The sequence below is a fragment of the Pseudomonas sp. E6002 genome, assembly GCF_013385565.1.
GTDB lineage: Bacteria > Pseudomonadota > Gammaproteobacteria > Pseudomonadales > Pseudomonadaceae > Aquipseudomonas.
Map to the genome: position 1 here is coordinate 1 of NZ_JACAPT010000032.1, position 56,453 is coordinate 56,453.

Consider the following 56,453-nt stretch of genomic DNA (forward strand, 5'->3'; position numbering starts at 1 on the left):
TGAGCCGCTGTAAGAGCGGAATCCTAGGTGGTCGTTACCTAAATAACGGATATGTACCGCGACCCACCCCCCCGCAACTCCCTGGTGAAATAACGACTCGGCACCTCACCCAACACACGCTTGAAAACCGTCGCAAACGCACTCGGGCTGCTATACCCCAAATCCAGTGCCACCCTGGTCACCGGTTCCCCATTGCCCAGCCGCACAATCGCCGCCAGCAAACAGGCTTGCTGGCGCCATTGCAGGTAACTGATCCCCGTGGCCTGGCGGAACTGGCGGGTAAAAGTCCGGCGGCTCATACCCGCGCCGAGGGCCATGGCATCAATGCCGATTTCCAACGAAGGCCCAGCCAGAAACTCTTCGCAGGCCTTCGCCAATCGAGGCTCGGCCGGCAACGGCGCACACAGCGGCAGCACCGGCATCCGGGCGATCTCGTGCAGCAGCAAGCCCATCAAATAGCTGTCGCGGCCACCCATCGCGTAACGCGCAGGTACCTCGACGGCCTTCTCCAGCAACTGCCCGAGCAGCGGCGACACGTCCAGCACCTGGCACGCTTGCGGCAACTCCAGCCGCCGCGCCGCCTGCGGGCGAATGTAGGTGTTGAGCATCGTCACCGGCCCGCGCATCAGCATGGCGTGGGACACATGCGGCGGCACCCAGATCGCGCGGCGAGGCGGCACCACCCAGTTACCGGTGGCGCTGTAGACGGTAATGACACCCTGGCTGGCATAGGCCAACTGGCCTCGCGGGTGCGCGTGGGCGGGGAACAGTTCGCCGTCGGCATAGTCGATGGCGGTCACGACCACGTCGCGCGGGGTGTTTTCGTAGGGATGAATATCGGGCATGGCCTGATTCTAGCCTTTGTTGACCCACAATCGCAGGCGGGCCATCGCGGTTTACGAAAAAATCTATCGGATGCACGGCCTCCTGTCGTGCCACCGAGTCAATGGACCCGTCACGATGAAGCAAAAACACCTGTTACTGGCCGTCCTGGTGACGGCTGTGTGGGGACTCAATTTCCCCATTACCAAACTCGGCCTGGCCGAGATCAACCCGCTGTTGCTGACGGCCCTGCGGTTCACCCTGGCGGCGTTGCCCTGGGTGTTTCTGGTGCGCCGGCCCCAGGTCGCGGTGAAGTGGCTGGCGGCCTATGGCTTGATATTCGGGGTGGCGATGTGGGCCTTGATCAACCTCGGGATCGCCATGGGCGTGCCGCCCGGCAGCGCGTCGTTGCTGATCCAGTTCAGCGCATTTTTCACCATGGGCTGGGGCGTGCTGCTGTTTCGTGAAAGCCTGTCCGTGCCGCAATTGATCAGCGTGGCGCTGGCGGCCATGGGCCTGGTGGGCATGCTGTTGAGGGTGCAGGGCGCGGCCACGATGCTGGGGTTTGCCTTGGTGCTGTTCAGCGCGTTGGCCTGGAGCATCGGCAATATCATCATCAAGGTCTCCGGGGTGCGGGAGATCTTTGGGTTCGTGGTCTGGGCCAGCCTGTTTGCGCCGTTGCCGCTGGTGCTGTTGACGTGGCTGCTGGATGGCTCGCAAGCCTTTATCGCTTTGCCTGCTCAACTGAACGGCGTGGCGTTGTTCTCGCTGGCGTTTCAGGTGTATGGCGCGACGCACTTCTGTTACTGGGGCTGGAACTTGCTGTTGCGCGAGTACCCGGTTTCCCGGGTGGCGCCCCTGTCACTGCTGATCCCGGTGTTCGGCATCGTCAGTTCAATGCTGATCCTGGGTGAGCGCCCCGGGGTTTCGCAGTGGCAGGCCATGGGCTTGATCCTCTTGGCCCTGATCGTCGGCCTGAAGAAGGGGCGCCCGTTGTGGGTCAGGCAGGACGGTCACGCTTGAGCAGGCCATACAGCGCGCTGTCCGAGATCTCGTCGCCGACCACCCAGCGCTCGCGCAGCAAGCCTTCGCGGACGAAACCCAGGCGCTCAAGCAGCTTCGCGGAGCCCAGGTTGCGTGGGTCAATGTCGGCTTCAAGGCGGCGCAGCCCGGCGGTGTTGAACCCATGGTCGATCACGGCGCGGGCGGCTTCGCTCATGTAGCCCTTGCCCCAATGCTGGCGGCCCAGGGTAAAGCCGATTTCAGCGCGGCGGCATTGCTCGTCGACATTGAACAGGTCGCAACTGCCGATCACCTCGCCGGTGGCCAGCAACTCCACCATGCACACCAGGTCTTCACCGGCAATCGATGCCTCCATCAATTGGCCGAAGCGTTCAACGGCTTGCTCGGCGCGGGTCATGGTGGGAAAGGAAAAGTAGCGCATGGCCTCGGGGTCGGACCAAATGGCAAACAGCGCGCGCCAGTCATCCTGATGGGGAGGGCGCAGGCCCAGGCGTTCGGTGGTGAGAAGTACGGGGGCGAAAAAGGGCAGGGTCATCATGTGCTCGTCCGTGAAGATCACGGGCGCAATCCTGCCGGGATTACCGGCGTTATACAAGCATCAGGAACAGGCCGTATCGTCCAGCGCCTGGGCCGGCAGCGCGCCGGTGGTCTTGATGGTTTTGGTGACGATATAGGTGAAGTAGCGCTCGATGGCCAGGTCTTCCATCAGCAGTTGATCGATGAAACGCTGGTACTGGTCGATGTCGGCTGCGCGGATCATTGCGATGTAGTCCACGCCGCCGCCGGTGGCGTAGCAGAACTCCACGTCGGGGGCGTCGCTCATGCGTTGTTCGAAGCGGCGCATGTCCTGGGCGGTGTGCCGGGCGAGGGTGATTTCCACCAGCAGTTGCTGACTCTTGAACACCTGATTCCAGTCGATCACCGCGCGGTAGCCCTTGACCAGGCCGGCACTTTCCAGCTTGCGCACGCGCTCCCAGGCGGGCGTTACCGAAAGGTTGATGGCCTCGGCCAGGCTCGATTTGGTGATGCGCCCGTCCTCGGAGAGGATACGCAGGATTTTCAGGTCGTAGCGGTCAAGCTTGTGCATCGGCAACGAACTCCAAAGGCGCACGGACCCTGTAGGAGCGAGCTTGCTCGCGATGAGCCTGAGGACGACGCGTTAATTCAGGATTAGCACGTTATCGTTCACGACCATCGCGAGCAAGCTTGCTCCTAAGGGAAACTCATCAGCCCAACACTTCCCCGGCCACCTGGTCGATCGCGCCTTTGGTGATGTCGACGATCAGGTCTGCCTCCGCCCTGGTCAAAATCAGCGGCGGCGCAAAGCCGAGGATGTCGCCGTGTGGCATGGCCCGGGCGATCATCCCGCGTTCCAGGCAGGCCGCCGAGACTTTGGGGCCGACCTTGAGCGCAGGATCAAACGGCGTGCGTTGCTCACGGTCGGCCATGAATTCCACGGCGGCGAGCAGGCCGTCGCCGCGTACTTCGCCCACCAGCGGGTGACCTTCGAGGGTTTCCCGCAGGCGACGGTTCAGGTACCCACCGACTTCGTCGGCGTTCGCCGTGAGGTTCTCCCGTTCCAGGATATCCAGGTTTGCCAGCGCCGCCGCGGCGCAGATCGGGTGCCCGGAGTAGGTCCAGCCGTGGCCCATGGCGCCTTCGTGGGTCGAGGCCTTTTCAATCACGTCCCACACCTTCTCACCGATGATCACCGCTGACAGCGGGGCATAGGCGCTGGTCAGGCCCTTGGCCGTGGTGATCAGGTCCGGGCGCATGCCGTAGCGCTGGCTGCCCATTTTCGAGCCCAGCCGGCCGAACGCGCAGACCACTTCGTCAGCGATCAACAACACATCGTACTTGTTCAGTACCGCCTGGATCGCCGCCCAGTAACCGGCCGGGGGCACCACGATGCCACCGGTGCCCATTACCGGTTCGCCAATGAACGCCGCGACCGTGTCCGGGCCTTCGGCGAGGATCATTTTTTCCAGCTCATCGGCGCAGTGACGCACGAACGCAGCCTCGTCCATGCCCGCCGGTGCCTTGCGGTACCAGTGCGGGCAAATGGTGTGCTGGATGCCTTTTTCCGGCAGGTCGAAATGCTGATGGAAGGCGGCGAGGCCCGTGAGGCTGCCGGTCATGATGCCTGAGCCGTGATAGCCGCGATCGCGGGAGATGATTTTCTTCTTCTGCGGACGGCCCAGTACGTTGTTGTAGTAACGCACCAGCTTGATCTGGGTTTCGTTGGCGTCTGAGCCGGACAGGCCGTAGTAGACCTTTTTCATGCCTTCGGGCGCCCAGTCCATGATGCGGCTCGACAGCTCGATGATTGCCTCGGTCGAGTGACCGACATAGGTGTGGTAGTAGGCCAGCTCCTTGGCTTGCTTGTAGATGGCGTCGGCAACTTCGGTGCGGCCATAGCCGATGTTCACACAGTACAGGCCGGCAAACGCATCGATGAATTCGCGGCCTTCCTGGTCGCGAATGCGGATGCCCGAGGCGCTCTTGATGATGCGGCCCTTGAGTGCGCCGCTGGCGTGATCATGGGCGTGGGTGGACGGGTGCATGAAGTGCGCGCGGTCTTGTTCGAACAGGCTGTTGAATGCTTGGCTCATGGTTGCTCTCCTTGGAATTGGCCTTGGTGATGCAGGCAAAAGTATTTGGTTTCGACAAAGGCTTCGAAGCCCTCGGCGGCGCCTTCACGGCCCAGGCCCGAGGCTTTCATGCCGCCGAAGGGAATCGGGTGACCGGTGAATTTCACCCCGTTGACCGCGATCATGGCGTGGTCGAGGCGGCGGATCAGCGGGTAGATCAGGTCCAGGCGGTTGGAACAAATGTAGGCGGCCAGGCCGTACTCGGTGTCGTTGGCCATTTCGATGGCCTGGTCAATCGAGTCGAACGGCAGCACCCCGGCAATCGGCGCGAAGTTTTCTTCGCGGTAGATGCGCATTTGTGGGGTCACGTCGGCGAGTACCGTTGGCTGGTAAAACAGCCCGCCCAGGGCGTGGCCTTCGCAGCCCACCAGGCGTTGCGCGCCCAGCTCCAGGGCGTCGGCCACGCGTTCGGCGGTGACGTCGAAGGCGGCCTGGTGCATCAACGGGCCGATGTCGACGCTTTGCTCTTGCCCGTCGACCAATGCCGGGCCGACCCGCAACTCACGCACGGCGGCAGCGAAGCGGCTGAGGAATTCGGAGTAGATCGAACGGTCGACCATGATCCGGTTGGCCGCGCAGCAGTCCTGGCCGGAGGTCTGGAACTTGGCCTCGACCGCGACTCTCACTGCCAGCTCAAGGTTGGCGTCGGCGCAGACAATAAATGGCGCATTGCCGCCCAGTTCCAGCGAGACCTTCTTCACGTCCTGGGCCGCCGCCTGCAGTACCAGCTTGCCGACCCGGGTCGAGCCGGTGAAGCTTACCGAGCGCACGCGGGTGTCCTGCACCAGGGTTTGCATGGCCATCTGTGGCTCGCCCAGCACCACGTTGAACACGCCCGGCGGGAAGCCGGCTTCTTCGGCCAGTTGCGCGAGGGCCAACGCCGAGTAGGGCGTTTCATGGGCCGGCTTGACCACCACCGTGCAACCGGCGGCGAGGGCGGCGGCGGCCTTGCGGGTGATCATGGCCGAGGGGAAGTTCCATGGGGTCAGCAGGGCGCAGACGCCTACGGGTTCCTTGACTGTGCCCAGGTGCGCACCGGGGATGTGGCTGGGGATATTCTGGCCGTACAGGCGGCGGGCTTCTTCGGCGAACCACGGGATGAAGCTTGCGGCATAGGCGATTTCGCCGCGGGCTTCGGCCAGCGGTTTGCCTTGTTCCTGGCTGAGGATGCGGGCGAGGTCCTCCTGGTGTTCGAGGATCAGTGCCGCCCAGCGCCGCAGGATCGTGGCGCGGGCATCGAGGTTCTGTTCACGCCAGGCGGAAAACGCGCGGTGGGCGGCGTCGATTGCGGCGACAATTTGCGGTTTTTCCAGCATCGGCACGTGGCCGATCAACTGTTGGTTCGCCGGGTCATGTACGGCGATGGTGCTGGCACTGGCGCTGTGGACCCAATGGCCGTCGACGTAGCACAGGGCTTTGAACAGCAGCGGGTGTTTGTAGGTCATCGGGGTCACTCCGGATGGGCTGAGTGGGTGCAATGCTAGGGCAGGGGCAGGCGCGGGATTGGTGGTTTGGTGGGGGTGGGGCAGTGGGTTTTTTCTGATTGCGCCCGCCAAAACAGTTATTTTTGCGGCGGGTGAAAATCGACTGTGGGAGCTGGCTTGCCTGCGATGGCGACGGTGAATTCAACATCGCTATCGCAGGCAAGCCAGCTCCCACATTGAATCGGTGCTACTTGGCGGTTTTTGCGGTGGCCACCCAGCCGTCAAACGTCGCTTTGTTTTCCTTCATCCAGTCCTCCGCCAGCTTGCGAATGTTGCGTTCGCTGGAGCCGTCGGCGCTGATGGTTTTTTCCCAATAACTCCAGGTTGCCTGGGAAAACGTCATCTGCTCCACCAACTTCTTGATCGCCGGATTCGCCGCGATGAATTGCTTGTTGCCAATCGCATACCAGTTCCACGCCGCCATCGCCATGCGGCATGGATCAGCCCCGCCGGCGCACCCGGCAACCCCGGGCGTCAGTGCCGAAGTGGTGCTCGGCACATTGCCCGGCAACGCATCAAACGGCGTCGGCAGCCACACCACGTCCTTGCCCGGCACCATGGTGTTGGTCATCCACGACGGTGCCCACGCATAGAAAAACACTGGCTCGCCACGTTTCAGCCGGGCGACGTTTTCGAACATCAGTGCTTCGTATTTGCCGCGTACCGGGTTAACCGTGTCCTTGAGACCGAACTTGTCGAGCTGGTAATCCACCACATCGCCACAGCCCCAGCCCGGATCACAACTGATCAGGTTGGCCTTGCCGTCCTTGCCGAACAGCCCGGCGATTTTCGGGTCCTTCATTTGTTCCAGGCTGGTGATGCCGTACGCGTCGGCGGTTTTCTTGTCGATCATGTAGCCGTTATAGCCCGCGCCCGTAATGAAGCCCGAGCCCACCACTTCGGTACGGTCCTTCACCTTGTCAAAGCTCGGTTGCAGCATCGGCAAGGTCACGTCCATCGACAGGTCCAGGTCGCCCTGGGCCGCGGCGGGGAAGAACAGGGTGGTGTTGACGGTGCTCAACTTGCTCGCGTAGCCCAGGCGCTTGGTGGCCTCGATCGCGATTTTGGTCAGTACGTAGTTGCCGCCGGTGCTTTCCGATTGCACGAAGCGGATGGTCTTGCCGGTGCCCGGCAAATCCTCGGCCCACACCTGCGTACTTGCCAGGTACAACACTGCTGCAAATCCAAGCAAGGCTTTGAATGGATGCATCATGATTTCCTCTTTTTTTTCTCGTTATGGTTAGGGTTGGCAGTCAACAACGGGCATTCATGAGGTTCTTTTTGTTATGCGTTTACCGGGTTCGGATTGAGCAGTCGCTTGAACAGCGACTTGCGCTTGCGCATGGTCGGTTGCGCCAGGTTCTGGGTGATCCGGTCGAGCATCATCGCCAGCAGCACAATGGCAATCCCGCCCACCGCCGCGCGGCCCACGTCCATCCGGCCCAGGCCTTGCAGCACCACCAGGCCGAGGCCTTCGGCGCCGATCATCGCCACCACCACCGACATCACCATGGCCGTGAGCACGGTCTGGTTGAGGCCGCCGAGGATCGTCGGGATCGCCAGGGGCAGCTGGATTTCCCAGAGCAATTGGCGCTTGTCCGCACCAAAGGCGTGGCCGGCTTCCACCAGTTCGGTGTCGACCATGCGGATGCCCAGGTAGGTAAAGCGAATCAGCGGCGGGCAGGCGGAGATCACCACCGCCACTTCACCCGACACCGTGCCGACGCCAAACAGCATCACCACCGGCACCAGGTACACGAAGGTCGGGGTGGTTTGCATGATGTCGAGGATCGGCCGCATCACGCCCCACACCCGCTCGCTGCGGGCGCACCAGATGCCCACCGGAATGCCCACCACCATGCAGATCACAATCGCCGTGGTGATCAGCGACAAGGTGGTCATGGCCTCGTCCCACACCCCCAACGCGGCGATCACCACCAGGGCCACGGCGCTGAACACCGCCACCCCCAGGCTCGCCGCACGGTAGGCGATCAGGAACATCAGCAACACCATGACCGGGAACGGGATCGCGTGGATCACCGTGTCACTCAGCCCCAGCAAATGCTCCACCGGCCAGCGAATCGCCTGGAACATTGGCCGCAGGTGAATCCCCAGCCACTCCACACCCTGGCTGATCCACTGGTCTACGGGTAAAACCGCGAGGTCTTCTGAACTAAGCATGCTGTGCAACCTCCGCAGCGGCAGGGCGCGGGGCCGGGACGCTGGCTATGCAATCAAGAATGTGCGCGCTGTTGAGGGTGCCGACGAACTGCCCGTCGCCATCCACCACCGCCACCGGCAAACCCGGTTTGAGCAGGCGCGCGGCTTCCACCAGCTTGGCGCTGGCCGGCACGCAAACGAACTGGCTCGACAGCCGTTGCAGTGCGTCGGCGCCGCCGCCCACGGCCAGCAGCGCTGCCGAGTCCAGCACGCCGACCGCCTTGCCGCTGGTGTTCAGTACGAATGCAGCCGTGCCGTCATTGCCCACCACCCGGGTGTCACCCTGCACCAGCAGCGTGTGGGCTTTTTCCATGATCGAGCGCGCATCGAACAGCCGCGAACGGTCCACCTCCCGGGTGAACGCCGCGACGTAATCGCTGCCCGGGTCCATCACGATTTCCTGGGGCGTGCCCTCGCGCACCACTTGGCCGTCGGCCATGATCGCGATGCGTGTGCCCAGCTTCAGGGCTTCCTGGAAGTCGTGGGTGATGAACAGGATGGTTTTTTTCAGGGTGCGTTGCAGGCGCAGCAACTCGTCCTGCATCTCGGTGCGGATCAATGGGTCGAGGGCACTGAAGGCCTCGTCCATGATCAGCACGTCGGCGTCGGTGGCCAGTGCGCGGGCCAGGCCGACGCGCTGGCGCATGCCGCCGGACAGCTCGTGGGGATGGTGGTCGGCCCACTTGGCCAGGCCGACAATCGCCAGTACTTCCAGGGCCCGCTTGCGCCGCTCGGCCGCCGACACACCGCGTAGCTTGAGGCCGAACTCGGTGTTCTCGATCACGGTTTTATTCGGCAGCAGCGCGAAGTGCTGGAACACCATGGAGATACGCGTGCGGCGCACTTCCCGCAGTTGGTTTTCGTCGAGGCTCACCAGGTCTTCGCCGTCCAGCAGGATCTTGCCCGCGGTCGGTTCATTCAGGCGGTTGATACAGCGCGCCAGGGTGGATTTGCCCGAGCCCGAGAGGCCCATGATCATGTAGATCGCCCCGCTGGGGATCGACAGCGATACGTTGTTGAGGCCGACCACGGTGGCGGTCTCGGCCAGGATCCGGTCTTTGCTGGCCCCGGCGGTCAAGAGCTGCATGGCCCTGTCCGGGGTTGAGGAAAAGACCTTGTAGAGGTTCTCAATCTTTAGTCGTTCGCTCACCAATTGCCTCCAATTGTTGTTTTGCAATCTGCGGAAAACTTCATCAATAGAAATTTTTGGGCTACTGGCAGTTAAAAATCTTCGAGCTAAGGCGACGCAAGGCGCAGTCGCAAAAATTTCTTGTTGTGGTGCCAAGGCACTTACAGCATGAGCGGTGTGGCGAGTGCAAGGGTTGGGCGTCAACCGGTCGTTGAATCCGATGGAGCCATGCTTTCCCGGGCTTTGCGGGCCACGCGAAACGCCTCGACACCCGCCGGCACGCCGCAGTACACCGCGATCTGCACCAGGGCGGCGCGCAGTTCGTCGTCGCTCAGTCCGTTGCGCAGGGCGCCGCAGAAATGCGTGCCGAATTCGTCCATGCGCCCCAGCGCCGCGAGCATTCCCAGGTTGAGCAGACTGCGTTGCTTGAGGTCCAGGCTGTCGTCGGTCCAGACCATGCCCCAGCAATACTCGTTGAGCACCGCCTGGAAGGGCCGGGAAAAGTCGTCGGCGCGGCCCAGGGCCTGGTCGACGTAGCTATCCCCGAGGACTTGGCGGCGAACGCTTTCGCCTTGGGCCTGCAGTGATTTATCCATGATGAGTCTCCGAGTCGGTTAGAAAGTCGCGTATCAGGGCGGCCACCTGTTGCGGCGCCTCGATCAGGATGCAATGGCGCAGCCCAGGCAGAATCCGCAGTTGCGAACCCTCGATGCGATCGTGCATGAACGCCGCCATCCGTGGGTTGGAGCCGGCGTCTTCGGCACCGGTGGCAATCAGCGTGGGGCAGCGGATCCGTGACAGCTGTTCGCCGAAATCCGACTCGGCCAGGATGCGATACGCCGCGGCATAACAGCCCGGGTCGTTGTCGGCATTCAGTTGGCGCAGACGGGTAACGGCCTCGGGATTGCGCGCCTGAAAATCCTCGGTCAGCCAACGCGACAGCGATGCCTCGTAGTGAGCCACCGGCTCCCCGGCCTGCAAGGCGGCGAGGCGCGCGTGTACCCGCTCGCGCTCCTCGGCGTTACGCCCGGCGACGGTCGACAGCAGCACCAACCGGTGAACCCGCGACGGATGAGTCAGGGCCATGCGCTGGGCGATCAGCCCGCCCAACGAGAACCCGGCCAGGTCGAACTGCTTGAAGCCCACGTGATCCGCCAGGGCCAGCGCCTCACCCACCAAATGATCAATCTCATAACGCCCGGGCGTGCGGGACGACTGGCCGTGGCCGCGCAGGTCGAAGGTCAGCACGGTGAATTGCTCCTGCAGACCCGCCACCGTTTCAGCCCACGCCTCAAGGCTGGAACCCACGCCATGGATGCACACCAGCGGGCGCGGTCCATGCCCGTCCAGGCGATAGTTGAGCGTGACGTTGGCCACGCTGAAACGTTGTGCCTGGCCCATCACGCGCTGACCTGGTTGCGTTGTCTGGCGCGTTCGCGCTCGGCGAAGAATGGCATCACTTCATCGATGAACAGGCGCAGGGTCTGCTTCTGCAGTTCGAACGGCAGGTTGAAGGTCAGGCCCAGGCAATACTGGTCGACACCGGCGGCTTCGTAGTCGAGCAGCTTTTCGATGATTTCTTCCGGGGTGCCGAACATCAAGTTGCGTCGCAGGTTTTCCGGGTTGTAGTTGTCTTTGCCGCGCACGCTTTCAAACGGCACCGGCTCGGGGAAACCGTTGTGCACGGTGCCGATGTTCTGCATCAGGTTCTCGAAGGCGCGGCCAAAATCCATGCTGTGCTTGACCGGCAGTTCCCAGTCGTTGGCGTTGGCGTACACGCAGGTGCGGCGCTGCATCATGAAGCGCGGGCGTGGCACGTGGGGGTTGTCGGCCACGGCCTTGTTGAATTTTTCGCCGAGCACCGCGATTTCGGCCGCCGGCAGCGAGAGCGGGGTGGACAGGATGTTGGCGCCAATGCTCACTGCCCAGTCGAAGGTGCCCGGGTCCCGTGCGGCGACCCAGATCGGCGGGTGGCCTTTTTGCAGCGGCTTCGGTACGGCGGCGGTCTGCGGGAATTTCCAGTAGTGGCCGTCGTGGGCGTAGTCGCCGGTCCAGAGCTTTTGCACCGCCGGCACCAGTTCCTTCATGTAGCCCACACCTTCCTGCTGTTGCAGGCCGGGGGTCATGCGGTCGAACTCGTACTGGTAGGAACCGCGGGCGATGCCGAATTCCAGGCGGCCGTGGGTCAGGTGATCACACAGCGCGGCTTCACCGGCAAGGCGGATCGGATGCCAATAGGCGGCAGCGAGGGTAGCGGTGCCCAGGCGGATACGCTCGGTGTGCTGGCCGAGCCAGGTCAGGGTCTGGAACGGGTTGGGCGCGATGGTGCATTCCAGGGTGTGGTGTTCGGAGGTCCACAGGGTTTCAAAGCCGCCGGCATCGGCGATCTTTGCCAGCTCCAGCAGGTTGGCCATGACGGTCTGCATCGGCACGTCTGGCGAGAAGCGTTCCATGCTCAGGGATACGGCGAATTTCATAAGATGCTCCTTGAATAATCAGCGCAGGCGAATGACGAAGGGGTCCTGCATTTCGCCGGAGTAATCGATGACCACGTTCTTGGCCCGGGAAAACTCGCGCATCACGTCAAAGCCGCCGCGACGGCCATATCCGCTGTGCTTGAAGCCGCCGTTGGCGGACATGTAGGCCGAGCTGCGGTAGGTGTTGATCCACACCGTGCCGGCGTCGATGCGGTTGGCAAAGCGCATCGCGCGGTCGATGTTCTGGGTCCAGATTCCGGACGCCAGGCCGTAGTGGGTATCGTTGGCCAGGCTGAGCATTTGCTCTTCGGTGGTGAAGGGCATCACACCCACTACCGGACCGAACAATTCGTCGCGCATGAACGGCATGTCGTTGGTGGCGTTGGCCATCACCGTGGGCTCGAAGTACCAGCCTTCGGACAGGTGCGCGGCGCTGGGGCGCTTGCCGCCGACGGCGATCTGCGCGCCTTGTTGGGCGCCGCTGGCGATGTAGCCTTCGAGCTTTTGCAGTTGGGCTTGCAGGGCCAGCGGGCCGATGTCGGTGTGTTCTTCCATCGGGTGGCCGACGCTGATCTGTTGGGTGCGGGCCACCAGGGCCTCGACGAACTTGTCGTAGATCGGCGCTTCGACAAAGCAGCGCGAACCGGCCACGCAACTTTGCCCGGCGGCGGCGAAGATCCCGGAGACCACGCCGTTCACGGCCTTCTCGATATCCACATCGGCAAACACCACGTGGGGCGATTTGCCGCCCAGTTCCATCTGGCACGGCACCAGGTTATTGGCGGCGTTGCCAGCGATACGCCGACCGGTTTCGGTGCTGCCGGTGAACACGTATTTGGCGATGTCGGGATGGCGGGTCAGGGCCTCGCCGGTGACGGCGCCGTTGCCGGTGACTACGTTGACCACACCCGCCGGGAAGCCGGCTTCGATGATCAGTTCGGCCAGCGCCAGTGTGGAGGCGCTGGCGTGTTCCGAGGGCTTGATCACCACCGTGTTGCCGATGGCCAGGCACGGTGCGAGGGTGCCGGTGAGCAGCATCAGCGGCGAGTTCCACGGGGTGATCATGCCGACCACGCCCAACGGCTCGCGGCTGCTGTAGTTGAGCTGGTTGAGCTTGTTGACCGGGATCACCTCGCCTTGCAGCTTGTCGGCCATGCCGGCGAAGTAAACGTAGGCATCGGGCAGGGCGCTCATTTGCGCGCGCATTTCCCGCAGCAGCTTGCCGTTGTCGCGGGTTTCCAGCAGCGCCAGTTCTTCGGCGTGCTCGGCCACCAGCTGGGCCAGGCGATACAACAATTTGCCGCGTGCGGTGGGTGTCATGTTGCGCCACTGCGGGTCGTTGAAGGTCTTGTGGGCGGAAGCGACGGCGCGGGCCACGTCGCCGGCATCGGCCTGGGCGAACTGGTACCAGGACTGGCCGGTGGTGGGGTCGAAACTGTCGACATAGCTGCCGCTGTCGGGAGCGACAAAGCGACCGTCGATAAACAGGTTGAGGCGGTTGCCCTCAAGGGCGCTGACCGTAGTTTTCATGCAAGAGTCCTGTAGGTGCGTGTCAAAGGGGCGCGTTTTCGAGCATCGCGATGCGGCCGCTGGCGGCAGAGCCGGTGTAGATGCCGAACTGCTGGTTCTGGCGCTCGCGGGCATAGCGGCGCACCACCGAGCGCAGTTCGTTGACCGGCATCTGCTCGATGGGCAACGCGTCCAGCGGGAAGAAGCGCAGGGTGTCGGGCAGCTCGGCGTCGAACGGGCCGAGCTGGGCGCGGTAGATCAGGTAGCCGGGGTCGGTGTCGTCGACATCGAACGCCGAGTACAGGAAGGTCGATTCCAGTTCCACCGGCAGCGAGCTGTCGCCGGCGTCGATAAAACCCTTGCGCTTGCCGGCCACCGGCAGCGTCCAGCCGCCCTGGCCATCGGCGCGAAACAGGATCGCGTCGCCGGCTTCGATCAGGTAGCCGATGATCATCTTGTGGGAGTCCAGCCAACTGGCCGGCAGCGGGTCCTGGATGTTCGCGTAGCGGCCCCGGCAGAAGCACAGCGGCAGCTTGGGGCTGGTGCCGAAGGCGCGGACCTGGCCGATCAGCACCAGGTGGTCGCCGGCTTCGATGCGCTGGTGCACGCTGCAGTCGAACCAGGTCAGGCTGTCGGTGAGGATCGGTGCGCCGGTGTGCACGGTGTCGTGGTTGACGGTGTGGAATTTGTCTGGCGACTTGGAGGCGAAGGTCCCGGAGACGTCCACCTGGCCTTCGTGCAACAGGTTCACGGCAAACTGTTCGGTGCTGGCAAACGCGGTGTAGCTGGCGGCCGACTTGCCCACGCACACCAGCAGCAGCGGCGGGTCGAGGGACACCGAGGTAAACGAATTGGCGGTCATGCCGCGCGGGTTGCCATCGGTGTCATGGGTGGTGATGACGGTGACGCCGGTGACGAAGGTGCCGAAGGCCTGGCGCAAGGCGCCCGGATCGACGGCTGCAACGTTGGCGCTGATCGCGGTGCTCGGCATCGGGGTACTCCTTTGTTCTTGTGGTGTGAAGCAAGCCTACGAGCAAGGGAAACCGTGGGCTTGCGTCGAAAAATGGTAGCGAAGACGAAAGTTTTGCTTCGTTTCGCAGTGCTCCGGCATTTCTGTGGCAAACATCAACGCTTTGGCGAGGGAGCTTGCTCCCGCAGGGCTGCGAAGCAGCCCCACAACGGCAACCGGGTTCTTTCAGGCGGACCATGGCGGGGCTCATGGGGCCGCTCCGCGACCCAGCGGGAGCAAGCTCCCTCGCCACAATTGAGCGTCGTTCTTCAGCCAGACGTCAGTCCTTGGGTTGTTCCGCTTCCATCTCGGCCATGTCCTGGTAGCGGTCGGCAATCCGTGGGTGGGCACGGGAGCCGTCGCTGGCGCCGATGGCGATCAGCACTTCGTCGGGGCCCGGGGCATCGGCGACCTGGAAGTTGGCGGTGAGAAAGTGCGAGCGCTTGCCGGTTTCGCTTTTGTGCACCATCGGCAGCGAAAGCAGGGCGCCCGGTGCATTGCGGGTGTTGGTGAAGCTCAAGTAGGCGGTGCCTTCCACGGCTTCGCGGAACATGTTGCCGAAGCGCAGGGTGTGGATCAGGCCCGAGGCGTGTTCGATTTCGCCGTTGACCCCGACAGCCGCCGCCTTGCCGAAGGCTTCGACCTTGCCCCCGGGCATCAGGGCGATCAGGCGACGGGTCATCTCATGGCCCAGGCCGGGGGCCAGGCGCAGGATTTCCGGACGCAGGTTTTCGACGAAGCCCTGGCCGGCCCAAGGGTTTTTCAACACGGCTGCCACCACGATCAGGGTGATCGGTTTGCCGGCGTCCTTGCCGCCTTCGATAAAGGTTTCTTCGATAAAGGTGCAGTACTTCCTGACGCCCAGATTTTCCAGATTCATGATCACTCGTCGCCCTTTTGGCTGTTGGTTGTGGCCTTAGGCTAGGAGCGTTGCGCAGCAGCGTCTTCCGTGGTTACGCAGTGCAAATCCACTGGACATTGCTCTGAACCGGAGCAAGTATCAGGCGGGCCTGGCAGGCAACGTGGCTGCCGTGACCTCCATGTTCGGGTGAGCGCCTTGAATCGAGAAATGCAGATACTGTCGTTGCGCGATGTGGCCAGTCAGATCAACTCCGGCGGTGACCTGCAGTCGATGCTGCACCAGTTGGTGTACGCCAGTTGCCGCCACACCCACTGGACCATGAGTTCGATCATGGCCATCGACATGGACGCCGGCTTCGGCCACGTGATCGCCCGCCATGACCCGACCCTGGTGCAGCGCCCGCTGGTGGATTGCTGGGAGCTGTCTTCCAGCCCGGTGATGACCGCCCTGCAACGCAACGAGGCGGTGTTCATCCGCGATGTGCGCGAATGCGAGTACCCCGGCTACCGCCGCGAATCCCTGGAGCGCGATTACCGCACGGTGATGGTGATGCCGATGAACTGCACCGACTTCGACGGCCGGCCCATGGTGCTCAGTGTGATTTCCCGCACGCTGATGGACGTTTCGGAAGAAGACCGGGTGTTCCTCGGCATGATCATCCACCTGGGCGCCATTGCCGTGGAGCGCCAGCGCCAGCTGGAAGCCGAACGCCGCGCCGCCGAGCGCCTGCAGCAGGCGTTGCATGTGCATACCACGATGCTTGAACACGTATTGGGCGGCGGTTCGGTGACATCGTTGTCGCTGATGGTCGGCGACCAGTTGCCCAACCCGGTGATCGCCGTGGACTTCACCGCCAACCAAGTGGTGGCGGGGCGTTCGCCGGATCCCGCATTGTTTGACGACAATGCCTGGCAGGCCGCAGTCGCCGGGGTGCTCAGCGTGCAGATCACCAAGGCCGCCCAGGAAAGTTTGCGCAGCGCCCTGCGCAGTACGGTCAACCTGTTCCTCGACGATGGCCAGCGCCAGTTCACCCTGCGGGCGCAGATCGAACCGTTGATGGTCGACCACGAACTGGTGGGCGCGCTGGTGCTGTTCCCGGTGGCGGCGCCGGTCAACGAGCTGGACCTGCTGATGCTGGAAAGCGCCAAGTTCGCCTTGAGCGTGCAGATGATGCGCAGTTTTATCCGCTTTCGTTTTGAAACCCGCACCCAGACCGAGCTGCTGCTCGAAGTGCTCGAGGGCCGCTGGCGCGATGCCGATGACATCCAGCAGCGCGCCCAGCGGCTGGGCATCAGCTTCAGCACCGCGCAGCAGATGATCATCGTCGACTACGGCGCCAAGGCCCGGGAGGCGAAGAACCTGCACCACAACGTCGCGCGCATCCTGCAGCGTGCAGGGATGCAGGCCACGGTGATCATTGTCGACAACGGTTTGGTGTGCCTGGTGCCGGCGGAAGGCGAGCGCTTGAGCAAAATCAAACGGCAGATTACCGATGACCTGGCGCACTACCTGGGTGCCGAGCCGATCCTGCTGGCCAGCGGGGTGTGCCGGGCGCTGGCGGATTATCCTGCCGCGTGGGAGCGCTGCCGGCGGCTGATCGAGATTGCCCGCTCGTTCGGCCGCAGCGGGCCGATCTCCGATCAGGATTTCGGGCCGATCCCGATCTTCGTCGCGGCCGTGGGCGGAGAAGACATCCGCACCTTCGTCAACGACAGCGTTGGCGCCATGCTCGCCCATGACCGCAAGCACCAGACGCCGTACCTGGAAACCCTGACGGCGTATCTGCGGGAGAGCTGCCGCAGCCAGGCATGCGCGGACGCGATGGGAGTGCATGTGACGACGCTGCGCTACCGGCTGGCGCGGATCCAGGAGTTGTTCGGGATTGATGTGGAAACGCCGGAACGGCGGTTTGCCACGGAGTTGGCGATTCATTTGCAGCGGGTGATTGATAGCTGACGGGTAGCATTGCTCCACTTAATAGGAAGCATTACTATTCACGCCCCGCCTCCCCAGTGCTTCCTTGATGACTCCTCAGCCGCCCCGCAGAACAGGCTTTTTCGAGCACTACGAAGAGTTGATCGGGACCTGGACGCGCCGCCTGAGAAACCGTCAGCAGGCCGAAGACCTGGCCCACGACACTTTTGTGCGGGTGCTTGAGTCCAACGCCACCAAGGTTGAGCAACCTCGCGCCTATCTGCATCAAACGGCGCGCAATATCGCCGTTGACGCCTATCGCCGCGAGGACCGGCGGGAGGCGATGGCCCTGGAAGCCTTTGACCAGAGTTCGCCCCACAGTGGCGACCCGGAGCATTTCATGCACGCGATCCAGCTGGCGGATTCCATCGAGCGAGCCCTGGCCGAGCTGCCGCTCAATTGCCGCAAGATTTTCATCTGGCAGAAAATCGAGGGCCTGACCCAGCAGGAAATCGCCGAACGCCTGGGCCTGTCTAAAAACATGGTGGAAAAGTATATGATCCGCACCCTGCGGCATCTACGTGACCGCCTGGATGCGATGGCACCATGACCAATGCCCGCTTTGAAACAGGATCTTCCATGATGGATACCCGTGAGTGTGCCTGCGGCAGCGCGACGGCCCGCGACGAGGCGGCGCAATGGTTTGTGCGTGTGCAGGACAGCCCATTGAGCGCAGAAGAACGCGAGCGTTTTGATGCCTGGCGTGCAGAGCATGCCGAGCACCAGTACGAATTTGATGTGCTGCAAGGCTTGTGGAGTGCCACCGATCTGGTGCCCAAGGCGCGCTTGCAGGCGTTGTGCGATGCCCCGCAACCGCGTGCGAAGCGCCGGCCCGTGCTGCGTTATGCAGTGGCTGCAAGTGTGCTGGCGGTGGCCCTGGGCCTGGGGTTGTTCAGTGGCCTGGATCATCCGGCGACGTATAACGCCGAGTTCCGCACCGCACTGGGGGAGCGCCGGCAGGTGGCGTTGCCCGACGGCTCGCTGATGGACTTGAACAGCCGCAGCGTGGTGGCCGTGCACTATGTAAAAGGCCAGCGCGGCATCGAGCTCAAGCAGGGCGAGGCCATGTTCAGCGTCGAGCACGACACCAGCCGGCCCTTCGTGGTGGACGCCGGGGCAGGGCAGGTGACGGTCACCGGTACGCGTTTCGACGTGCGCCGCGATGACGACCAGACCCGCGTGGTGGTCGAGGCCGGTACGGTCAAAGTGCAAGGGCGCTCATCCGATGACATCGTGATGCTCACGGCCGGTCGGGGCACCCATGTGGATACCCGGGGCCAGGTGGCGGCTGCCTACGCCGTCAACCCTGAAGAGCTCACGGCCTGGCGCACCGGCAAACTGGTGTTCAACAACGCCACTCTCGGCGAAGTGGCTCGGGAGGTCTCACGTTACCGCGAGCAACCTTTGCGGGTCAGCGCGCCCGCGGTGAGCAACCTGCGCTTGACCAGCGTGTTCAAATCCACCGACACCGACGCTTTGCTCAAGGCCTTGCCGCACATTCTTCCGGTGGCCTTGCGCACCTTGCCGGACGGTAGCCAGGAAATAATTTCGCGATAGATTCAGGTTTTTTTCGAGTTCTTCGTCTTCTTGTGCAACTGCAACTGGTTTGCATTAACAGCCGCACTCTCTTGCGATCACAGGACTACGTTCGACGTGAAAAAACTCGCCATGAAAAACAATAAATCATCCCGCTGGGCACCCCTCGCCCTGGCGCTGGCCGTCAGCGCCGGACTGCCGGCGGCCTATGCTGACGATGGCATTCATATCCAGGCCCAGTCCCTGGGTTCGGCCTTGAGCCAATTGGGTCAGCAGACGTCGCTGCAAGTGTTCTTCAGCCCCGACATGGTGGCCGGCAAACAAGCCCCGGCCGTCGACGGCAACCTGTCGCCCGAACAAGCGCTGCGCCAGTTGCTGCAGGGCAGCGGCCTGGATTACCAGATCGATGCGGGCTCCGTGACCCTGCGCCCTCTGGGCAAGGGCACCGGCGAAGCCGGTTCGCCGCTGGAGTTGGGTGCCACCGACATCAAGGTGGTTGGCGACTGGCTCGGCGACGCGAATGCCCAAGTGGTGCAGAACCACCCGGGCGCGCGCACCGTGGTGCGCCGTGAAGCCATGGTGGAGCAGGGCGCGATGAACGTCGGTGACGTGCTGCGGCGCATTCCCGGGGTGCAGGTACAGGAGGCCAACGGCACCGGTGGCAGTGATATTTCCCTCAACGTCGGGGTACGTGGCCTGACCTCGCGTCTGTCGCCACGCTCCACGGTATTGATCGACGGCGTACCGGCAGCGTTTGCACCCTACGGCCAGCCGCAGTTGTCGATGGCGCCGATTTCCTCCGGCAACCTCGACAGCATCGACGTGGTGCGTGGCGCAGGCTCCGTACGTTATGGACCACAGAACGTCGGCGGCGTGATCAACTTCGTCACCCGGGCCATCCCGGAAAAATTCTCCGGCGAAGTCGGCACCACCCTGGAAACCGCGGCCCACGGCGGCTGGAAACACATTGAAAACGCCTTCATCGGCGGCACCGCCGACAACGGTATCGGTGCTGCGTTGCTGTATTCCGGGACCAAGGGCGATGGTTACCGCGACCGCAACAACTCCAACGACATCGACGACGTGATCTTCAAGACGCACTGGGCGCCGACCGATCAAGACGATTTCTCGCTGAATTTCCACTACTACGACGCCAGCGCCGACATGCCCGGCGGCCTGACCCAGAAGCAGTACGACGCCAACCCGTATCAATCGGTACGTGACTGGGACAACTTCAATGGCCGGCGCAAGGATATGTCCTTCAAGTACATCCGGCAGATCGACGACCGCACCCAGGCTGAAGTGCTGACCTACTACTCCGACAGTTTCCGCGGCAGCAACATCGCCAACCGCGACCTGAAGACCCTGGGTTCCTACCCTCGCACCTACTACACCTTCGGCATCGAGCCGCGTGTGTCCCATGTATTTGACCTGGGGCCGAGCACCCAGGAAGTCAGCGTCGGTTATCGCTACCTCAAGGAAGGCATGCACGAACAGGCCACCAGCCTGGGGCTGGTCAACAACGTGCCGACGCCCGTGGGCCAGAGTGACGGCCACGTGTACCAGGACCGTACCGGTGGCACCGAGGCCAACTCGTTCTATATCGACAACAAGATTGATATCGGCAAATGGACCGTCACCCCGGGCATTCGCTTTGAGCAGATTCGCACCGAATGGCACGACCGTCCGGTGGTAGGCCTCAATGGCGCCACGGTTCAGGAGAAACGTCGCGAGATCCACAACAACGAACCGCTGCCGGCCTTGAGCGTGATGTACCACGTCTCCGATGCCTGGAAGCTGTTTGCCAACTACGAAACCTCCTTCGGCAGCCTGCAATACTTCCAGCTGGGCCAGGGCGGTAACGGCGACCAGACCGCGAACGGCCTGAACCCGGAAAAAGCCAAGACCTACGAAATCGGTACCCGCTACAACGACAGCGTCTGGGGCGGCGAAGTGACGTTGTTCTACATCGACTTCTCGGACGAGTTGCAATACGTCAGCAACGATGTGGGCTGGACCAACCTCGGCGCTACCAAGCACGAGGGCATCGAAGCGTCGGCCCATTACGACCTGTCGAACCTCGACCCGCGCCTGGACGGCCTGACCGCCAACGCCGGCTTCACCTACACCAGGGCCACCTCCGAAGGCGACGTTGCCTTCAAGGGCCGCGACTTGCCGCTGTACTCCCGTGAAGTGGCCACCCTGGGGCTGCGTTACGACATCAACCACTGGACCCACAACCTGGACGTCTATGCCCAGTCCGGCCAGCGTGCGCCGGGCACCGGTACCACCTACATCACCCAGCCGACTGCTGATGGCCAGTACGGGGATATTCCCGGCTACGTCTCGGTGAACGTGCGCAGCGGTTATGACTTCGGTGCGCAACTGTCGAACCTGAAGCTGGGCGTCGGGGTAAAAAACGTGTTCAACCAGGAACACTACACCCGCTCCAGCGACAACAACTCCGGGATCTACCTGGGTGAACCGCGCACGTTCTTCGTGCAGGCCAGCGTCGGCTTCTGATGCGTGCCTGATCCCAGGTATCGACAGTGACGAGGGGGCGCAAGCCCCCTCGCCATAGCCCTTCTTCCTACTCTTTTTCTAACGATTTTCTGCGTCCGCAGGAACTGAATCCGACAGGTCTACCACACAAGGAGGTGCCCACTTTCCATGGGATACCTTGTATCGCCGAGGTGTCTTTGAGCCGGGAGTGAATCGTGTCAATACGCCGAACTGGAGATGCCTATGTCGGTAACCTTATCCAACTCAACTGTTGCCAACCCCTCTGATAACGCCGCGCAGCCGCATACTGATGCCGCCACATCGACGCAGTCACGCTCACGCTCCGGGCAGGGGTCGATCCACATCAGCTTCAACGTGCCACAGAATGGGATCGGCCCGGGATATTCGAATTGGACGACGACGCAGAGCACGATGGATCGCCATGGTGCCGCCAACAACTCATTCCGGGCGTCCTATGCAAACTCGTTCCTGGGCGGGCTGATCGGACAGCTTCAGGACTTTCTGCACAAGCTGTTCAATCCGTTCCGGCCTCACCCCGGTTATGGTCGTCCTGATCCTTCCATTCCACTCAGGCCTCTTCCCGGACACTGCCGTCCGACCCCCTGCAAGCCTGACCCGGGATACGGTCGCCCGGACCCACACTTTTCGAGGCAAACCCCCGATCAACTGGGGAACCTCCTCAAGAACAAATTTGATGCGTTCACGGTGCCGGGCCAGCCCTTCATCACAAAACAAAGCCTGGAGGAGATGGCGGGCAGACGGTTGACCAACGACCAGGACCGTAATGAGAACATTCTGTTGGCCCGGGAACTGCTGCGACGCCCAGACGTAATACAAGCCTTTGACCGAGCCGGCAGGACCGGTGATCTGGATGGTCGAATCTCCCGGCGGGACCTCAACGCCGTGCTCGACTCCGGCAACGCCTTGAAGTACAAGACCGACAAACAGCTCGCCGAACAGATGTTGAAGGACTTCGACGCCCTGAAGGGTATCTGGAGCCGCTCCATCAGTATCAAAGATTTGAAAAAATTGGCCGCATCGTCGTCGAGCGACCCAAAGCAACAGCGGCTCATCGAGTTGGCCAAGGAAGTCACTCAGCGCTCAAGCCTGTTAACGCTGATGGACTCTCTTGACCGGTATGACGGCAAGATCGGCAGAGCCGCCCTGCGCCACCTCTCTCTGAACCTGTTTTAGCTCGATCACGCCGCGACCCTCTCGCGGCGTGATGACCTGCCTTGATCAATCCGCTGCTTTCAAACTCTCAGCCAGGGCTCAGACATGGCTACACCTTCGTGTGGATCGCACAATCCTGGCTATCAGCCAGCCTGTCTTGCGCCGACGGGCAGCGATACCCTGCAACCGCCCCCCGTTGCCGCACCGGGCAAACGGTGCGAAGAGGGCGCCGAAGCCCGGCGAGTGAAGAACTTCACCGGGCAGCACACGTTCCAGGCGCCGGCGGCTGACGACTTCATCAAAGGCATGTTGCCGCACGGGCAGTTGCCTGCCTCACACGCGCCTGGGTTACGCCCGTTGCGCGCGGTGATGGGCGCCATGGTCGCAGCGATCAAAGGCCTTTGGCAGGAGACGAAACCGACCTGGCCAGGGTCTCGAAAAGCCGACTGATTCTTCGGTTTTTACATGTTGTCATTGGAACGCTGCTCTATCTCGGAACCATTGCCACCGGCACACCACACACCTTTGGCCTGTTTTCACCTGAGCGATACGGCGATTGCCGGGATGATGACCAGGTCAATGTGGAACCGGAAAATGGTGGAGATGAATCATGACAATCAACGGCGGGTCGGTCTGCCAGCACCTCGGTGCTACACCCTGTATTGCCCCGGCACTGGACGGCGGTACACGGGCAATTCACGCCGCTTCAAGTGAACCCGGTGAGGCTGCGCGAAAGCACAGCCATCAATCCGGCGGGGCGCCTGTCCGCTCATCAGGCTATCGGCCTCCTTTGCGAGGGGAGAGTCACTGCAGGAGTCTGCTGCAACACCTGGGGCTTCAGAACGAAGTGGCCAGCCGCCTCCGCGGGCCCAATCCCTACATTCGTTTGCCGGACAGCGATTTGGTGAGCGCGGCGAACGCCCAATTTGCCATGCTGAAAAAACTCCATGAGAACTGACGGACTGAAGCTGTCTTCACTGCAACGAATCGCCAGTAAAAAGCTCGGTGCCAGCCGAGAGGCCGACAGCGCTATCCTGCTTGCCAAGGCGATCATCCAGCGTCCGCGCCTGATCGATGCGATCCTCGACCAGGACGGCTACATCACCCGCGAAAGCCTGGCACAGGCCGAGAACGTCGTGTTCGGCAACAGCGATCCCAGTGCCTTCAGCCCGGACCCTTTCCACACAAAAAACAATGCCGATCTCGTCCGCCTGTTCAAGGAAATGTTCACCGAGTTACGGGACCGGTCGCGGGACCGCATGGGGTTTTTCGAGCAGATCTGCTACGTCAATATCGAGGTGCTGGCGATGATGAGCAAAGACCCGGATGAGCTCGACAGCCATGGCCAAGTTGTACTGGACCCGGCCACGGGGCTACCGAAGAAGAAATACGACGAACAGCAGGTGTATATGGCGAAAAACCTTGTGGACCGGCCGGGCTTGTTGCGGTCGCTGGAAAACACCGCCGACAGCGGTCGGCGAATTTTCGGCAGCCATCACCAGGCGGGCTGGCTCAGCAACAAAACCCTTGATCGCTGGCTGGAACTCCAGAAAGCCAAATGACCCCGGGTTGACGCCTCAATGTACGAGGCGTGATGGGGCTGGGTGGTCAGACCCGCAGTATTTTCCCGCTGATCGCCACACCGATCAGCAGTACGGCAATCAGCACAAAGGCAGTGCTCAAGCTGCTGCCATGGGCGATGAAGCCGATCACCGCAGGGCCGGCGAGAATGCCGGTGTAGCCCAGGGTGGTGATGGCGGGCACCGCAATGTGTTCCGGCATGACGGTCTGCTTGCCGACGGCGGTGTACAGCACCGGTACGATGTTCGAACACCCGGCACCGACCAAAGCATACCCCAGCAGGGCGGTTTCCCACGCAGGTAATAGCGTCGCCAACAGCATGCCGCCGGCGGCGAGCGCGCCACCGAATACAATCACCCGGGTTGCGCCCAGGCGGCGAACTATCCTGTCGCCGGTAAGGCGCCCGACGGTCATGGTCAAGGCAAAGGCTGCGTAGCCAAGGCCCGCATAGGCTTCGTCAAGGCCGCGCTCGGCGCTCAGGAACACCGCGCTCCAGTCCAGCACGGCGCCTTCGGCAAGAAACACGATGCAGCACAGGCAGCCGATAAACAGCACCACGCCGTGGGGCACGGCAAAGGCCGGCCCGGAGCTTTCACTGCCGTAAGGCAGCAGGTGTGGCCCGGCCTTGAGCAAGGCCACTACGATGACGACGATCACGGCGAGGGTGGCCTGCAACGGCGACCAGCCCAACCCCAGCAGCCCGCTGACACCTGCCGCCCCGACGATCCCGCCCAGGCTGAACAGCCCGTGGAAGCCCGACATCATGGTCTTGCCGCTGGCTCGTTCGACCATCACCGCTTGCAGGTTGACCGTGGAGTCCACCGTGCCCAGGCCGGCACCAAACACAAACAGCGCGGCCATCAGCAACGGAATCGAGGTGACGGTGGCCAGCATCGGCAGGCCCAGGCAGATCAGGAGGGTGCCGCCGGTGGCCACTCGCCGGATACCGTAGCGCGACGCCAGGGCCCCGGCGACCGGCATCGCGATCATCGAGCCCACCCCCAGGCACAACAGCAAAAGGCCGAGGGTGCCCTCATTGAGTTGGGCGCGGGCCTTGGCATAAGGCACCAGTGGTGCCCAGGCGGCGATGCCGAAGCCGGCGATGAAAAACGCGATGCGGGTCGACATTTGTTCCAGCCGCCCGGGTACCACGGGCGCTGGGGTGCTGATGGCGGTCATGAAAAATCCTTGGTTTTGCGTTCAACGAACGATGTGCAGCGCAACATCCTTGCACATCAGGCCGTATCGAGCGAGCCGGGTTCCCTTGGCATGCCTGAACACAGGGCCAAACATTTTTTCCAGGATCATGGAACGCGACGGGCCTTTCCAACCACTATCAGTTCGTAGGACAAGTAACCACTTGAGGTGCGAGGTGGCCTGGAAGGTGCGTAATCCCCGCGAGAACTGGTGAACCCCGGGCTTCCAGCGACGGATTACCACCTTCCAGGCCGATCCTCTCACTTCAGCAGCCGCGCCAGTTTCGCATCCCGCACCTGCAACACTTCAAACAAGCCCAGGGCCTGCAGGGCGGGGAGGGCTTGCAGGATGTCCTGTTCGGCCAGCAAGCGCTGCTCGTCCGGGGTGGCCGGATCGCACCAGGTTCTGGCGTTGGCGAGGAATGCGCCCACCGTGCCCTTGCGCACGGTCACGCCATTGAATTGGCCTTGGTCGAGATGGTCGGGAAGCACGTCTTCTGCACGCATGGCGGAGCCCTCAATGAATGAATCCGCAGTCTGGGCGTGCGCAAATGGCTACACTGCCTTATCCAGGTCATTCAATACGGTAAAGCTGCCATATGCCGTCAACACTCGTTTCAGCCCAGCTCGCCAATGCGACCGGCGGTCCGTTGCTGGTGGCGACGTTGCGCAGCAGTCCGGTAGCACGCACCACGGCCCTTCATCAGCATGCCCGCGGGCAATTGCTCGGAGCCCAGCGCGGGTTGTTGTCGGTGCAGGCGGCGCACCAGCATTGGGTAGTACCGGCCACCCACGCGGTGTGGATTGCCCCCGATTGTTCCCACGCCTTGCGTTCCCACGGGCCGTTTGATGGCTGGAGCGTGTATGTCGAACCCCAGGCATGCGCAGGGCTGCCCCGACAGACGTGCGTTATCGCCACGTCGGCCTTGTTGCTGGAAGCCGTCAGGCGCGCGGCAACCTGGAGCCAGGCGCTGCTTGAGCCGCCACAGTCACGGATCGCCCAGGTGATCCTTGATGAAATCGCCGGGTTGCCCCAGGAGCCATTCGGCTTGCCGCTGCCCCGGGACCCGCGCCTGTTGCGCATCGCCCAGGCGCTGGCCGATAGTCCCGACGACAACCGCCTGCTGGAACACTGGGCGCAGTGGGCCGGTGTCTCGCCGCGCACCCTGGCCCGGCGGTTTGTTGCCGAGACCGGGTTCACCTTCAGCCAGTGGCGCCAGCGCGCGCGATTGTTGCGCGCCCTGGAGTTGCTGGCGGCGCATGCACCCGTGACCCGGGTTGCGCTGGACCTGGGTTATGAAAACGTCAGTGCCTTTATTGCGATGTTCCGGCGTACGTTCGGGACGACGCCGGGGCGGTACTTCACGGATGGCGCAAGCGACTACGGGCATATACCGCCACAATCACGAAACACCCCATAGGCAACAGGTAAGCCAGCGCCACTGTGCTGTTGTCCGCCACCTTGCCCATCAAGTAGGGCATCAGGGCGCCGCCGACGATCGCCATGATCATGAACGAACTGCCGCGCTTGGTGTGCGGCCCGAGGTTCTTCACGCCCATGGCGAACAGCGTCGGGAACATGATCGACATGAAGAAGAACACCGCGATCAGCGCGATCACCGAGATACCTTCCAGGCCGATCACCACCAGGCCGCACAACGCGATATTGATCAGCGCATAAATCAGCAGCAGCTTCTGCGCGCTGACCCGGCCCATCAGCCAGGTACTGAAGAAGCGCCCGAACATGAAGGCCAGCATTGCGATCGACAGCAGGTAGGCGGCTTGCTGATTGCCCATCTGTGCCCAATGCTCGGTGACGTAGTTGATGAAAAATGCGCCGACTCCGACCTGGGCCGCCACATAGAAAAACTGCGTGATCACCCCACCGACGAACTCCCGGTGCTGCCACAGACCCTTGCCGGCCGTCGGTTGCAGTGCCTGTTCCTGCGCGCGCAAATCCGGCAGCGGCGTGCGGGCGATCAGCAGTGCCACCAGCAGTACCAGAACCGCGATCACCACGTAGGTGGTCTGCAACGAACTCATGTCCGGGGCCGGTGTGCTGCCGGCGCTGAAGAACATCGCGCCGCCAATCAGCGGGCCGAAGAACTGGCCAAGGCCATTGAATGATTGCGCCAGGTTCAACCGCCGCTCGGCGCCCTGGGGTTCGCCCAGCACGGTGGCATAGGGGTTGGCAGCGGTCTCCAGGCAGCCCAGGCCGCAGGCGATGACAAACAGCGCGAACAGGAAAAACGGAAAGCTCGCCGCCGCAGCCGCCGGCATGAACAGCAGCGCGCCCGCCGCATACAGGCACAGGCCCAGCAGGATCCCGGCCTTGTAGCCGTGGCGGTCCATCAACAACCCGGCCGGCAAGGCGATCAGGAAGTACGCGCCGAAATAGGCGCTTTGCAACAGCCCGGACTGGGCCTTGCTGACGTGCAGGGCTTCCTGGAAGTGCTTGTTCAGTACGTCGAGCAAACCGTAGGACAAGCCCCAGAGGAAAAACAGACTGGTCACCAGCATCAGCGCCCAGCGATAGGTCGGCACGGCACGGGTGCCTGGCAGGTGTGTATCTTTGCTTAACATGACGCTTCTCCTGTTGTTTTTATGGGATCAAGGCGTGCGATGCAGCGGGTATCAGGGTTGGTCGGTGAGGCAGAAAATCTGCTCCAGGGGCTGCCATTTGCCGCCGGGGTCAGTCCACGGCGTGGGGGCCTGGAAGCGCCACATCAGGGTTTCCCAGGCTTGCACGTCGGGGTTGGCGCGTGCAGCGTGGTCCAGCCCTTCGAAGCTGAACCCGGCCGCAGTGTCCATGACCATGAACAGCCGCGTGCCCAGGCGCCAGATCTGCATTTCCAGGATTTGCTGGCTGCGCAGATGCTCTGCCACGGCAGGCCAGATGCGTCGATGCAGCTGCTGGTACTCGGCGATCAATGCCGCATCGTCGATCAGGTCCAGCGCCAGGCAGTAACGTTGGCCGCTCATGTCAGCGCCCGGTCGAGGTGGGTGTAGCCTCCATCCACCACCAGCCACTGTCCGGTGGTGTGGGAGGCGCGGGGTGAGAGCAGGAACAGCACGCTGTCGGCAATTTCCTCGGGAGTGGTCATCCGTTTGCCCAAGGGGATTTTTTCGACGATGGCGGCGAGCTTGGCCTCGGGGTTGTCGAAGCCGTCGATCCAGCGTTGATACAGCGGCGTCAGCACCTCGGCGGGCACCACGGCATTGACCCGGATGCCGAACTCCAGCAAGGAGGCGGCCCATTCCCGGGTCAGTGACAGCTGCGCACCTTTTGCGGCGGTATAACCGCTGGTACCGCCCTGGCCGGTGAGGGCCGTCTTGGAGCTGATATTCACGATTGCCCCGCGGCTGGCCTTGAGGGCATCGAGGCACAAGTGGGTCATCAAGTAGTAATGAATCAGGTTCTTTTCCAGGGATTCGACGAACGCTGCACGGCCCGCATCCAGGCCCACGCCGTCGTTGACCCCGGCGTTGTTCACCAGGCCGTCGATGCGTCCGAAGCGTTGCAACACCTCGTTGACGGCTGCGCGGCAGGCGTCCTCATCGCGCAACTCGACACGGATGAAGTGGCTTTGACCGTGCTGCTCAAGCTCGGCCGCGAAGGCCGGCGACAACGGTTGATGGCCGAAAATCACCGGGATTGCGCCTTCGGCAATCAATCCCAGGGAAATGGCGGCGCCAATCCCCGAGCCGCCGCCGGTGACGATGATCACGCGGTCCTGCAAATGCAGATTCATGGGAAGTTTCCTTCAAGGTGATAGACCCGCTGGGCCGTGCCGCCCCAGATGGCCTGCTGTTCATCGGGCGACAGTGGGCCGAGGGTTTGTTGCAGCAATTGGCAGGTGCCCTGGTATTCCCCGGCCAGCAGGCACACCGGCCAGTCCGAACCGAACATCAGGCGCTCGGCGCCGAACAATTCCAGCGCCAGTTCGATGTAGGGGCGCAGGGCTCGGGCGTTGCGTTGCTCGGGCCCGGCTTCGGTGAGCAGGCCCGACAGCTTGCAACTGACGTGGGGCAGGGCGGCCAGTGGCGCCAGGTGTTCGGCCCAACCGACGGGGCCGTTGGCGATGTCCGGTTTGCCCAGGTGGTCCAGCACCAGATGATGCCGGTCGTGGCGCTGGCACAGGGCTGTCGCGGCGTCGAGGTCGGCGCAGCGGATCAGCACTTCGTAGACGTAGCCTTGTTGCTGCAGGTGTTGCAGGCCACGGGAGAACTTCGCGTCAGCCATAAAGCTGGCAGGCGTAGGCTCATCCTGAATCTGATGCCGAAAGCCCTTGAGTCCCGGTGCGTCGCGCCACTGTTCCAGGTGCTGTTCCAGGCGTGGGTCGCACAGGTCGACCCAGCCGACGACGCCGAGTATCCATGGGTGCTGCCGCGCCATTTCCAGCAGCGCGTCGGTTTCCTGCTCACCGGCGCGGGCTTGCACGGCAATGCAGCCATCCAGGTCGGCAGCGTCGAGCAACGGCCGCAAGTCCTGTGGGAGAAAGTCCCGCCGCAGGTCAGCCTCAGCCGTACCGATCCACGGATAATCAGCGGCCCGGTAGCGCCAGAAATGCTGGTGCGCATCGAGCCTCAAAGGTGATGGGGACGACATTGTTATTGTGCTCCGTCCATTCAAATTGCGGTTCAGCTCACGGCCGGTGGCGGTATTGCTCCCGGGACGCGGCTTTCATCTGGATCGAAAAGCCCGGCGCCTTCGGCGGCAGATAGGCCGCACCGCGCACCACGCAAGGTTCCTCGAAATGCTCGTGCAAATGGTCGACATACTCGATCACCCGGCCTTCGTGGGTGCCGGCAATGCACAGGTAGTCGATCATCGACAGGTGCTGCACGTACTCGCAAAGCCCGACACCGCCGGCATGCGGGCACACGGGCAGGCCATATTTGGCCGCCATCAGCATCACCGCCAGCACCTCGTTGACCCCGCCCAGGCGGCAGGCGTCAATCTGCACCACGTCGATGGCTTCGCGCATGATCAATTGCTTGAAGATGATCCGGTTCTGGCACATTTCGCCGGTGGCGACCTTGACCGGCGCCACGCCCAGGCGAATCTTGCGATGGCCCTCGATATCGTCGGGGCTGGTGGGTTCCTCGATGAACCACGGCTTGGCAAACGCCAATTCGCGCACCCAATCGATGGCGGTGTCGACTTCCCACACCTGGTTGGCGTCAATCATCAATTGGCGGTCCGGGCCCAATACTTCGCGGGCGATGCGTACGCGCCGCAGGTCATCCTGCAAGTCGTGGCCGACCTTGAGCTTGACGTGGTTGAAGCCGGCATCCACCGCTTCCTGGCACAGCCTGCGCAGCTTTTCGTCGCCGTAACCGAGCCAGCCGGCGGAGGTGGTGTAGCAGGGGTAGCCATTGGCTTGCAGGTCGGCCAGGCGTTCAGCCTTGCCTTCGGCGCGTTGGCGCAGCAAGGCCAGGGCTTCGCTGGAGGTGATGCAGTCGGTGATGTAGCGGAAATCGATGCAGCGCACCAGCTGTTCCGGGCTCATGTCGGCGACCAGGCGCCACAGGGGTTTGCCTTCGGCCTTGGCCCACAAGTCCCACGCGGCATTGACGATCGCGCCGGTGGCCAGGTGGATTGCGCCCTTGTCCGGGCCGATCCAGCGCAACTGGCTGTCACTGGTGACATGCCGCCAGAAGCGGCCCATGTCTTCGGCGATCCATTCCAGGGTCAAGCCCACCAGCAGCGGCTGCATGGCCTGGATCGCCGCGCAGCAAATCTCGTTGCCACGGCCGATGGTGAAGGTCAGGCCATGGCCTTCAAGGGCCGGGTTGTCGGTCTGCAAAATCACATAGGCGGCCGAGTAGTCCGGGTCCGGGTTCATGGCGTCGGAACCGTCCAGGGACTGGGACGTAGGAAAGCGGATATCTTCGACGCGAATCGCGGTAATGGTAGTCATGAACGGCTCCTAGTCTCTTGTCAGGCGTCGACCGTGGTCTGGTTCTGTTCGCCGAGGCCTTCGATACCCAGGCGGATTTTTTGCCCGGGCTTGAGGTAGACCGGCGTGGGCTTGATCCCCAGGCCGACACCGGGCGGGGTGCCGGTGGAAATCACATCCCCCGGTTGCAGGCTCATGAACTGGCTGAGGTAGCTGATCAGTTTGGGGATCTGGAAAATCATCGTGCGGGTGTTGCCGTTCTGGTAGCGGTGGCCGTCGACTTCCAGCCAGATCGACAGTTGGTGCGGGTCGGCGATCTCATCGCGGCTGACCAGCCAGGGGCCGAGCGGGCCGAAGGTGTCGCAGCCCTTGCCCTTGTCCCAGGTGCCGCCGCGTTCCAGCTGGAACTCGCGCTCGGAGACATCGTTGATCACGCAGTAGCCGGCCACGTGCTGCATGGCCTGGCTTTCCTCGATGTAGCGGCCACCCTGGCCGATCACCACGCCCAACTCCACTTCCCAGTCGGTCTTGGTGGAGTGGCGGGGGATTTCGATGTTGTCGTTGGGGCCGACGATGGCGCTGGTCCACTTGTTGAAGATGATCGGTTCGTCAGGGATGGGGGCGCCGGTTTCGGCAGCGTGATCGGCGTAGTTCAGGCCGATGCAGATGAATTTTCCTACCTGGCCGACACAGGCGCCCAAACGCGGATTGCCCGGTACCAGGGGCAGGCTCGCGGGGTCGAGTTCTTGCAGGCGAGCGAGGTTTTGCGGGAGCAGGGCGTCACCGGCGATATCACTGATGTGGGCGGACAAGTCACGCAGACGTCCATCAGCGTCCAGCAGGGCCGGGCGTTCCTGACCTTTTTCACCATAGCGCAGCAATTTCATGAGCAATCCTCTTATTGGAAGTGGGCGGTCAGTTGCTCCAGCCGCCGTCAATGATCTGGGTGGTGCCGGTGGTAAACGCGCTGGCATCGGAGCCAAGGTACAGCGCCAGCTGGGCAATTTCCTGGGGCGTGCCCAGGCGTCCCATCGGCTGGCGCGCGGTGAAGGCGGCGTACACCTCGTCCTGTTGACGGCCTTCATGGCGGGCTTGTTCGACGATGCGTTGCTGCAGCGAAGGCGACTCCACGGTGCCCGGGCAGATAGCGTTGCAGCGGATGCGTTGGGTGACAAAGTCGGCCGCGACGGATTTTGTCAGGCCGATGACGGCCGCCTTGCTGGCGCAATAGGCAAAGCGGTTGGGCACGCCCTTGAGGCTGGAGGCCACCGACGACATGTTGATGATCGAGCCGCCGCCCGCCGCCAGCATCCCCGGCAGAAACGCGCGGATCATGCGGTACATGGCGGTGACGTTCAGGTCCAGGGCAAACGTCCAGTCGCTTTCCGGGCATTCGAGAATATTGCCGGCATGCACCACGCCGGCGCAGTTGAACAGCACGTCCAGAGGGCCGATCTCGGCGGCAAGGCGTTGGATGGCGCTGGCGTCGGTGACATCCAGCACCACCGTTTGCGCACCCGGCAAGCCGGCGAGCGCCTGTTGATTGATGTCGGCTGCAATCACTTTGGCCCCTGCCGCCAGATAGGCTTCGACGCTGGCGCGGCCAATGCCCTGGGCGGCGGCGGTGATCAGCACGCGTTTACCGGTGAGGTCCATGACAGACTCCCTTGATTATTGTTATTGGCTCAATGGTCAGGCCATTGAGGGCGTGAAACACCTGCATCTGCGGCATAGCGAACCCTGGTGGGTTTGCTATGATCAGCACACTGGAAACGATCCAATGGTCAGGCCATTGATCCAATTTTTAGCATGGGTCATCCCGGTCAACAAGCGGCTTTTTTGCGGGTTGATCGCTTTGACCGTGCTGTGCATGAATCGAGCTGAGCCTAGATGCCATTTCAAGTAATTGATAACCAACGTCTTTATCGACAGATTGCCGACCAGTTGCGAGCGTTGATCGACAGCGGAGAATTTCCGCCGGGCAGTCGACTTCCCGCTGAGCGTGAACTCGCCAAACTGCTGGGCGTGAGTCGCGCTTCGGTGCGTGAGGCGATGATTGCCCTGGAGGTGATCGGCCTGGTAGACGTGCGGGTGGGCAACGGCGTGCTGGTATGTGAACCCGTGCAACCGACAGTCAGCCAGGAACCGGTGATGGCCCAGGCCACCCGGGATCAATGGAAAGAGTTCGATCCGGAACTCAACCTGCACGTCGACTTCAATGCCGAGATTCCACCGTTTTCCCTGCTCCAGGCCCGTCGCCTGATTGAGCCGGAAGCCGCCGCCCTGGCCGCCAAACATGCCACCGACGAAGAGCTGGCGGGGATCCGCGAGGCCTTCGAGCGTAATGTGCAGGACAACCGCGACGGCTCCCATACCCATCCGGGCGATCGCCTGTTTCACATTCGCATCGCCCAGGCCTCGGGCAATCCGGCGTATGCGTTGATGATTGCGCACTTGCTGGGGCATCGTTACGGCAGCATGTTCCAGCGGTTGCAGGCGCATTACACCTCGGACGACATGCCCCATCGCTCGGAAGACGAGCATCGCAAGATCCTCGATGCACTGGAACAGCGAGACGTGGAGGGTGCGCGACAGGCGATGCGCAAGCACCTGGAAGAGGTGGTACGAATCTTTATGCGGACTGCGCAATGACCCTGTTCTACGACGCCCGCGGGAATATCTACGGGGTGGTAAGCCCGGCGCAGTTACGCAGCAAGGGTATCGACGTGCCGGACCGTGCCGACTTGGCCGCTGGCACCCGAGGTGTTTGGGCATTGGCGGCGATTGCCGCCGAGTGCGGTTGGGACGAGTTGCCGCGCCCGGCCGAGGCCAAGGCGCATCGTTGTGACGGTTTGTTGGTGGGGCCGTTCCAGGCCGCGCCGCCTTTTGACCTGTTGATCGTCAACACCGACGGTTCCCTGGCCGAACGCAGTGGCAATGGCCTGACGATCTTTGCCCAGTCGTTGACCGACCAGGGATTGATGGCGCAAGGCTGTGAGTTGCGGGTGCATCACGACAAGACAGACGCACTGTCGCCGGTGGTTACGCGGGTTGAGCCGGCGGAGTACGAACAGGTGCAGGGCTTTTGGCTGGCGCTCGGGCGTCCCGAGTTCGGGCCTTTGGCGGTAGGGGCTGTTGGTGTGGGCGCGGTCTCGCTTGAGGGAACTGAGGTGAGCCATGTTTCGCCACTGGCTGCGCTCAACCCCGAGTGGAATCACAGCCAGTTTGTGCGTGTGGGCAACCCGCATTGTGTGACGCTGGTACAGGACGCGTCAGCGTTGCCGGACAACGCCCAGCTGCATCGATCAGCCTGGTTCGATCCGCTGAGGGCGATTGCTTTCGCACCACCTGCCGGGGCCGGCCAACCTTGTATTTCCGGGGTCAACCTGCAATGGGTCGCCCGGGATTCAGGCAATCGCGTGATCGCGCGGGTGTTTGAGCGTGGTGAGGGGCCCACGGCGTCCTCCGGGACCAGCGCCAGTGCGGTGGCATGCGCCGCCTGGTCTGTAGGATGGGTGACGGCGGGTCAGGTGGCGGTGGTGATGCCGGGCGGTACCGCACCCGTACGGTTGCAAGCAGAGCTGGGTGAGTTGCTGAGCGTTAGCCTGTTCGGGACTGCGCGGCTGCAGGAAGTTTGAAAAAGGCAGTGGCGGGCTTAATCATCTTTGTCAGCTGTTTCTCTATAAATAAGCAGCTCTGGTGAATGGTGGTGTAAGAGTATTCCCGTTAGTCAGTACCGGCTGTTTAACTGCATTTCTGTATTTATAAAAGACCCTTCCAATATCAATGTACGAATCTTCTTTTTTATTTTGAAGCGGCCGAATTTCGCCTGAAATCGCTAGTATTCCTGGGGTTCAGGCACTTTTTATCGGCTTCGAATTGAGTGGCTTTATCTGCGTTTTACGGGAGAAGTTATTTCAGTTCGACAATGAATGGCGGGTAACAACGGATGTTCAATACGCTTGTTTCGTCACGTTTCAAACTGGTCGTTGCAGGAATGAACCAGGCATTTCAGGTGCTGGCTTTTAACGGCAGCGAAACGATTGACCAGCCTTTTTTCATTGAAGTGCAGTGGGTCAGTGAAAACCCCAGCCTGGATCTGGAGAAGTTACTTCACCAACCGGCCTATCTGGATTTTGGCGAGCCCGGTGAAGGCCTGCACGGGCAAATCTACAGCATTGGCCGGGAAGGCCCGGGGCAGCGGCTGACCCGCTACCACCTCACCCTTGCGCCGCGCGTGGCGTACCTGGCCCATCGTTGCGACCAGCGGATTTTCCAGCAGCGCAGCGTGCCGCAAATCATCGCGGCAGTGCTTGAGCAGCACGGCATCCTTGCTGATGCCTATACCTTCGAACTGGGGCCGGTGGTTTACCCACCGCGTACGTTCTGTGTGCAATACGCGGAAACCGACCTGCACTTTATCCAGCGGCTGTGCGAGGAAGAGGGCATTCACTACCACTTTCGCCACAGTGCAGACGCCCATGTACTGGTGTTGGGTGATGACCAGACGGTGTTTCATCGTTTGCCGGCGCAACGCTACTGCCCGGCCGGAGGCCCGGCTGCCGAAACGCTGGTTATCCAGCGTTTCGATGTGCGCCTGGCCACGCGCAGTGCTCAGGTTGTTCGGCGTGACTACGACTTCGAACATCCGTCGCTGCGCTTGCAGGAGCAGGCCGGATCTTTCCCGGCACTTGAAGACTATCAATACCCTGCGGGATTCACGGGGCATCTGCGAGGTTCGCAGTTGGCCCGGCGTGGCCTGGAACGTCATCAACGCGACCGTCATCGGGCCCTGGGCCGCAGTGACCAGCCGGCTTTGCGCAGCGGGCATTTCCTGGAACTGCGCGGCCATCCGGACCGCACCTGTAATGACTTGTGGCTGATCACCGGCGTACGTCACGAAGGCTATCAACCGCAGGTGCTGGAGGAGGCGGTGGTGGATGTCGAGGCATTCCACGGCTACCGCAATCGATTTACCGCAACGCCCTGGCGCGCCGCTTACCGCCCGCCGCTCAAGCACGTCAAACCGCGTATCAGCGGCAGCCAGACCGCAACCGTCACCGGGCCCGAGGGTGAAGACGTGCATTGCGACGCTCACGGCCGGGTGAAAATTCGCTTTCATTGGGACCGCCTGGACCAGCACGACGACAAGAGCAGCTGCTGGGTGCGTGTGGCGTCCGGATGGGCGGGTGACAGCTATGGCGCGGTGATGATCCCGCGTGTGGGCATGGAGGTACTGGTGACGTTCCTGGAAGGTGATCCAGACCGGCCAGTGATCAATGGTTGCCTGCCCAATACCTTGCAGCCTGTTGCCTATCCGTTGCCCCAACACAAGACCCGCAGTGTGCTACGCAGCCGCAGTTCGCCGGGCGGGGCGGGGGCCAACGAGCTGCACCTTGAGGACCGCAGCGGCCAGGAACTCATCTACCTGCGCGCCCAACGCGATCTGGAGCAGCAGGTCGGCCACGACAGTCGGCTGGAGGTGGTGGGCGAACGTCGGGAAACCATCCACGGCTTGAGTGCCACCACCCTGGGAGGCGAGGAACACCGCAGCATCGCCGGCGACCGCAAGGTTCGGCTTGGGGCTGATGATCACTTGCACGTGCAGGGCAACAGCCAGACCCTTGTCGGCCAGACCCTGGTGATCGAAGCGGGGCAACAGGTCCATCTGAAGGCGGGGGCCAATCTGGTTATCGATGCCGGTGCGCAGTTGAGCTTCAAGGCCGGTGGTGAGCATTTGCTGATTCAGGCCGGCGGGATTTTCAGCAGTCGGCCGATCACGTTGGGCGGTGCGCCTGCCGTGATTCGCACAGCCAACCCAGTTGGACCGGGTGACGTGGCTGCTTCGTCCGCATTTGCAGCGGATGGGCCGAAGGTTTCGGTTATCCAAGGCGCAGTCATGGAGCTGGCCAGAAGACTGGATGCAGACTTCTGTCCAGTGTGCGAGCGCTGCCGTGAAGGCCTGTGCGAATCCACGGGGAGGGCGGCTTGATGGAGATCGCGCCTGGCCAGTGGATGGCTGAACAGCAGCAGGCAGGGCGCCGGCTGTGCCTGGTTCTACAGGGTGAAAGCGATGCGCGTGGGGTACTGCTGGCGACACGCACGGTCGCTGAGTATCGCTGCCTCTTTGGTGAAACCGTCGCGTCGGAAATGGCAGCGGATGGGCCGATGCTCCTGTTGCTCGACCATGTCAGCGAGCCCGCATTGGTGGGTTTGCTGCAAAACCCCCAGCGTAATTGGGGCTGGTTGGGCAGCCTGCCTGGTGATGATTTGTCGGGTGTTACCCGGCACTGGCGCGACAGGTTGGTGGTGGGAGCGGCGGGCAGTCAGGCGCTGTACCGCTTCCACGATAACCGCACCTTGGCGCGGGCCTTGGTTCACCTGCCTGCTCGGGACTGGCCTGTTTTTCTCGGGCCGCTGATCGGCGTGTGTTACTGGCAGGGTGAGCGCTGGAGTTGTGTCGATAACCCGGCTCCGGGGGCGTATCCGGTACCCGATCCTGCGCCGTGGCTGGAGGTGCCCAATCCCCAGGCGGGAGTGATTCTGCAAGCCAATATCCTGCGTTACCTGCTGACCGAGTACAGCGAGGCGTTGAGCGCACTGGTTGAATTTCAAGACCCGAGAATCTGGTTGGCGCAGGTGCTGGAGCAAGCGCGGGCCTGGCAATGGGACAGGCCGGAACAGCTGGAGTTTTTGGTCGTGCGGCGGTTGTTGGAAGCCACTGGGGACGTGCTTATTCGATGGCAGCCGATGCGTGGGGAAGTGGCGGAGGATCATTTTCAGCGGGTGGTTGGGGAGTGGCGTCGGGTGGAGCGGGAGCAGCAGGATGCGTAGGGGATTTATGTCGGGCGTGTGGCGAGGGGTATTCGTTTGCAGTGTGCTGGGTGTTTCCGGTTGTGTGATGAAGCCTGCTGATAGTTTCACTTTGGAGGTCGATTTGCCGGCGAATTACAGACTCAGAGGCGATGCAACTTACGTCCCCGGAACAGGTGAGACTTGCACTTTACGATGGCGTCCAGGTGATCTGCCAGAGATCAAGATATTCGACGCTCTTGAGAAGTCGGTGGCGAATCGGGCGAGCTTCGAGTTGCCTCTGACGGAGACGGTGAACGGGTGTCCGTTAGTGCTGCGTTACATGACGTTTGATGTCTATGCGAAGTCGGCTGAGCACTTGTCGGACAGTGGGGGGGATTTTGCGTTTATCGGTGTGCATGATTGGGTTGAACCCCATATGTCTCGAATGCCGGGGGAAGGTACCTTGGAGGTGCCGGGGGCCTGTCAGTGGTTACTCAGGCCGGCAGGGCCAACGCAGGCGACTGATAACGTATTTCAATGCAACCTGGTGGATGCAAGAGGACTGCCGCCAACGACAGCAACGGGTGGTCGTGTGCAGCGTGATGAGTTGAACGGCAAAACGGTGAGGCTCGTGTTTGGGGAAATCTGATGGGGAGCGTACTTATCTTTAACTTTTACTGAATAAGGATATTCAGCGATGGCGCTTACAGAATGGAAACAACCCTTTTTCAGCGGGAAAATGCCGGCTTGTGCAGTGCGTGGATGTTGGCTGAGTTTTTGTCTGGTGGACGAATCAGGTGACGGAAACGCTTATGGGGGTCTTGCGTACAAGGTTTTTGACAGCACAGGTCAACAATATGCAGGTCGTTTGGATGGAAACGGTTTCGCAAAGTTGGACAACCCATATCGAGGGCCTGTGGTTCTGATCTTCGATGCGCCATATGAAATGAGCGGGGATTACTACGCAACGTTGCAAACGCGTGGTTGTTATCCACTGCCTATCACCGAGCTTCAGGTACGAGCCGAACAGACGCGGTTTTCACGTGTAGACGGGGAGCGCGTCGAGCGAAACCCGGCAGGGCGGGAAACAGGCAAATTCTATCAAGTCGAGGTCAGTGACTTGGTCTTGCACACTGCTCATTTGCCTCCCTTGGCGCCCAGAACCCATCGACCACCGCGGCATGCGCTCCGCATGCTGGCTGAACTTGGGTTTGGCCCCCCTCAGCCCAAGCTGACAGGGCTGGTTTTATTTCCTGACCTGCACACTGTGCTGGAGGTAAGGCCGCTGCGTGCGTTACGCCCGTTGTTGTCGATTGAAGACCAGTTCTGTGCCTTGAACCTTTATCAGTTGGCGCTTATGGCTACCTTGAGTTATTGCGATTTTGGGCAGGAACCATCGACTCCGCCGATGGACCAGGTCAGCTTTCCCATAGAGCCCAGTGTGGGCAATTTTTTTTCCGAACAACTGTCGGGCTATCAGGAGGCTTGGAAGTTCGATTCCGACCAGGTGGAACACTTTTATCCCGTGTATGAAGACGTGCCGTACTCGCAACGATTCGAGGTGTTGCCTTTTGATCCTGAGTTGTATGAGCAAAATCGATCGGAGCAAGGAGAGTCCCCGGCCCACCCAGCGAAGCTGCATTTTTTTGATGACGAGGAGAATGGCACTGATACTCAGGCGTTTATCAGCCATCACGACCATGTGATCCTGATCGCAGTGCGGGGCACTGCAAGCCGTTCCGATGGGCTGAGGGATGCCAATGCTCACCAGGTCGCTTTTGTCGAGGGTGTTGGTAAGGTTCATGAGGGCTTTTATGGCGCGTATCGGGCGATGCGTGATTTTGCGCTGCATTACCTCGACCGGTTCTACATAGGCCAGCGCATCATAATTTGTGGCCATAGTCTCGGCGGCGCCATAGCACTGCTGCTGGCAGAGTCTCTTAGGCGAATTCCAGGTTACGACCGCAACATCCTTCTTTACACCTATGGCGCTCCCCGCGCTGCCGACTCTGAGTTCACTGACGGTGCTTCATCTTTGGTGCATCACCGCATCGTCAATCATAACGACCCGGTACCCAGCGTCCCGGCACCCTGGATGAACACAACTGCCAAACTCTGGATTCCCGGGCTTGTTACCCTGTTCAGCAATCCTGCACCTGCTGGCCTGCTGTTCGCACTTGGGTTGGTGCGGGTGGGCGGGAACGCCTATCAGCATCACGGCTCCCAGCAGCATTTCATGCCGATTGCCTTGCCCGACGGCACACAGTCTTCAATATTGTGGAACCCCGGGTGTGAGTCGATCGAAGAAGCTGCATGCAATCGCGCGATTCAACTCAGCGGTGATATGCCGGACCGGGCCAACCTGATCAAGCAGCTAGTCCAATACAAGCAGCACTTTATGACCGCAAGCTACATCCCGGCAGCCTGGGCGACGTTACGCCGCTGGCAGCAAACCGTGGACGCCGACGGAACACTGGTGACTGCGAGTGAATTTGAGCTGATCGAAAAAGCGCTGATCAGCATGCGGCAACAACTGCGGGAGAAAAAACGAGAACTGGACCGCTATCGACCGACCAATCAGCGTGGTTATGAAGATATCCAGGCCTTGAGCATCGAAGCTGATCGTCTGCAAAGTAGTCGCGACCGCCTGGCAACCCTCCGCTGGCGCCGCCTCCAGGCCCGCGACGTCTACGGCAGCCACGCTTCATCCCCAACCCTGCAATCCAGCCTGAAACGCTGGTTCGCTCACCCGCAAAATCGCGTACTCACCCAAGTGGCGAGCATCCCGCCACAATCGGATGATGGCTGTGGAAAGCCACAAACCCTCGATATAGATTCAATCGTATGAGCCTACAAAAACTCCACCTGCGCCGGCCGGCGTTTCATCAACACTTTGCCCGCTCGAATCGAATACAACGGCAAGCCCTGGCTGCGAATCACTTCATAGTCGCTGTCTGCAGACAGGATCAACAGGTTCGCCGGGCGTCCCGGTTCCAGGCCATAACGATCCCCCAGGGCCATCGCCCGGGCGCTGTTGTCGGTGACCAGGTCGAGGGCACTTTGCAGGTTGCGGTAGCCAAGCATGTGGCAGATATGCAACCCGGCTTCCAGCACCCGCAAAATGTTGCCGTTACCCAAGGGGTACCAAGGGTCGACGATCGAGTCCTGGCCGAAGCAGACGTTCATGCCAGCCTCCAGCAGTTCGTTGACCCGGGTCACGCCGCGGCGTTTGGGGAAGGTGTCGAAGCGGCCCTGCAAGTGGATGCTTTCGGTAGGGCAGGAGACAAAGCTGATGCCCGAATGCCCCAGCAGGCGGAAGAGTTTGGCGCAGTAAGCATTGTCGTAGGAGCCCATGGCCGTGGTGTGGCTGGCGGTCACGCGGGCGCCCATGTCACGGCTGCGGGCTTCTTCGGCCAGCACTTCAAGAAAGCGCGAGTGTGGGTCGTCGGTTTCGTCGCAGTGCACATCGACCAGGCAACCGGTGCGTTCGGCCAGGTCCATCAGGAACTTCACCGAACTCACCCCTTGGTCACGGGTGTATTCAAAGTGCGGGATGCCGCCGATCACGTCGGCTCCCAGGCGAATGGCCTCTTCCATCAGCTCGCGGCCATTGCGGTAGGACTCGATGCCTTCCTGGGGGAACGCGACGATTTGCAGGTCGATCAGGTGGCCGCTTTCCTCGCGTACTTCAAGCATGGCCTTGAGCGCGGTGAGGTCCGGGTCGGTGACGTCGACATGGGTGCGCACATGCTGGATGCCATGGGCGGCCAGGGTCTGGATGGTTTTTTTGGAGCGGGTCTTGGTGTCTTCCAGGGTGATGGTGGCCTTGCGCTCGCCCCAGCACTCGATGCCTTCAAACAGGGTGCCGCTCATGTTCCAGCGCGGCTCGCCGGCGGTCAGGGTGGCATCGAGGTGAATGTGCGGCTCGACGAAAGGCGGGACCACCAGGTTGCCGGCGGCGTCCAGGTCGTCGGGGCCTGCCAGGGGGGCAGCGCCTTGTTGGGTGATGCTGGCGATCCGGCCGTGTTCCAGGTGCAGATCATGCAGGCCTTCACGGTTGCGCAGGCGGGCGTTGATGATGTGCATGGGCAAGTTCCTCTTGGCAAAAAACAGTCAGGCAGACAGCCGCCAGATCATCAGCGCGATGCCGATGTCCAGGCGGTCATAAGCATTGTCCAGCGTCAGCCCGCACAGGGCTTCGATACGCTGGACGCGATGCGTCAGGGTGTTGCGGTGAACCGCCAGCCGTTGGGCTGCGGCCACAAGGTTACCATTCTCGTGGAACCAGGCCTCCAGGGTCGGCATCAGGCTTGGGCCATGGTGCAGGTCGTGGCGCAGCAGCGGCCCCAGGCGTTCGTTGAGGAACTGATCGAGCAGGGCGCGATCACGTACGCCACTGAGCAGCTTGAGCACGCCCAACTCATCGTAGACACACAACCCGGCGCGTTCACTGAACCGTCGCGCAGCGGCCAATGCCTGGCGCGCCTCATCCAGGGCCTGGGCCAGGCGCGCGGGTGGGTGCGCGGCAGCACTCAGGCCGATAAACAGTTTCAACGGTGCCAGGCGCAGATTCAGTGCCTTCAACCAACCCGCCAACAACTGACGGTTGGCCAATGCCGCACCCGCGTCTATCGCAGGCAGCAGCAACGTCCATTGTCCGGCACGCCCCAGCACGGGCAGGCGCGACGGATGCTGCGCAGCAAACTGGCGCAGACGGCGGGTAATCGCATCGTGTTGTCGGGCAAGCTGCGCCTCGACCACTGGCGCCTCACCCTGGGCAAACAGCGCGTCGCTGCCGTCCAGTTGCAACTGGACGAGTTGCCAATGGCCGGCCAGCGGCATGTCCAACTGCGCAGCGCGGTGCAGCAGCAAATCCAGGGATTGGTAATCACCGGCCAGCAGGCGCTCCAGCACATCGTGTCGCGAGCGCCCCAACTGCTGCGACTGGATCAACGCCGAACCGATGGCCTGGGTCACCAGTACCATCTTCAACGAGTAAGGCTGTTCGATCAGCGGCATGCCCGCCGCTTGCGCCGCTTCTAGCAAACGCTGGGGAATCGCCTGGATATAGTCCGGCCCCGTGAGGATCACCAGGCCGGCGACCTGGCGCTGACAGGCTTCGTCCAGCAGCACCAACAGATTGGCCTCGTCCCGTGGGTGATTGATACCGGTGACGAACACCAGTTCGCCCCCCAGCACCCATTCGGCAATGCCGCTGTTTTCTGCGACATAGGGCCAGCGCACCGTGTTCTCCAGGCCGGCTTCCCCGGCCCGCAGGCACATCGATTCAAGGCCGGGCAAGGCCAGCACATCGGCGACTGTCAGGCTCATGCCTGGACGTCAGCCAAAGGTGCCCGCACCCGCAATACGCTGGTCAGCACGATGTAGGTCAGGGACGCCGCCACGATCCCCACCAATGGCGCCACCCAGGGTGAATGAAAGGCCAGCACCGTACCCACTGCATAGGCGATCAGCCCTGGCCAGTTGAAGGCCGGCAGGCGTGTATCGGCCAGGCGCGGATAGTGGCCGCGATAGCGATAGAAGAAATCCGCCATGATCACCCCGCCAATCGGTGGGATCACCGTGCCCAGCAGGATCAGGTAGGGCACCAGCATGTCGTACATGCCCAGCAACGCCAGCAGGGTGCCGATTACCGCACCGGCCAGGGTCACCGTTTTACGGCGCTTGGTGCGCAGCAGGTTGCAGCCGGCGACGGCGAAGTTGTAGATGGTGTTGTCCTGGGTGCTCCAGATATTCAGCAACAGCATCGCCATGGCCGCCATGGCGAAGCCTTGCAGCAGCAACACTTCGACCACGTCGGGCTGCTGGTAGACGATGGCGCCATAGGCACCGATCAACACCATCAAGCCGTTGCCGATAAAGAAGCCGATCAGGCTGGCCAGCACCGCGACCCTGGCCGAGCGTGAGAAGCGCGTCCAGTTGGTGGCCTGGGTCGCGCCGCTGACAAAGGTGCCGAACACCAGCGTGATAGCCGTGGACATGTCCAGCTCACCGGTCGGCACCACCGCCAGCAGTCCATCGAGCCCGCCGACCTTGACGGTGGCGACCCACATCGACAGAAACAACAAAATACCCATGGCCGGCACGGCGATGTAGGACAGAATCTCCAACCCGCGATAGCCCACGTAGGCCGTCGCGCAGAACACCATGCCAAACAGCACCATCAGCCCGAGTACGCTGCCCTGGCTCAACTCGAAATACTTGCCCAGTACTACGGCTGCGGTGGCGGTGCCCCAGGCGTACCAGCCGATCTGGGTAAAACCGAGAATCAAGTCGCTGAGTTTGCTGCCCACTTCACCGAAGCAGAAGCGCCCCATCAATACTGAATTCAAACCGCTCTTGAACGCGATGTAACCCAGGCCTGCGGCGTAGATACCCAACAGCAGGTTACCCAGGGCCACGACGCCGAGCATCTGGGTAAAGCTGAAGGCCACCCCCAGCTTGCCGCCGGCGAACATGGTCGCAGTAAAAAAGGTAAAGCCCAGCAGCACCATGGCGGTGGAGGCCAGGCCTTTGCGGGCATGCATGGGCACCTCGCTGAGAGGGTAGTCATTGCCCGGTTCGTTCTGCGTCATGTGCCGTTCTCCCTGAATGAGTGACGCAGGCCTATTGCACCCGTCGTGCCAAGTGCCAGGCAGTGACGGGCGCACGGTCAGGACTGTGCAGGTTGCACAGTATTTATAGCCAAACAGGGGAAACACGCAGGCGGGATTGGTCTTTCTGCCCACTCAGGCGCGAAAGCGGTGCAGGGTGATACAAATTGGATCACCCGTGATTCAATCGAACAGGGTGTGAGTGGTCTGCCCGCGATGAAAGGCAAAAGCGGCCTCAAGGTCGCTTTCAATGGTGCGGCCACGGGACAGCGGCGGCAGATCGTCCAGGCTGAAGAAGCCAACTTCGGTGGTTTCGAAACCGGCCGCCGGCGCCAGTTGATCAACCCGTTCGCACAGAAAGTAGAGTTTGTAGAAGTCCCGGATATCCGGCCGGTACAAGCCTTTGGCCTTGTGGGTGACGCTGTACAGCGCCTTGGCCGTGACCGTCAGCCCGGCCTCTTCGCGGATTTCCTTGACGATGTTTTCAGCCGCCGACAAACCAATATCCGCATAACCGCCGGGCAATGCCCAGCAGCCATCCGTGAGCTCGCGGACCAACAGGATCCGGTCACCGTCAATCACTGCGCCCCGCACATCAATCATGGGCGTCGAATAACGTTTGGCAAAATCCGGCACCAGCCCGGTGATGCGCTCCAGCGGTACTTCGCCCAATTGCGCCAGCATGCTGTGGGCAATCTGGGCGATTTCCTCAAGGCGCTCGCGCTCGAAGTCATCGGTGCAGAAGTGCAGCCCCGTGGAGGCCAATGCTTGCAGGCGCTTGGCCTGGGCCAGCCAGGTGTTTTCCATGGGAGCTCCTTCAGTGCGAGGCGGTGAGGTCTTTTTGCATGTAGACCCGACGCAGGCCGTTTTCCTCGGCCCGGTGGGTTTCCACATAGCCTTTGCGGGTGTACAGCGCGATGTTTTCGGTCATCGCTTCATTGGTGTAGAGACGGATGGAGCCATGCCTGGCCTGGCCTTCCGCGAAGCCCAGCAACAGGCGCCCGTAACCCAAGCCCTGGGCACCGGGGTCGACGGCCAGGTTATCCAGCAGCAGGTACTCATCGTGATGAATCAGTACGACAAAGCCGCAGACCTGGCCCACACTCTCCAGCACATGCACCCGTTCGGCAGCGACCTGCTGGCGATAGTCATCCAGCATCGGGCCTGGCTTGCGCCCGATTCGCTGGATGTAAGGGGAGTAGGCGGCGTGGACGATCGCTTCAATAGCGGCGATATCGTCGACGGTAGCGGGGCGGATATGGGTTGGCATCGCAGCGCTTCCTGTACAAGAGGCCACGACTGTAAGGGAGTCACTGGCATAAAAAAACCACCGCAAGGGTGGTTTTTTACATCGCCGGCTTATTCGCCGCGATAGATGCAGCCGCTGGTGCAGGTCTCATGGATGCGAATCGCGCTGAGTTCCGGCAACAGCGGTTTCAGTTCATTCCAGATCCACTTGGCCAGCACTTCGCTGGTCGGGTTTTCGAGGCCCGGGATGTCGTTGAGGTAGTTGTGGTCGAGGCGCTCGTAGAGCGGCTTGAAAATCGCCTTGATCTCCGAGAAGTCACGGATCCAGCCGGTGTGCGGGTCGAGGTCGCCGCTGAGGTGGATCGCCACCTTGAACGAATGGCCATGCAGGCGCCCGCATTTGTGGCCTTCCGGAACATGGGGCAGGCGGTGGGCGGACTCGAAGGTAAACTCTTTGAAGATTTCCACAGGGTTTTTCAGCTCGGTGAGGTGTCTGGCAGGCGGCGAGTTTAACAGTTTGTCGCGGCCGCGCGCATACCGCGTAGCAGCTGTCGAGCCATGGCGAGGCTGCGTTTGCGATTTGTCTGGCAAACCGAGGTGCTGCCGACGCAGCCTCGCTTGGGCTCGACAGCTGCTACGGAGAGGGCGCTAGAGAGCCAGCAGGCGTTCGCCCAATTGGCCATTGTCGGCCAGTTGCAGAAACTCATCCCCCAGCCGCTGGCTTTCGCTCATTGCGGTTTGCCAGTACTTGTTGCGGCCCGGGTCATCCCCCATGAAGCGCTTGAAGTCACTGCGGTCCGGCAGTTTGCCGTGGGGCAGTCGCGCCAGGTATTCCTTCGACGGCGCCAGCAGCAGGACATCCTGCAAACCCTGTTGATTGGCGTGGCGCCACGGCAAGCCTTTGTCGAACCAGCCGGGAATGACCCGGTCGGTGAAGTGCGGGTACAGCACGATGTCATCGCCGTGGTAGGGCAGGTCGAGGTGATAGTCCAGCAGGCCGCCATCGCGGTAAGTGCCTTGGCCTGCACCCGGCAGGTCGCGTACGCCTTGCATCACCATGGGGATCGAGCCCGACGCCAGCAAGGCCTGGCGCAGGTTGCCCAGTTCCAGATCAAGGAAGCGCGACGGGAAATCCTTGAGCGCATGCAGCGGTGGCGCCTGGCGTGGATCGTGGACGATCAGCCGTTCGAAGTGCCGGGACAACCGCGCGCGGCCCCTCAGGTTGTCGGCGATCACCGAGGACAACCCCAAACCAAGCCGACCGCGATGATCGTCGGCGAGCAGGCCATGGCTTTTGACCACCATGATGTTCAGCCGGTAGTGCGGGTTGTCGAGCACGCGGGCATCGCGGCCGGCCAGCAAGTCATCGAGCATGCGCACGCAGCTCTGGCTGACTTCGGCCATGGTCACGCCTTTGGCAAAGCTTTGTGCGTTGTACAGCCGGCCCAGGTCGAGCAGGCCTTGCACCGGGTCGGGCAGGCACGCACTGGCAAACCGCCAGGAGCCTATCGAGGCGCCGATCAGCGCACGCTCGCGGGGCGCCCGGGGCAGCCAGTCACCAAACAGCGCCAGGTCCAGACCCTGGATGCCCAGCGCCTTGGGCCCGCCGGCAGCGCCGGGAAGGATGCCGACGTCCGCAGGCGCAAGCCCCTGCTCACGAATGCGTGCAAAAGCGCGTTTACCGGCCTTGAGGGTCAAGGCGGGGAACTTCATATGGATAGCAGTCATACCGGTCTCATTTACCGCGAGCAGGGCAGTATAGAAAATCTTGCCCGGTTGCAGGCAAAGGTCTCGCAGAGAATTGCCATGGTGGCAATTCAGTTTCAGTTAAGTTGGATCCAGTACCGTGAGCCCCGTAGGCAAAATATCCCGAAACGGAGACTCACCATGAAAACCCTCACAGCCTTGATCGCCAGCAGTATCATCGCCCTCACCGCAGGCGTCGCCCAGGCTCGCGACCTGGGGCCGGACGAAGCACTGAAGTTGCGCGACGCTGGTACCATTGTGTCTTTCGAGAAGCTCAATGCTATCGCACTGGCCAAACATCCCGGCGCCACCGTGCATGAAACCGAGCTTGAAGAGGAATACGGCAAATACCTTTATCAGGTTGAACTGCGCGACGCCCAGGGCGTCGAGTGGGACCTGGAATTGGACGCCGTCACCGGCGCCGTCCTCAAGGATCATCAGGATACGTAATGAAGGTAAATCTACGCACCAGCGTTCAAGTGGCGCTGGTGCTCCTGGCATTTTGCTCAGGCCTGGCCGCTCGGGACCTGGGCCAGGATGAAGCGCTGCGCCTGCGCCAGAAGGGCGTGATCGCGCCGCTTGAGCATCTGCTGGGCCCGGCATTCGAGCGCTACCCGGGCGCCAAACTGCTGGATGCCGAGCTTGAAGAGCACGAGGATCGCCCTGTGCGGTTTATCTATGAAATCGAACTGTTGACGGTGGAAGGCGTGGTGCGCGAGATCGAACTCGACGCCAACACCGGTCAACTGCTCAAAGACAAGGAAGACGACTGATGCGCCTGCTTCTGGTGGAAGACCACGTACCCCTGGCCGATGAGCTGATGGCCGGACTCAATCGCCAGGGCTATGCCGTCGACTGGCTGGCGGACGGGCGCGATGCGGTGTACCAGGGGCGCAGCGAACCCTACGACCTGATCATCCTTGACCTCGGCCTGCCGGGTTTGCCCGGGCTTGAGGTGTTGACGCAATGGCGTGCCGCCGGCCTGGCCACGCCGGTGCTGATCCTCACTGCCCGCGACTCCTGGGCCGAGCGCATCGAAGGGCTCAAGGCCGGGGCCGACGACTACCTCAGCAAACCGTTCCATCCCGAAGAGCTGCACCTGCGTATCCAGGCCTTGCTGCGTCGTTCCCATGGCCACGCCAATCAGCCCACCTTGCAGGCTGCCGGCTTGCACCTGGATGAGGGTCGCCAGTGTGTGATGCGTGATGGCGAGGAGATCCAGCTGACCGCGGCCGAGTTTCGGCTGCTGCGTTACTTCATGCTGCACCCCGAGCAAATCCTTTCAAAAAGTCACCTGGCCGAACATTTGTACGATGGCGAGACCGAGCGTGACTCCAATGTGTTGGAGGTCCACGTCAACCACCTGCGCCGCAAATTGGGCCGCAGCGTGATCGAGACCCGGCGCGGCCAGGGTTACCGGTTTGGTGCCAGCCCGGCATGAAGTCGATCCAGCGGCGCCTGAGCCTGGGGCTGATCAGTGTGATGGTGATCGTCGGCCTGGTGCTGGCGCAGACCAGCCTGTGGCTGTTCGAAATGGGCCTGCAACGTTACCTGGAGTCCGGCTTGCGCAACGACAGCGAGAACCTGCTGGTGGCGCTGGTGCGCGGGCCGGCGGGTGTGCAACTGGATGAGCAGCGGTTGTCTCCTGCGTACCAGCGTCCGTTTTCCGGGCACTATTTCCGTATCGATTTTGCCGATACCCATTGGCGTTCCCGCTCGCTGTGGGACCAGGAACTGCCGCAGTTGCCCCACGCCGGGCTGAAGGGCAACCTGCAGTTGGGGCCGGAAGGCCAGCAGTTGCTGGTACTGCGTTCGGACTACAAACGGTTTGGCCAGTCGATTTCCATCAGCGTGGCCCAGGACTACACACCCGTCAGAGAAAGCTTTCGGCTGATGCGCCAGATCGGCCTGGTGCTGGGGCTGGCGGCGCTGTTGCTGATCCTGATTCTGCAACGGGTCACCGTGCGCCGCGCCTTGCGCCCGCTGGAGACCGCGCGCAACCAGATCGCCCAACTGCAGCAGGGCCAGCGCTCGCAACTGGATACCCAGGTGCCGGTGGAGCTGGAGCCGCTGGTGGCGCAGATCAACCATCTGCTGGCCCACACCGAAGACAGCCTCAAGCGCTCGCGCAATGCCCTGGGCAATCTCGGCCATGCCTTGAAAACCCCGTTGGCGGTGTTGCTGAGCGTGGCATCCAGCGAACAGCTCAAGGACCATCCGCAACTGAGCAAGCTGCTGCGGGAACAGTTGGAGCAGGTGCAGCAACGGCTTAATCGTGAACTCAATCGTGCCCGCCTGGCCGGAGAGACACTGCCGGGTGCCTTGTTCGATTGCGACGGCGAATTACCGGGGTTGCTCGCGACCCTGAACATGATCCATGGCGAACACCTGGATTTGAGTTACCGCGTGCCGCCCGGTTTGCAATTGCCGTGGGACCGCGAAGACCTGCTGGAACTGTTGGGCAACCTGCTGGACAACGCGTGCAAATGGGCGGATGCGGAGATTGTGTTGAGCATCGGCGAAACCCCGGAAGGCTTTCGGTTGGCTGTCGAAGATGACGGGCCGGGGATTCCCGAGAGCCAGCGTGATCAGGTGTTCAGCCGAGGCACGCGGTTGGATGAGCAGACTGACGGGCATGGTCTGGGGCTGGGGATCGTGCGGGATATTGTCGAGGTGTGGGGCGGGGTGCTTCTGTTGCAGGAGAGCGAGCTGGGCGGGTTAAAGGTCATCATCGACCTGCCACGCCGCCATTGAAAACAAACCGTAGCAGCTGTCGAGCCTCGCCAAGGCTCGACAGCTGCTACGGGATGCTCGGGCTGATTGCCGGAGTATCCCGCAACTCATCAAACCCTGAACTGATCCATCAGGCCCTGCTGCTGATTCGCCAGGCTGTTCAACGCCTGGCTGACCCGCGCCGATTCATTCGCCTGTTCGGACAACGACTCCGTCACATCCCGAATCGTCGCCACGTTGTTGTTGATCTCCTCGGCCACCGCACTTTGCTCTTCGGCGGCGCTGGCGATCTGCAGGTTCATGTCGCTGATTACCGTTACCGCATCGCCGATCTGGCGCAAGGCGGTCACGGCCTGGCCCACTTGTTCGACGCTGCCCTGGGCCTGGCGATGGCTGTTGCTCATGGAACCGACCACTTCCTGGGTACCGCTTTGCAGTTGCTCGATCACCAGGCGGGTTTCTTCCACCGACTCCTGGGTACGTCGCGCCAGGTTGCGCACTTCATCGGCGACCACCGCAAAACCACGACCGGCTTCACCCGCACGGGCGGCCTCGATAGCGGCGTTCAGTGCCAGCAGGTTGGTCTGCTCGGCGATTGCACGAATCACTTCCAGTACCGAACCGATCTTCTCGCTGTTGGCCGCCAGTCCTTCAACCTGGGCCATCGCGGTGCTCATATCCGCCGCCAGGTGGCCGATGCTGGTGGTGGTGCGGTCGATCACGGTCAAACCTTCACGCGTCGCCTGATCGGCATCGCGGGCAGCCTGGGCGGCTTGCGCGGCACTGCGGGCGACGTCCTGGGCGGTGGCGCTCATCTCGTGGGAGGCGGTGGCCACCTGGTCGACCTGACGGTATTGCTGCTCCATGCCGGCACTGGTTTCAGTGGCGATGGCGGCCGACTGGTCGGCGGTGCCACGGGCGTCCTGCACTGAGCGTTTGACCTGGGCAATGATCGGCTGCAGCTTGTCGAGGAAGCGGTTGAACCAGCCGGCCAATTCGCCGAGTTCGTCGTGTTTGTCGTAGGCCAGGCGGCGGGTCAGGTCACCTTCGCCACTGGCAATGTCTTCCAGCATGCGCGCCACACCGAGGATCGGCCGGGTCACGCTGCGGGCCATCAGCCACACCAGCAACAGGCCGACGATTGCTGCCAGCAGGCCCAGGCTCAGTTCCAGCAGAGTGCCCTTGGCGTTATCGGCGTCCAGTTTGGACTTCAGGGCTTCAGCCGGAGCCACCAGGACTTTTTCCGGAACATCCAGCAACACGCCCCACGGCTTGCCATCGGGGATCGGCTGGAACGGCGCGAGCACCTTGAGTTGGTGGTCGGTGCGCACGCTGCGGGTCTGGGTGCTGGTGGAAAGCGAACTGATCAATTGCGCGCCGTTGGCGGTGTCGACGGCATCCAGGCGCTGGCTGAGTTTGCCGGCGTCCGGACTGTAGCCGGCCAGCAGGCCCACCGGGCTGATGATGCTGACGCTGGTCTGGCCGTCGTAGAGTTTCTGGCTGGCGCCCTGGCTGACGGCTTGCAGGCTGTTGAGGTTGATGTCCACCGACAGCGAGGCGATGACTTTGCCGTTGACCATCAGCGGGAAGACGATGCTGGTCATCAGCACCTTTTGCCCATCGATCACATAGAAGTACGGCTCGATCACGCAGGGCTTGAGTGTGGTGCGCGGGCAGGTGAACCAGGCGTTGGCTTTTTCGCCGCTGGGTCCGACGCTGGTGTCGGACATGTCGCTTTCAGGCAGCGACATTGAAGTCAGCTTGCCCGCAGTCGGCTGGGACCAGTACAGCGCAAAGCGGCCCTTGTCGTTGCTGCCCAGCTCTTGCTGGTTGGCGAACAGTTCGTCCTTGCCATCCAGTGCGTTGGCCTCGAATACCAGGGACAGGCCCAGCAGTTCCGGATTGGCCTGCAGCGCGGCCTTGACCTGGCGGGTCAGGTCTTCGCGCAGGTCGAAGGCATCCAGGAAGCGTTTCTCGGCCTGTTCGCGCAGGAACAACACCTGCCGGGAAAAACCGTGGCCGTATTGATAGGCGTCCATGAACTGCTGGCGAATGCCCAAGGCCTGGACCTCACCCTGGGCTTCGATGCGTGCCTGGGCGGCTTCGTCGAGCATTTCCATACTGGAAGCCTTGACCAGGTCGGAGCTCTGCGCCATGCGGTACAGCGAGAGACCTACCAGCAAGGTCACGATGCCCAGCAGGCAAAGACCGGCCAGCAGGGTAATTTTCCATTGAATGGACAGCTGTCTGAGCGACATGGAGCCTTCCTTAACCTTTCGATACGACAGAGACGATCTGCCTGTATCGGCCGCTCGGAAATTTTCTTTATTCAAACGATCAATTTAAAGCTGTTTGCGACGTCGTGCTTTGACATGCCCGCCCACCTGCTGCAAAGTGCGCGCCCTCTAATAAAACTCCCTTAAAACCTGGTTTGCGGCAGCCGTTCCCGACAGCAGCCCGGGCAGGTGCGTGCTTTTTTCATGTTTTCTGTCTTGAGGTAACGATGATTAATGCAGTAATCGCCGCAGTCGGCACCATGCTGGTGCTCAGCTTGTCCCGCGTGCATGTGGTGATCGCGATCATTGTCGGCGCCCTGGTGGGTGGCCTGACCGGCGGCCTGGGTATCGACGCGACGCTCAAGGCGTTCAACAGCGGCCTGGGTGGCGGTGCGACGGTGGCGTTGTCCTACGCGCTGCTCGGCGCGTTCGCCGTGGCGATTGCCAAATCCGGCCTGGCCCATGCGCTGGCCGATAAAGCCCTGCTGCTGGTGGATCGCCAGGAAGCCACGGGCGGCAGTCACGTCAAATGGCTGCTGATCGGTCTGCTCTGGGTGGTGGCCATCGCCTCGCAGAACATCCTGCCGATCCACATCGCGTTTATCCCGCTGCTGGTACCGCCGCTTTTATACGTGCTGACCAAACTGCAGCTGGACCGCCGTCTCATCGCCTGCGTCATGACCTTCGGCCTGATCACGCCCTACATGTTTCTGCCGGTGGGCTTCGGCAACATCTTCCTGAATCAGATCCTGCTGGCCAACGTGGCCAAGAGCGGTGTCGACATCAGCCAGGTCAACGTCACCCATGCCATGGGCCTACCGGCGCTGGGCATGGTGGTCGGTTTGCTGGTGGCGGTGTTTGTCAGCTACCGCAAGAAGCGTGTGTACGACCTGGAGAAGATCGAGCGAGTCGAGCAGGTGGCGGTGCACTACAACCCGCTGACCCTGCTGGTGGCCGGCCTGGCGATTGCGGCGGCGTTCATTATCCAGCTGTGGCTGGACTCGATGATCATTGGCGCCCTGGCCGGGTTCCTGATCTTTTCGGTGTCGGGCATCGTGCGCTGGCGCGACACCGATGACCTGTTCACCGAAGGCATGAAGATGATGGCGATGATCGGCTTCATCATGATCGCCTCGTCAGGCTTTGCCGAAGTGCTCAAGGCCACCGGTGAAGTGCAGACACTCGTGCAAGCCTCCGCGGCATTTATCGGCCATAGCCGCGGTGTGGGCGCGCTGCTGATGCTGCTGGTGGGCTTGCTGGTGACCATGGGCATCGGCTCGTCGTTTTCCACGGTGCCGATCCTGGCGGCGATCTTTGTGCCGCTGTGCGTGCAGCTGGGCTTCAGCCCGCTGGCGATCGTGTGCATCGTCGGCACGGCCGGGGCATTGGGTGATGCCGGCTCGCCTGCGTCGGACTCCACCCTGGGCCCGACTTCCGGTTTGAACATCGATGGCCAGCACCACCATATCTGGGACACCGTGGTGCCGACCTTCCTGCACTACAACATTCCGCTGCTGGCGTTTGGCTGGTTTGCCGCGATGACGCTCTGACGGGATTGTCCTACAGATTTATTGTAACTAGCCGTTAACCTCTTGAGTTGTCCCTCAAGAGAGAAGAGCCATGCGTCTGAGTCTAAAGGCCAAAGTACTGTCCCTTGCTGTCCTGCCCGTGTTGTTGTTTGCCGTGATCATCAGCCTGACCACGGTGTGGATCCTTCGGGAGCAGGCCCGCAACGAGGTCGAAGAAACCCGTCAGAACCTGCTCAACGACGCCAAGACCACCTTGCGCGGCTACGTCGAGGTGGCGATGACCACCATCAAGCCGCTGTACGACGCTGCCGCCCAAGGCGATACGGCCGCACGGACGCAAGTGGTCAAGCTGCTGTCCAACACCAGCTATGGCAAGGACGGTTATTTCTTCGGCTACGACTCCGAGACCATTCGCCTGTTCAAGGGCAACAGCCCGGACGGCGTCGGCAAAAGCTTCAAGGACAACCGCGACCCGAACGGCGTCTACGTCAACCGCGACCTGGTGAAAGTCGGCAAGGACGGCACCCACTACCTGCAATACAGCTCGACGCAGCCCGGCCAGACCGAGCTGGTGCCCAAGCTTGGCTACACCGAATACTTGCCCAAGTGGGACATGGTGATCGGTACCTCGGTGAACCTGGACGGCATCGACGCCCAGGTTGCCGAGGTTCAGGCCAAGGTGGAGAAACGCATGGAAGGCGTGGTGCTGAGCATCATCGGCATTGCCGTGGTGGTGCTGTTGGTGATTGCCGCCGTGGGCATGCTGGTGGCCAATACCATCCTGCGGCCGTTGCACCTGATGAAGATCAACCTCGACGACATCGCCGCCGGTGAGGGTGACCTGACCCGCCGCCTGGCCATCACCAGCCAGGACGAGCTTGGCGAACTGGCAGGCTCTTTCAACCGCTTTGTCGACAAGATCCACAGCCTGGTACGCCAGATCACCGAGATGACCTCCCAGCTTACCGGCCTGGTGAGCCAGGTCGCCGAGCAAGCCAACCGCTCGGAAAAGGCCATGGAGCGCCAGCGTCACGAGACCGACCAGGTGGCTACCGCGATCAACGAAATGTCCTCCGCGGCCCATGAAGTGGCGCGCAGTGCCCAAGGCGCAGCCGTCGCTGCGCAGCAAACCGACGCCGAAGGCCAGGCCGCGAAAAAAGTCGTGGATGGCAGCATCGCGCAGATTCACGCGCTGGTGAACGACATCCGCAGCAGCGGCGTGTCCCTGGACAGCTTGCAGCAGGATGTGTCGTCGATTGTCAGCGTGCTTGGCGTGATCCGCTCGATTGCCGAGCAGACCAACTTGCTCGCCCTCAACGCCGCCATTGAAGCCGCGCGGGCAGGGGAGGCCGGTCGTGGTTTTGCCGTGGTCGCCGACGAAGTACGGGCGTTGGCCAGCCGCACCCAGCAAAGCACCCAGGAGATCCAGGGCATGATCGACCGCCTGCAAAAAGGCACCGAAGCCGCCGTGGAGTCCATGCGCCGTTCCAGTGACGCCGGTGACGGCACATCGGCCCAGGCCAACGAAGCCGGAGCGTCCCTGGACACCATGGCGCAGCTGATCGGCACCATCAACTCGATGAACGCGCAGATCGCCAGCGCGGCGGAAGAACAAACCGCCGTGGCCGAAGAGATCAACCGCAGCGTGCATCAGATCGCGGTGGCGGTTGACAGCGTGGCCGATGAAACCCAACAGGGTGCCCAGACCTCCCGCAGCCTGGCGGACCTGGGGCAGCGGTTGGGTCAGTTGGTGGGGCAGTTCAGGATTTGATTGCAGGCTTTCGCCCATCGGCAACGTCCTGTTGCCGATGGGGTTGGCTGGATTGATCGATCAGGTCAACAGCGCCAAACGTTCCACCGTCTCCGGAAACTTCGACACCAGCCGAATCAAGGTTGCCGCCTGAGCATTGGGTGTGGCCCGGCCTTGCTCCCAATTTTCCAGGGTCCGGGTGTTGGTGCGCAGGTACATCGCAAACACCGAGCGCGACAGATTGAGTTGTTGACGCACAGCGACTACTTCGTCGGCAGTGAGCGGTGCCAGCTTGCTCAACTGCACCTTGTGGCTGCGCAGCGTTACCTTGCCTTCTCGTTCATCTGCCAGCGCGTCGAAGCCTTCGACCAGTTCGGAAAAGATGTCACGTTTCATAAGATTTTCTCGCTTTGATTTCCCTGTCCAGCAGGTGTTTGAGCGCCGTTTTGTGTTGAGCGCTCAGGTCGTCCTGTTCGTGTTTGCCATAAAGGGTGAACAGCCAGAACTGCGTACCGCCTGACCACCAGTAATAGATGACTCGCAGGCCACCCCGTTTGCCCTTGTTGCGTCGCTCGTCGACAAAGCGCACCTTGCGTAACCCGCCGGTTCCCTCTATCACGTTGCCCGCTTGCGGGTTTCTCATCAACTCTTGTTGAAAGCCGTGAAATAACTCATCACTCAGATAATCCC

At 62.0% G+C, this 56,453-nt stretch carries 54 protein-coding genes and 2 pseudogenes (1 of these 56 running past the window's edge); 22 read left to right on the forward strand and 34 right to left on the reverse strand.

Going from position 1 to position 56,453, the window contains the following annotated elements:
* Positions 1-38 precede the first annotated feature (38 nt).
* On the reverse strand, positions 39-845 hold the full coding sequence (locus HX815_RS25120; protein ID WP_177029060.1) for a helix-turn-helix transcriptional regulator: 807 nt from the start codon (positions 843-845) through the stop codon (positions 39-41).
* Between the two features lie 115 nt (positions 846-960).
* On the opposite strand from HX815_RS25120, the gene HX815_RS25125 reads away from it, so the two are divergent.
* Positions 961-1,845 carry an EamA family transporter gene (locus tag HX815_RS25125; protein WP_177029061.1) on the forward strand — a complete coding sequence of 295 codons (885 nt, stop codon included), beginning with the start codon at positions 961-963 and terminating at the stop codon, positions 1,843-1,845.
* Here the strand turns inward: HX815_RS25125 and HX815_RS25130 are convergent.
* From HX815_RS25130 to HX815_RS25190, 13 genes are all read right to left on the reverse strand, one after another.
* A complete protein-coding gene (locus tag HX815_RS25130; RefSeq protein WP_003219466.1) occupies positions 1,823-2,404 on the reverse strand; it encodes a GNAT family N-acetyltransferase in 582 nt (193 codons plus the stop codon). The genes HX815_RS25125 and HX815_RS25130 overlap by 23 nt on opposite strands.
* Before the next feature lie 39 nt (positions 2,405-2,443).
* Positions 2,444-2,932 (reverse strand): Lrp/AsnC family transcriptional regulator, encoded by a 489-nt coding sequence (locus tag HX815_RS25135; protein WP_003219468.1) that lies wholly within the window; start codon positions 2,930-2,932, stop codon positions 2,444-2,446.
* Between the two features lie 139 nt (positions 2,933-3,071).
* Positions 3,072-4,457: an aspartate aminotransferase family protein gene (locus HX815_RS25140; RefSeq protein ID WP_177029062.1), complete on the reverse strand. Its 1,386-nt coding sequence runs from the start codon at positions 4,455-4,457 to the stop codon at positions 3,072-3,074.
* The gene (locus tag HX815_RS25145; protein WP_087693083.1) at positions 4,454-5,941 is read right to left on the reverse strand and encodes an NAD-dependent succinate-semialdehyde dehydrogenase; all 1,488 of its coding nucleotides are present in this window, start codon (positions 5,939-5,941) and stop codon (positions 4,454-4,456) included. The genes HX815_RS25140 and HX815_RS25145 overlap by 4 nt, the downstream gene beginning before the upstream one ends.
* A gap of 226 nt (positions 5,942-6,167) precedes the next feature.
* Entirely contained in the window at positions 6,168-7,193 is a 1,026-nt protein-coding gene (gene proX, locus HX815_RS25150) for a glycine betaine/L-proline ABC transporter substrate-binding protein ProX (RefSeq protein ID WP_023842851.1), read from the reverse strand.
* A gap of 71 nt (positions 7,194-7,264) precedes the next feature.
* A complete protein-coding gene (locus tag HX815_RS25155; protein ID WP_023658964.1) occupies positions 7,265-8,161 on the reverse strand; it encodes a proline/glycine betaine ABC transporter permease in 897 nt (298 codons plus the stop codon).
* Positions 8,154-9,287 (reverse strand): glycine betaine/L-proline ABC transporter ATP-binding protein, encoded by a 1,134-nt coding sequence (locus tag HX815_RS25160; RefSeq protein WP_003219477.1) that lies wholly within the window; start codon positions 9,285-9,287, stop codon positions 8,154-8,156. The genes HX815_RS25155 and HX815_RS25160 overlap by 8 nt, the downstream gene beginning before the upstream one ends.
* 242 nt (positions 9,288-9,529) lie before the next feature.
* Entirely contained in the window at positions 9,530-9,925 is a 396-nt protein-coding gene (locus HX815_RS25165) for a carboxymuconolactone decarboxylase family protein (RefSeq protein WP_003219479.1), read from the reverse strand.
* A complete protein-coding gene (locus HX815_RS25170; protein ID WP_177029063.1) occupies positions 9,918-10,730 on the reverse strand; it encodes an alpha/beta fold hydrolase in 813 nt (270 codons plus the stop codon). Before HX815_RS25170 ends, HX815_RS25165 begins: the two co-directional genes overlap by 8 nt.
* Complete coding sequence (locus tag HX815_RS25175) at positions 10,730-11,806, reverse strand: LLM class flavin-dependent oxidoreductase (protein WP_003219483.1); 1,077 nt, start codon at positions 11,804-11,806, stop codon at positions 10,730-10,732. Before HX815_RS25175 ends, HX815_RS25170 begins: the two co-directional genes overlap by 1 nt.
* Before the next feature lie 18 nt (positions 11,807-11,824).
* Positions 11,825-13,336 carry an aldehyde dehydrogenase gene (locus tag HX815_RS25180; protein WP_087693080.1) on the reverse strand — a complete coding sequence of 504 codons (1,512 nt, stop codon included), beginning with the start codon at positions 13,334-13,336 and terminating at the stop codon, positions 11,825-11,827.
* Positions 13,337-13,358: 22 nt separating this feature from the next.
* On the reverse strand, positions 13,359-14,306 hold the full coding sequence (locus tag HX815_RS25185; RefSeq protein ID WP_003219486.1) for a flavin reductase family protein: 948 nt from the start codon (positions 14,304-14,306) through the stop codon (positions 13,359-13,361).
* 298 nt (positions 14,307-14,604) lie between these two features.
* Entirely contained in the window at positions 14,605-15,204 is a 600-nt protein-coding gene (locus HX815_RS25190) for an amino acid synthesis family protein (protein ID WP_177029064.1), read from the reverse strand.
* Between the two features lie 189 nt (positions 15,205-15,393).
* On the opposite strand from HX815_RS25190, the gene HX815_RS25195 reads away from it, so the two are divergent.
* The 7 genes from HX815_RS25195 to HX815_RS25225 all read left to right on the forward strand — a co-directional run bounded on the left by HX815_RS25195 (position 15,394) and on the right by HX815_RS25225 (position 23,954).
* Positions 15,394-17,142, forward strand: coding sequence for a helix-turn-helix domain-containing protein (locus HX815_RS25195; RefSeq protein WP_003219488.1), 1,749 nt, complete (start codon positions 15,394-15,396; stop codon positions 17,140-17,142).
* Positions 17,143-17,209: 67 nt separating this feature from the next.
* Complete coding sequence (locus HX815_RS25200; protein WP_087693078.1) at positions 17,210-17,710, forward strand: sigma-70 family RNA polymerase sigma factor; 501 nt, start codon at positions 17,210-17,212, stop codon at positions 17,708-17,710.
* A gap of 32 nt (positions 17,711-17,742) precedes the next feature.
* Complete coding sequence (locus HX815_RS25205; protein WP_008432738.1) at positions 17,743-18,717, forward strand: FecR family protein; 975 nt, start codon at positions 17,743-17,745, stop codon at positions 18,715-18,717.
* A gap of 96 nt (positions 18,718-18,813) precedes the next feature.
* Positions 18,814-21,219 (forward strand): TonB-dependent receptor, encoded by a 2,406-nt coding sequence (locus tag HX815_RS25210; protein WP_177029065.1) that lies wholly within the window; start codon positions 18,814-18,816, stop codon positions 21,217-21,219.
* A gap of 222 nt (positions 21,220-21,441) precedes the next feature.
* Complete coding sequence (locus tag HX815_RS25215) at positions 21,442-22,413, forward strand: type III secretion protein (protein WP_177029066.1); 972 nt, start codon at positions 21,442-21,444, stop codon at positions 22,411-22,413.
* A gap of 84 nt (positions 22,414-22,497) precedes the next feature.
* Positions 22,498-22,842: a hypothetical protein gene (locus HX815_RS25220; RefSeq protein WP_256344310.1), complete on the forward strand. Its 345-nt coding sequence runs from the start codon at positions 22,498-22,500 to the stop codon at positions 22,840-22,842.
* Between the two features lie 497 nt (positions 22,843-23,339).
* Positions 23,340-23,954, forward strand: coding sequence for a hypothetical protein (locus HX815_RS25225; protein WP_008432744.1), 615 nt, complete (start codon positions 23,340-23,342; stop codon positions 23,952-23,954).
* A gap of 46 nt (positions 23,955-24,000) precedes the next feature.
* Here HX815_RS25225 and HX815_RS25230 read toward each other — a convergent pair whose 3' ends face one another.
* Both HX815_RS25230 and HX815_RS25235 read right to left on the reverse strand, forming a co-directional pair.
* Positions 24,001-25,152, reverse strand: coding sequence for an MFS transporter (locus HX815_RS25230; RefSeq protein ID WP_008432746.1), 1,152 nt, complete (start codon positions 25,150-25,152; stop codon positions 24,001-24,003).
* Positions 25,153-25,430: 278 nt separating this feature from the next.
* Entirely contained in the window at positions 25,431-25,676 is a 246-nt protein-coding gene (locus HX815_RS25235; RefSeq protein WP_102369456.1) for a hypothetical protein, read from the reverse strand.
* A gap of 92 nt (positions 25,677-25,768) precedes the next feature.
* On the opposite strand from HX815_RS25235, the gene HX815_RS25240 reads away from it, so the two are divergent.
* Positions 25,769-26,590 carry a helix-turn-helix domain-containing protein gene (locus HX815_RS25240; RefSeq protein WP_177023249.1) on the forward strand — a complete coding sequence of 274 codons (822 nt, stop codon included), beginning with the start codon at positions 25,769-25,771 and terminating at the stop codon, positions 26,588-26,590.
* Here HX815_RS25240 and HX815_RS25245 read toward each other — a convergent pair.
* From HX815_RS25245 to HX815_RS25275, 7 genes are read right to left on the reverse strand one after another with little or no spacing between them, the layout of a single operon-like run.
* Positions 26,532-27,752, reverse strand: a complete 1,221-nt coding sequence (locus HX815_RS25245; protein ID WP_177029067.1) for a sugar MFS transporter — start codon at positions 27,750-27,752, stop codon at positions 26,532-26,534. The genes HX815_RS25240 and HX815_RS25245 overlap by 59 nt on opposite strands.
* A 51-nt stretch (positions 27,753-27,803) precedes the next feature.
* Positions 27,804-28,151, reverse strand: coding sequence for an L-rhamnose mutarotase (locus HX815_RS25250; protein ID WP_003219515.1), 348 nt, complete (start codon positions 28,149-28,151; stop codon positions 27,804-27,806).
* The gene (locus tag HX815_RS25255) at positions 28,148-28,921 is read right to left on the reverse strand and encodes an SDR family oxidoreductase (RefSeq protein WP_177029068.1); all 774 of its coding nucleotides are present in this window, start codon (positions 28,919-28,921) and stop codon (positions 28,148-28,150) included. Before HX815_RS25255 ends, HX815_RS25250 begins: the two co-directional genes overlap by 4 nt.
* Complete coding sequence (locus HX815_RS25260; RefSeq protein WP_177029069.1) at positions 28,918-29,778, reverse strand: amidohydrolase; 861 nt, start codon at positions 29,776-29,778, stop codon at positions 28,918-28,920. Before HX815_RS25260 ends, HX815_RS25255 begins: the two co-directional genes overlap by 4 nt.
* Positions 29,779-29,815: 37 nt before the next feature.
* Positions 29,816-31,093, reverse strand: a complete 1,278-nt coding sequence (locus HX815_RS25265) for an L-fuconate dehydratase (RefSeq protein WP_008432761.1) — start codon at positions 31,091-31,093, stop codon at positions 29,816-29,818.
* Positions 31,094-31,113: 20 nt separating this feature from the next.
* On the reverse strand, positions 31,114-31,959 hold the full coding sequence (locus HX815_RS25270) for an ureidoglycolate lyase (protein ID WP_102604551.1): 846 nt from the start codon (positions 31,957-31,959) through the stop codon (positions 31,114-31,116).
* A gap of 28 nt (positions 31,960-31,987) precedes the next feature.
* On the reverse strand, positions 31,988-32,728 hold the full coding sequence (locus tag HX815_RS25275; protein ID WP_177029070.1) for an SDR family oxidoreductase: 741 nt from the start codon (positions 32,726-32,728) through the stop codon (positions 31,988-31,990).
* 234 nt (positions 32,729-32,962) lie between these two features.
* Between HX815_RS25275 and HX815_RS25280 the strand changes: the two genes are divergently transcribed.
* The 6 genes from HX815_RS25280 (at position 32,963) to HX815_RS25305 (ending at position 40,715) form a co-directional block, all read left to right on the forward strand.
* The gene (locus HX815_RS25280; protein WP_087693068.1) at positions 32,963-33,724 is read left to right on the forward strand and encodes a FadR/GntR family transcriptional regulator; all 762 of its coding nucleotides are present in this window, start codon (positions 32,963-32,965) and stop codon (positions 33,722-33,724) included.
* Positions 33,721-34,710 carry a diaminopimelate epimerase gene (locus HX815_RS25285; RefSeq protein ID WP_177029071.1) on the forward strand — a complete coding sequence of 330 codons (990 nt, stop codon included), beginning with the start codon at positions 33,721-33,723 and terminating at the stop codon, positions 34,708-34,710. The genes HX815_RS25280 and HX815_RS25285 overlap by 4 nt, the downstream gene beginning before the upstream one ends.
* A gap of 311 nt (positions 34,711-35,021) precedes the next feature.
* A complete protein-coding gene (locus HX815_RS25290; protein ID WP_177029072.1) occupies positions 35,022-37,064 on the forward strand; it encodes a type VI secretion system tip protein VgrG in 2,043 nt (680 codons plus the stop codon).
* Entirely contained in the window at positions 37,064-37,906 is an 843-nt protein-coding gene (locus HX815_RS25295; protein WP_177029073.1) for a DUF4123 domain-containing protein, read from the forward strand. The genes HX815_RS25290 and HX815_RS25295 overlap by 1 nt, the downstream gene beginning before the upstream one ends.
* Positions 37,907-37,973: 67 nt before the next feature.
* A complete protein-coding gene (locus HX815_RS25300; protein WP_158660302.1) occupies positions 37,974-38,516 on the forward strand; it encodes a hypothetical protein in 543 nt (180 codons plus the stop codon).
* A 48-nt stretch (positions 38,517-38,564) separates the two neighbouring features.
* Positions 38,565-40,715: a lipase family protein gene (locus HX815_RS25305; RefSeq protein WP_177029074.1), complete on the forward strand. Its 2,151-nt coding sequence runs from the start codon at positions 38,565-38,567 to the stop codon at positions 40,713-40,715.
* Positions 40,716-40,717: 2 nt separating this feature from the next.
* Here HX815_RS25305 and codA read toward each other — a convergent pair whose 3' ends face one another.
* The 7 genes from codA to HX815_RS25340 form a co-directional block, all read right to left on the reverse strand.
* Positions 40,718-41,953 carry a cytosine deaminase gene (gene codA, locus HX815_RS25310; RefSeq protein WP_003219538.1) on the reverse strand — a complete coding sequence of 412 codons (1,236 nt, stop codon included), beginning with the start codon at positions 41,951-41,953 and terminating at the stop codon, positions 40,718-40,720.
* A gap of 27 nt (positions 41,954-41,980) precedes the next feature.
* A complete protein-coding gene (locus HX815_RS25315; protein ID WP_177029075.1) occupies positions 41,981-43,198 on the reverse strand; it encodes a PucR family transcriptional regulator ligand-binding domain-containing protein in 1,218 nt (405 codons plus the stop codon).
* A complete protein-coding gene (gene codB / locus HX815_RS25320; RefSeq protein ID WP_003219542.1) occupies positions 43,195-44,463 on the reverse strand; it encodes a cytosine permease in 1,269 nt (422 codons plus the stop codon). Before codB ends, HX815_RS25315 begins: the two co-directional genes overlap by 4 nt.
* A gap of 201 nt (positions 44,464-44,664) precedes the next feature.
* Positions 44,665-45,288: an NUDIX hydrolase gene (locus HX815_RS25325; protein WP_008432778.1), complete on the reverse strand. Its 624-nt coding sequence runs from the start codon at positions 45,286-45,288 to the stop codon at positions 44,665-44,667.
* A 10-nt stretch (positions 45,289-45,298) separates the two neighbouring features.
* Complete coding sequence (locus HX815_RS25330) at positions 45,299-45,751, reverse strand: GNAT family N-acetyltransferase (protein ID WP_177029076.1); 453 nt, start codon at positions 45,749-45,751, stop codon at positions 45,299-45,301.
* Positions 45,752-45,840: 89 nt separating this feature from the next.
* Entirely contained in the window at positions 45,841-46,197 is a 357-nt protein-coding gene (gene queD, locus HX815_RS25335) for a 6-carboxytetrahydropterin synthase QueD (RefSeq protein WP_003190259.1), read from the reverse strand.
* 180 nt (positions 46,198-46,377) lie between these two features.
* Positions 46,378-47,457, reverse strand: a complete 1,080-nt coding sequence (locus HX815_RS25340) for a patatin-like phospholipase family protein (protein ID WP_102604539.1) — start codon at positions 47,455-47,457, stop codon at positions 46,378-46,380.
* A gap of 159 nt (positions 47,458-47,616) precedes the next feature.
* On the opposite strand from HX815_RS25340, the gene HX815_RS25345 reads away from it, so the two are divergent.
* Genes HX815_RS25345 through HX815_RS25360 form a run of 4 tightly spaced genes read left to right on the forward strand, consistent with a single transcriptional unit; the run spans position 47,617 to position 50,229 of the window.
* A complete protein-coding gene (locus HX815_RS25345) occupies positions 47,617-47,925 on the forward strand; it encodes a PepSY domain-containing protein (protein ID WP_008432789.1) in 309 nt (102 codons plus the stop codon).
* Positions 47,925-48,248: a PepSY domain-containing protein gene (locus tag HX815_RS25350; protein WP_177029077.1), complete on the forward strand. Its 324-nt coding sequence runs from the start codon at positions 47,925-47,927 to the stop codon at positions 48,246-48,248. The genes HX815_RS25345 and HX815_RS25350 overlap by 1 nt, the downstream gene beginning before the upstream one ends.
* On the forward strand, positions 48,248-48,916 hold the full coding sequence (locus HX815_RS25355) for a response regulator transcription factor (RefSeq protein ID WP_003219550.1): 669 nt from the start codon (positions 48,248-48,250) through the stop codon (positions 48,914-48,916). Before HX815_RS25350 ends, HX815_RS25355 begins: the two co-directional genes overlap by 1 nt.
* Entirely contained in the window at positions 48,913-50,229 is a 1,317-nt protein-coding gene (locus tag HX815_RS25360) for a sensor histidine kinase (protein WP_008432791.1), read from the forward strand. Before HX815_RS25355 ends, HX815_RS25360 begins: the two co-directional genes overlap by 4 nt.
* A gap of 89 nt (positions 50,230-50,318) precedes the next feature.
* On the opposite strand, the gene HX815_RS32005 is transcribed toward HX815_RS25360, so the two are convergent.
* Both HX815_RS32005 and HX815_RS32010 read right to left on the reverse strand, forming a co-directional pair.
* Positions 50,319-51,074: a methyl-accepting chemotaxis protein gene (locus tag HX815_RS32005; RefSeq protein WP_371136007.1), complete on the reverse strand. Its 756-nt coding sequence runs from the start codon at positions 51,072-51,074 to the stop codon at positions 50,319-50,321.
* Between the two features lie 102 nt (positions 51,075-51,176).
* A pseudogene (locus HX815_RS32010) lies at positions 51,177-52,466 on the reverse strand (HAMP domain-containing protein); the annotation flags it as partial.
* A 248-nt stretch (positions 52,467-52,714) separates the two neighbouring features.
* Between HX815_RS32010 and HX815_RS25370 the strand changes: the two are divergent.
* The 3 genes and pseudogenes from HX815_RS25370 to HX815_RS32020 all read left to right on the forward strand — a co-directional run bounded on the left by HX815_RS25370 (position 52,715) and on the right by HX815_RS32020 (position 55,784).
* On the forward strand, positions 52,715-54,034 hold the full coding sequence (locus HX815_RS25370) for a Na+/H+ antiporter family protein (RefSeq protein WP_161635727.1): 1,320 nt from the start codon (positions 52,715-52,717) through the stop codon (positions 54,032-54,034).
* Positions 54,035-54,104: 70 nt separating this feature from the next.
* Positions 54,105-54,926 (forward strand): annotated as a pseudogene (locus tag HX815_RS32015) (cache domain-containing protein); the annotation flags it as partial.
* 102 nt (positions 54,927-55,028) lie between these two features.
* On the forward strand, positions 55,029-55,784 hold the full coding sequence (locus HX815_RS32020) for a methyl-accepting chemotaxis protein (protein ID WP_371136008.1): 756 nt from the start codon (positions 55,029-55,031) through the stop codon (positions 55,782-55,784).
* A gap of 60 nt (positions 55,785-55,844) precedes the next feature.
* Here the strand turns inward: HX815_RS32020 and HX815_RS25380 are convergent, their stop codons facing one another.
* Positions 55,845-56,159: a DNA-binding transcriptional regulator gene (locus HX815_RS25380; RefSeq protein ID WP_003219555.1), complete on the reverse strand. Its 315-nt coding sequence runs from the start codon at positions 56,157-56,159 to the stop codon at positions 55,845-55,847.
* Positions 56,149-56,453 carry the 3' portion of a toxin gene (locus tag HX815_RS25385; RefSeq protein WP_032899042.1) on the reverse strand. It continues 46 nt past the right edge of the window, so the window shows 305 of its 351 coding nt (coding positions 47-351); its start codon lies beyond the right edge, outside the window — the gene reads right to left on this strand; the stop codon is at positions 56,149-56,151. Before HX815_RS25385 ends, HX815_RS25380 begins: the two co-directional genes overlap by 11 nt.

Excerpts from the sequence above, each read along its gene's own strand:
- HX815_RS25240 (WP_177023249.1), top strand. The coding sequence starts at position 25,769 with ATGCCGTCAACACTCGTTTCAGCCCAGCTCGCCAATGCGACCGGCGGT.
- HX815_RS25260 (WP_177029069.1), bottom strand. The coding sequence starts at position 29,778 with ATGTCGTCCCCATCACCTTTGAGGCTCGATGCGCACCAGCATTTCTGG.
- HX815_RS25285 (WP_177029071.1), top strand. The coding sequence starts at position 33,721 with ATGACCCTGTTCTACGACGCCCGCGGGAATATCTACGGGGTGGTAAGC.
- HX815_RS25315 (WP_177029075.1), bottom strand. The coding sequence starts at position 43,198 with ATGAGCCTGACAGTCGCCGATGTGCTGGCCTTGCCCGGCCTTGAATCG.
- HX815_RS25170 (WP_177029063.1), bottom strand. The coding sequence starts at position 10,730 with ATGGGCCAGGCACAACGTTTCAGCGTGGCCAACGTCACGCTCAACTAT.
- HX815_RS25235 (WP_102369456.1), bottom strand. The coding sequence starts at position 25,676 with ATGCGTGCAGAAGACGTGCTTCCCGACCATCTCGACCAAGGCCAATTC.
- HX815_RS25300 (WP_158660302.1), top strand. The coding sequence starts at position 37,974 with ATGAAGCCTGCTGATAGTTTCACTTTGGAGGTCGATTTGCCGGCGAAT.
- HX815_RS25220 (WP_256344310.1), top strand. The coding sequence starts at position 22,498 with ATGGCTACACCTTCGTGTGGATCGCACAATCCTGGCTATCAGCCAGCC.
- HX815_RS25200 (WP_087693078.1), top strand. The coding sequence starts at position 17,210 with ATGACTCCTCAGCCGCCCCGCAGAACAGGCTTTTTCGAGCACTACGAA.
- HX815_RS25175 (WP_003219483.1), bottom strand. The coding sequence starts at position 11,806 with ATGAAATTCGCCGTATCCCTGAGCATGGAACGCTTCTCGCCAGACGTG.
- HX815_RS25180 (WP_087693080.1), bottom strand. The coding sequence starts at position 13,336 with ATGAAAACTACGGTCAGCGCCCTTGAGGGCAACCGCCTCAACCTGTTT.
- HX815_RS25345 (WP_008432789.1), top strand. The coding sequence starts at position 47,617 with ATGAAAACCCTCACAGCCTTGATCGCCAGCAGTATCATCGCCCTCACC.
- HX815_RS25275 (WP_177029070.1), bottom strand. The coding sequence starts at position 32,728 with ATGGACCTCACCGGTAAACGCGTGCTGATCACCGCCGCCGCCCAGGGC.
- HX815_RS25195 (WP_003219488.1), top strand. The coding sequence starts at position 15,394 with ATGCAGATACTGTCGTTGCGCGATGTGGCCAGTCAGATCAACTCCGGC.
- codA (WP_003219538.1), bottom strand. The coding sequence starts at position 41,953 with ATGCACATCATCAACGCCCGCCTGCGCAACCGTGAAGGCCTGCATGAT.
- HX815_RS25360 (WP_008432791.1), top strand. The coding sequence starts at position 48,913 with ATGAAGTCGATCCAGCGGCGCCTGAGCCTGGGGCTGATCAGTGTGATG.
- HX815_RS25255 (WP_177029068.1), bottom strand. The coding sequence starts at position 28,921 with ATGAATCTGCATTTGCAGGACCGCGTGATCATCGTCACCGGCGGCGGC.
- HX815_RS25295 (WP_177029073.1), top strand. The coding sequence starts at position 37,064 with ATGGAGATCGCGCCTGGCCAGTGGATGGCTGAACAGCAGCAGGCAGGG.
- HX815_RS25125 (WP_177029061.1), top strand. The coding sequence starts at position 961 with ATGAAGCAAAAACACCTGTTACTGGCCGTCCTGGTGACGGCTGTGTGG.
- HX815_RS25340 (WP_102604539.1), bottom strand. The coding sequence starts at position 47,457 with ATGACTGCTATCCATATGAAGTTCCCCGCCTTGACCCTCAAGGCCGGT.
- HX815_RS25245 (WP_177029067.1), bottom strand. The coding sequence starts at position 27,752 with ATGTTAAGCAAAGATACACACCTGCCAGGCACCCGTGCCGTGCCGACC.
- HX815_RS25230 (WP_008432746.1), bottom strand. The coding sequence starts at position 25,152 with ATGACCGCCATCAGCACCCCAGCGCCCGTGGTACCCGGGCGGCTGGAA.
- HX815_RS25190 (WP_177029064.1), bottom strand. The coding sequence starts at position 15,204 with ATGAATCTGGAAAATCTGGGCGTCAGGAAGTACTGCACCTTTATCGAA.
- HX815_RS25165 (WP_003219479.1), bottom strand. The coding sequence starts at position 9,925 with ATGGATAAATCACTGCAGGCCCAAGGCGAAAGCGTTCGCCGCCAAGTC.
- HX815_RS25145 (WP_087693083.1), bottom strand. The coding sequence starts at position 5,941 with ATGACCTACAAACACCCGCTGCTGTTCAAAGCCCTGTGCTACGTCGAC.
- HX815_RS25270 (WP_102604551.1), bottom strand. The coding sequence starts at position 31,959 with ATGAAATTGCTGCGCTATGGTGAAAAAGGTCAGGAACGCCCGGCCCTG.
- HX815_RS25160 (WP_003219477.1), bottom strand. The coding sequence starts at position 9,287 with ATGCAGCTCTTGACCGCCGGGGCCAGCAAAGACCGGATCCTGGCCGAG.
- HX815_RS25215 (WP_177029066.1), top strand. The coding sequence starts at position 21,442 with ATGTCGGTAACCTTATCCAACTCAACTGTTGCCAACCCCTCTGATAAC.
- HX815_RS25225 (WP_008432744.1), top strand. The coding sequence starts at position 23,340 with ATGAGAACTGACGGACTGAAGCTGTCTTCACTGCAACGAATCGCCAGT.
- HX815_RS25305 (WP_177029074.1), top strand. The coding sequence starts at position 38,565 with ATGGCGCTTACAGAATGGAAACAACCCTTTTTCAGCGGGAAAATGCCG.
- proX (WP_023842851.1), bottom strand. The coding sequence starts at position 7,193 with ATGATGCATCCATTCAAAGCCTTGCTTGGATTTGCAGCAGTGTTGTAC.
- HX815_RS32005 (WP_371136007.1), bottom strand. The coding sequence starts at position 51,074 with ATGGAGCAGCAATACCGTCAGGTCGACCAGGTGGCCACCGCCTCCCAC.
- HX815_RS25265 (WP_008432761.1), bottom strand. The coding sequence starts at position 31,093 with ATGACTACCATTACCGCGATTCGCGTCGAAGATATCCGCTTTCCTACG.
- HX815_RS25185 (WP_003219486.1), bottom strand. The coding sequence starts at position 14,306 with ATGCCGAGCACCGCGATCAGCGCCAACGTTGCAGCCGTCGATCCGGGC.
- HX815_RS32020 (WP_371136008.1), top strand. The coding sequence starts at position 55,029 with ATGGAGCGCCAGCGTCACGAGACCGACCAGGTGGCTACCGCGATCAAC.
- HX815_RS25250 (WP_003219515.1), bottom strand. The coding sequence starts at position 28,151 with ATGAGCGGCCAACGTTACTGCCTGGCGCTGGACCTGATCGACGATGCG.
- HX815_RS25325 (WP_008432778.1), bottom strand. The coding sequence starts at position 45,288 with ATGGAAAACACCTGGCTGGCCCAGGCCAAGCGCCTGCAAGCATTGGCC.
- HX815_RS25290 (WP_177029072.1), top strand. The coding sequence starts at position 35,022 with ATGTTCAATACGCTTGTTTCGTCACGTTTCAAACTGGTCGTTGCAGGA.
- HX815_RS25330 (WP_177029076.1), bottom strand. The coding sequence starts at position 45,751 with ATGCCAACCCATATCCGCCCCGCTACCGTCGACGATATCGCCGCTATT.
- HX815_RS25280 (WP_087693068.1), top strand. The coding sequence starts at position 32,963 with ATGCCATTTCAAGTAATTGATAACCAACGTCTTTATCGACAGATTGCC.
- HX815_RS25350 (WP_177029077.1), top strand. The coding sequence starts at position 47,925 with ATGAAGGTAAATCTACGCACCAGCGTTCAAGTGGCGCTGGTGCTCCTG.
- codB (WP_003219542.1), bottom strand. The coding sequence starts at position 44,463 with ATGACGCAGAACGAACCGGGCAATGACTACCCTCTCAGCGAGGTGCCC.
- HX815_RS25120 (WP_177029060.1), bottom strand. The coding sequence starts at position 845 with ATGCCCGATATTCATCCCTACGAAAACACCCCGCGCGACGTGGTCGTG.
- HX815_RS25140 (WP_177029062.1), bottom strand. The coding sequence starts at position 4,457 with ATGAGCCAAGCATTCAACAGCCTGTTCGAACAAGACCGCGCGCACTTC.
- HX815_RS25380 (WP_003219555.1), bottom strand. The coding sequence starts at position 56,159 with ATGAAACGTGACATCTTTTCCGAACTGGTCGAAGGCTTCGACGCGCTG.
- HX815_RS25135 (WP_003219468.1), bottom strand. The coding sequence starts at position 2,932 with ATGCACAAGCTTGACCGCTACGACCTGAAAATCCTGCGTATCCTCTCC.
- HX815_RS25155 (WP_023658964.1), bottom strand. The coding sequence starts at position 8,161 with ATGCTTAGTTCAGAAGACCTCGCGGTTTTACCCGTAGACCAGTGGATC.
- HX815_RS25205 (WP_008432738.1), top strand. The coding sequence starts at position 17,743 with ATGGATACCCGTGAGTGTGCCTGCGGCAGCGCGACGGCCCGCGACGAG.
- HX815_RS25355 (WP_003219550.1), top strand. The coding sequence starts at position 48,248 with ATGCGCCTGCTTCTGGTGGAAGACCACGTACCCCTGGCCGATGAGCTG.